This is a genomic window from Xanthomonas euroxanthea (assembly GCF_903989455.1).
In the GTDB taxonomy this organism is placed as follows: domain Bacteria; phylum Pseudomonadota; class Gammaproteobacteria; order Xanthomonadales; family Xanthomonadaceae; genus Xanthomonas; species Xanthomonas euroxanthea.
Window position 1 is genome coordinate 230,686 of record NZ_LR861803.1, and the last position, 56,875, is coordinate 287,560.

Consider the following 56,875-nt stretch of genomic DNA (forward strand, 5'->3'; position numbering starts at 1 on the left):
GACTGGCGTGCTGCAGACCTTGCCGTCGCTGGCGGTGTTCGTCTTCATGATTCCGCTGTTCGGCATCGGCGCCAAACCGGCGATTGCCGCATTGTTTCTCTACAGCCTGCTGCCGATCGTTCGCAACACGCATGCCGGGCTGACCGCCATCCCGCGTGAGCTGCGCCAGACCGCCCAGGCGATCGGGCTGCCGGCGTGGACGCGCCTGTGGCGGGTGGAGCTGCCGCTGGCGCGTCGCACCATCGTGGCCGGCATCCAGACCGCGGCGGTGATCAACGTGGGCACCGCCACGCTGGGCGCCTTGATCGGCGCAGGCGGCTACGGCCAACCGATCCTCACCGGCATCCGCCTGGACGACATCGGCCTGATCCTGGAAGGCGCGATTCCCGCAGCGGTACTCGCGCTGGTCGTGCAGGCGGTGTTCGAAGGCCTGGAGCGCTGGGTCACGCCGCGCGGCTTGCGTCTCAGCCAACGCGCCTGACCACGTAGGAGCGGACCCGGCCGCGACGGGGCGTTATCGAGCGTTGTCAGGCGTTACCGGGATGATGCCATCTTTCGGTCACGCCCCGTCGCGGCCGGGTCCGCTCCTACGGGCGCTGCGTCATGGCTCTGGCAGCGCTGCGATCAGGGCTGAGAGCGCATCACCGGTGACACTCAGGTGCGGTGCGATACGTAGGCGTCCATGCCGCCGCGTGCAGATCGCCCCGCGTTCGCCGAATGCCGTTGCCACGGCCTCCAGCCGGTGTGCCGGCGGCTGCAGGGCGGTCAGATGCGGCGCGTGCGCGGGCGTGCCCCAGCTGCCCAGACCGCGTGCCTGCAGCGCCGCATCCCACTGCGCGGTGAGCGCGCCCAGCGCCTGCCCGATGCGCGCCGGGCGCCAGGCCGCCAACTGCTGCAATGCCGCCGTCGCCATCGCAATCCGCAACGGATCGGCAACCCCGCCGGCATCGAAGCGCCGCGCGCCGCTGCGGTAGGACGGTGCCTGGGCGACCGGGAATTCCCAACTGCTGCCGGCATCGCGGCCGATCCAGTGCTCCTCGATCGGCACGCCCCGCGCACGCCATTGCGGGGCCACCCATAGCCAGGCCAGTCCCATCGGCCCGAGCAGCCATTTGTGGCCGACGCTGACCACAAAATCCGGCCGCCAGCGCGGCAGCTCGGTGGGCAGCACGCCCAGGCTCTGGCTCAGGTCCAGCACCAGCGCCGCGCCGCGTGCGTGTACCGCGGCGCTGATGCGGTCCAGATCGAGCTGTCGTCCATCCAGCCAGTACGCATGCGGCAACGTCACGATGCGCAGCGCCGCGGTGTCGGCAATGGCCTGCAGTACCGCCTCGGTCAGGCCATCGCCACCGGCCGTGGACACCGCCACGATATGTGCACCGACCTCGGCACAGCGGCGTTGCCAGATCAGCAGGTTGGAAGGGAACTGGCCGTCCAGCAGCAACACCGCCTCGCCGCGTTGCAACGGCAGATTGCGCGCGGCGGTCGCCAGGCCGTGTGCGGCCGAGGGCAGCATCGCCACGCCGTCGGCATCGTCGTCGAACAGGCCGGCAGCGAGCGCACGCAAACGCTCGATGTCCTGCAGCCAGGCATCGAACGGCAGCCGCCACGGCGTGGCCAGTGCGTCCACCGCCTGATGCGCAACGGTGTGCACCGCGCGCAGCAGCGGGCCGCGCGAGGCGGCATCCAGATAGATGATGTCGCCAGGCAATGCAAATGCCTGCTGGCGATGTTCCCATGTGACGGGCGTGGGGAGCAGGCTGGACAAAGAAATTGAGGACATGGCAACAGCTTACCGCTGGCTGCCACGCTGCCGACACGGCGCGTTCACGTGCGGTCCTCAAGCATATGGCGATGTCTGCACTCTCACCTCTGCTGGGCCATCACCAGCAACGGCAGTTGACGCTGCTGGAACGCTACGCGCAGACCCGCGCGCTGAGCGATCGCCTCGCCGCACCCTTGAGCGCTGAAGACGCAATGGTGCAGAGCATGCCCGACGCCAGCCCCAGCAAGTGGCATCTGGCGCATACCACCTGGTTTTTCGAACGCTTCGTGCTGCAGGCCGATCCGGCCTACCGCGTGTTCGACCCGGCCTGGGATTTCCTGTTCAACAGCTACTACCAGAGCGTGGGCCCGATGCATGCGCGCGCGCGCCGCGGGGTGTTGTCGCGGCCGTCGTTGCAGCAGGTGCGCGACTACCGGGCCGCAGTCGATACGCAGATGCAGCAGCGCCTGGGTGATGGGACGTTGGATGCGCAGGCTTGCACCATCGTGCAACTCGGCATCCAGCACGAGCAGCAGCACCAGGAATTGCTGTTGACCGACATCAAGCATGCGCTGTGGAGCAACCCGCTGCAGCCGGCGTATCGCGATGCGCCGGCTCCGCCTGCTGCCGTCGCCAGCACGCTGCGCTGGCAGGCGCGCGACGAGCAGATCGTGGAGATCGGTGCGGCCGCATGGCCGCAGGCCGATGCCTTCGCCTACGACAACGAGTCGCCGCGTCACCGCGTGCTGGTCGGCGCGCATGCGTTGGCGCATCGGGTGGTCAGCAACGCCGAGTTCCAGCAGTTCATCGACGCCGGAGGCTACCGCAGTGCCGGTGCCTGGCTCAGCGATGGCTGGGCGATGGTGCAGGCGCAGGGCTGGCAGCACCCGTTGTATTGGGATGCGGACGGGCGCGAGTTCACCCTGGATGGCTGGCGCCCGCGCGATGCGCATGCGCCGGTATGCCACCTGAGCCTGTTCGAAGCCGATGCGTTCGCGCGCTGGGCCGGCGCGCGCCTGCCCACCGAGGCCGAGTGGGAACAGGCCGCCACCGGTGTGCCGGTGCAGGGCAATTTCGTCGATAGCGACACCTTGCATCCGCGCGGTGCCGACGCGGTGGATACCGGCCTGCAGCAGTTGTTCGGCGATGTCTGGGAATGGACCGGCAGCGCCTACCTGCCGTATCCCGGCTTTGCGCCGTGGCCCGGGTCGCTGGGCGAATACAACGGCAAGTTCATGAATGCGCAATGGGTGCTGCGCGGTGGCAGCTGTGCCACCCCGGCCAGCCATGTCCGCGCCAGTTACCGCAACTTCTTTCCCTCCGATGCGCGTTGGCAGTTTGCCGGCGTGCGCCTTGCCAAGGATCTGCCTTGAACGCCGCCGCCCACGCCATGCAACGCGCGCACGCCGCGCTGACCGACCTGCGCCCGCAACCGGACGACATCACCGCCGACGCGCTGGCCGGCCTGTCGCAAACGCCCAAGACGCTGCCGTCGAAGTATTTCTACGATGCACGCGGCTCGCAGTTGTTCGAGGCGATCACCCGGCAGCCGGAGTACTACCTCACCGGCACCGAACTGACGTTGCTGGAGGCCAGCATGCCGGCGATCGCGCAGGCGATCGGCGCCGGCGTGCACGTGGTCGAATACGGCAGCGGCAGCGGGCGCAAGACCGAGTTGCTGCTGCAGGGGCTGCGCGATGTGGTGGCCTACACGCCGCTGGAAATCTCGCGCACCGCCTTGCTCGACAGCACCGCGCGGCTGGCGCAGCAGTTTCCGCAAATCCAGATGCTGCCGGTGTGCACCGACTTCACCAAGCCGCTGCAGCTGCCGCAGGCGCAGCGCCCGGCGCGCCGGCATCTGGTGTTCTTCCCCGGTTCCACGCTGGGCAATTTCACCGACGCTGCCGCCATCGAGTTGCTGGATGCGATGCGCCAGACCATGGGCAGCGACGGATGCGCCTTGATCGGCATCGACCTGGACAAGGATGCCGGCCTGATCGAGGCCGCCTACAACGATGCGGCCGGCGTCACGGCCGAGTTCACCTTGAACCTGCTGGCGCGGCTCAACCGCGAGATCGGCAGCGACTTCGATCTGGACGGCTTCCGCCACCATGCGGTGTACGCGCGCGAACGTGGCCGTATCGAAACCTTCCTGATCAGCCAGCGCGCACAGCGCGTGCAGGTGGGCGGCAAGGAATTCGAATTTGCCGACGGCGAAGCGATGCAGGTCGAATACAGCTACAAGTACACCGACGCACGCTTTGCCGAACTCGCCGCTGCCGCCGGGTTGAAGGTCACCCACGGCTGGAACGATGCCAAGGACTGGTTCGGCCTGCGCGTGTTGCGTCCGCTCTGATCTCGCGCGCCTGGCGTGCAAGGAATCGATGACGGACAGATCGCCGCGACCATGCGCGCGCTGCTGGCGCGCCGGCTGCCGCAGCAGTCGATCTGCCCGTCCGAAGTCGCCCGCGCGCTCAGCGGGGACGAGAACCGCTGGCGTGCGCTGATGCCGCAGGTACGCGCCGTTGCTGCCGATCTGGCCCGCAAGGACGTGGTACGGGTCACCCAGCGCGGCGACGTGGTCGATCTGGGCACGGTGCGTGGCCCGGTCCGTCTGATACGTGGTCGGCATTTCGAATGACGCGCGCTGCTCTGCGTGTGCATGACTGCTGGCGCTCGGCAGACGATGATGCCGAGCGGTGCACCGACAGCGCATCGACCCGGTAGGTGCTGACCGCTGCCGTGCATAAACGCGATGCTGTGCCGCAGCGGCGCCGGCGCGATCTCCCAGCCCCACCACAGGAGCCTGTCGCTACTGCACTGCCGGCAAGCGTCAGCCGATCCGCGCGCAAGGTTCCAGCGCTGCAACGCGGACCTGGCCGCCCTGTCGTCTAGGCCGCCTGCACCACATGCAAGGCCTTGGGATTGCGCCACTGCGCCAGCAGCACGGCTTGGCGTGCCTTGGCTTCCTCCAGGTGCGCGTGCTTGATATGCCCATAGCCACGGATATGCTCGGGAATGCTGGCGATCTGCGCCGCCAGGCCGACGTTGTCGGCATCCAGCCGTTCCAGCAGCGTGTCCACTGTCGCCACGTAATCGGCAATCAGCTGACGCTCGCCACGCCGTTCGGCGCTGTAGCCGAACACATCGAGCTTGCCGCCGCGCAGGAATCTCAGCCGCGCCAACAGCTTGAACGCAGTGAACATCCACGGCCCGTATTCGCGCTTGATCGCATGGCCGTGCGCATCCTTCCTGGCCAACAGCGGCGGTGCCAGGTGGAAGCGCAGCGTGTAGTCGCCTTCGAACTGCTGCTGCAGCCGGCGCTGGAAGTCGCCGCGCGTGTACAGGCGCGCCACTTCGTATTCGTCCTTGTAGGCCATCAGCTTGAAGGCATAGCGCGCTACAGCTTCGGTCAAGGCAGTGCTGCCGGGCGCGCGTTGGGCCTCTTGCGCACGCACGCGCTCCACCAGCGCGAGATAGCGCTGCGCGTAGGCAGCGTCTTGATAGTCGGTCAGGAACGCGATGCGGCGCGTAATCGCCTCGTCCAAGGACTGCGCCAGCTGCTCATCGTCAAGCGGATGCACCGGCGCATCGACATCGCCATGCAGCGTGCTGCCATCGGTCCGCGCCAATGCACGCGGCGCGCTCTGTCCGCCGAGATCGTGGTCTTCCCAGCTGCCGGGCGCACGCGCGGCCGGCGTGTCGCCGTGCAGGTGCACAGACGTGTCAGCCGTGGTCAGGCCGGCAGCGCGTTGCACCGCCGGCAGATCCACCGCCGCCAGCCGCCCCCACGCAAACGCCTGCTGGTTCATCGCCACCGCCGCGCCATTGAGCTCGATCGCGCGCATCAAGGCCGCATGCGACAGCGGCACCAGCCCGTGCTGCCAGGCATAGCCGAGCACGAACAGGTTGCTGGCGATCGCATCGCCCAGCAGCGCGGTCGCCAGTTGCGTGGCATCCAGCAACAGCGGTTCCTGGCCGCCCAGGGCGGTGCGCACGCCGGCGATGATCTCGGCGGCGGGGAACTGCAGATCCGGCTGGGTGGTGAAGTTGCCCGGCATCGCTTCGTAGGTGTTGAGCACCACATGGGTGCGGCCGTCGCGCACCTTGGACAGGGCCCAGTAATCGTTGACCACCACCATGTCGCAGCCCAGCACCAGGTCCGCTTCGCCGGCGGCGATGCGCACCGCGTGGATATCGGCCGGCCGGCGCGCGATGCGGATATGCGTGGTCACCGCGCCGCCCTTCTGCGCCAGCCCGGTCTGGTCCAGCACCGTGGCACCCTTGCCTTCCAGATGCCCGGCCATGCCGAGCAGCGCACCGATGGTCACCACGCCGGTGCCGCCGACGCCGGTGATCAGGATGTTCCAGGGCTGTTCCAGCGTGGTGCGTTGCGGCGGCGCGGGCAGGTTGTCCAGCAATGCGCTGGCATCGCGCTGCTTGCCCTTGCGCGGTGCACCGCCATGCACGGTGACAAAGCTCGGGCAAAAGCCCGACACGCAGGAATAATCCTTGTTGCAGTTGGATTGGTCGATCTGCCGCTTGCGGCCGAATTCGGTGTCCTTGGGCAAGACCGACACGCAGAAACTCTTTTCGCCGCAATCGCCGCAGCCCTCGCACACCAGCGAATTGATCATCACGCGCTTGGGCGGGTCGATCAGCTTGCCGCGCTTGCGGCGGCGGCGCTTTTCGGTGGCGCAGGTCTGGTCGTAGATCAGGATCGACACGCCCTTGATCGTGCGCAGATGCTGCTGCACCGCATCCAGCTCGCTGCGGTCGTGAAACGCCACGTCGCTGGGGAAGCGCTCGCGCCGGCGCGTCCATTTGCCGATGTCGTCGCTGACCACGATGATCGCGTGGATGCCTTCGGCGCGCAGCTGGTGCGCGATGTCCGGCACGGTGAGCGTGCCGTCCACCGGCTGGCCGCCGGTCATCGCCACCGCATCGTTGTAGAGGATCTTGTAGGTGATGTTGACGCCGGTGGCCACCGACTGCCGGATCGCCAGCGAGCCGCTGTGGAAATAGGTGCCATCGCCCAGGTTCTGGAACACGTGCGGCGTCTCGGTGAACGGTGCCTGCCCCGACCAGGTGACGCCTTCGCCGCCCATATGGGTGAAGGTGTCGGTGGAGCGGTTCATCCAGGTCACCATGTAATGGCAACCGATCCCGCCCAGCGCACGCGCGCCTTCCGGCACCGCGGTGGAGGTGTTGTGCGGGCAACCGGAGCAGTAATGCGGCACGCGCGGGAACAGCGCACGCGGCAAGGCCATTTCGGCTTCCTTGGTCTCCATCCAGCGCAGCCGTTGTTCGATCGACTCGGTCATCGCGCTGGAGGGCAGCGCAAAGCGCTGGATGCGCTTGCCGATCACTGCCGCGATCGTGGCCGGGGTCAGCTCGCCAGTGGAGGGCAGGATCCATTCGCCCTGCTCGTCGTACTTGCCAACGATGCTCGGCCGCGCACCGGCGCTGGCCGGCCAGTTGTAGAACAGCTCCTTCATCTGGCGCTCGATGAAGGCCTTCTTCTCCTCCACCACCACGATGTCGTCGAGCCCACGCGCAAACGCGCTGATGCCCACCGGCTCCAGCGGCCAGGTCATGCCGACCTTGTACACGCGGATGCCGATCTGCGCGCAGGCCTGCGCGTCCAGGCCCAGGTATTCCAGCGCCTGCAGCACGTCCAGGTAGCTCTTGCCGGTGGTGACGATGCCCAGCCGCGCATGCGGCGAATCCAGCACCACTTTGTCGATCCGGTTGGCGCGTGCGAAGGCCTGTGCGGCGGCAATCGCATAGCGATGCAGGCGCATTTCCTGGTCCACCGGCGGGTCCGGCCAGCGAATGCTCAAGCCGCCCGGCGGCAGCGCGAAGTCCTCCGGCAGCACGATGCTGCGTGCGAACGGATCCACGTCCACCGAGGCGGAAGATTCCACCGTCTCGGCGATGGTCTTGAAGCCGACCCAGCGCCCGGTATAGCGGCTCATCGCCCAGCCGAGCAGGCCCATGTCCAGGATGTCCTGCACCCCGGCCGGGTTGAGGATCGGCATCATCGCGCTGACGAATTCCTCTTCCGAGCCGTGCGGCAGGGTCGAGCTGCGGCAGGCATGGTCGTCGGCGGCCAGTGCCAGCACGCCGCCATGCGGCGAGGTACCGGCGGCGTTGCCGTGCTTGAACACATCGCCGCTGCGGTCCACGCCCGGGCCCTTGCCGTACCACATGCCGTAGACGCCCTGCACCTTGGCGCCGGGGAACAGGTTGGTCTGCTGGGTGCCCCAGACCATGGTGGCGGCCAGGTCTTCGTTGAGGCCAGGGGTGAAGGTCACCCTGGCCGCGTCCAGATGCTTGCGCGCACGCCACAGTTCCAGATCGAAGCCGCCCAGCGGGCTGCCGCGATAGCCGCTGACAAAGCCGGCAGTGGCAAGGCCGGCGGCATCATCGCGCAGGCGTTGCATCAACGGCAGCCGTACCAGTGCCTGCACGCCGGACAAGTAGATGCGCCCGTCGGCGCGCGTGTACTTGTGCTCCAGCGTGTAATCCGCATCGACCTGGCCGAGCTCCGGCGTGTTGGCAGCGTCGGGAGAAGAGAGTGCAGCGGTACTGGTCATGGCGTGCCCGGAAAGGGTGGCTGGGACCCGGCGCGTGTCATCTGAAACCGGATGACACGCCCGACGGATTCCAAAACGGCGGCCCAAAGTGTAGCAGTCGCCTTTCACGCTCCCGTTGCATGCGGATGCGCAGCCGCCGCGCTGCGGTTACGATGGGAACGGGAAGGGTCGTTTGCTGTCAGGGGATAAAGCCAGTGAAAAGGAAATACGCATGGGCCGCGATGTTGGCCTTGCTCGGGGGCGTGTGGTCGATGGCGCAGGCGCAGAACCTGCCCAAGCCCAAGGAGTTCTATTTCGACGAAGATCGCGGTACCACCAAGGCGGTGGTGGCCGTGCAGGGGCAGGGCGATGCAGTGATCGACCGTTTGGCGGCGATGGTGCAGCGTGACGCCCGCGCTGCCGAACCGCGCGCGCAGCTGGCGTCGCTGGCCTATGCGGGGGGACGCACGCAGTTGGGCGACGAGCTCTATCAGGGCGCCCTGGGGCTGGTCTCCAGTGGCAGCCAGCAGTACCGCGCCATCACCTGGAACTACGGCTGGGATCTGTTGCGCGCCGACCAGGCCGACAAGGCCTTGCAGCAGTGGGCCACCCTGGCCAACGGCCGCCCGGCCGCGCCGGCCTGGCTGCCGACCACTGCGGCATTGGCGCTATGGCGCACCGGGCGCAAGCAGGAAGCGGTCGAGTGGTATGCCGCCGCTGTGCGCACCTGGCCGGATCGCTGGAGCAGCACCGCCGGCTACGCCACCCTGCTGCCGGACTGGCGCGAGGCCGAACGCGCCACGCTGGCCGAGGTTTTTGCCGCATGGCAGGCGAACCCGCCGGCATTTCCGTAACTCGGCGGGCGTGCTGCGGAAAGCCCTTGCAGCGCGCCGCTGTATCACCTCTCGAGTCGTTTTGCGGCCGGCACCAGCAGGCCAACGCGACTTGCGGTTGGCCTGTGCGGGCAGGTCAGTCGTACAGCGGATGATCTGCGGCCTGGCTGCAGGGGCCCTTGCCCGCCCACCATCGCGGGACACGCCGCAAGTACGTCCTTGTAGGCTCTTACGCGGCATCCATGCCGCGTAAGGTCCCGCGACGGTGAGCGGGCAAGGACCAGTCGGGAGGGTCGGTCTTTTGAGGCAGTCGTCCGTGCGATGGCTCAATCGTAGAGCGGTTGATCTGCGGCTTTGCTGCAGGGCCCTTGCCCGCCCACCATCGCGGGACACGCCGCACGTACGTCCTTGTAAGCTCTTACGCGGCATCCATGCCGCGTAAGGTCCCGCGACGGTGGGCGGGCAAGGACCAGTCGAGATGGTCGGTGCACATGGTTAAGAGTAGTGCGTGATTCGCGTTGTTCGATAGTGATGGGCCGGATCCTAGAAGCGGCAAGCCTCGACATGCCTGTCGCCAGGCGTTGAGCGAACGATCTGCGCCACGCATAGGCATGCTCGCCGATTTAGCCCGTCGTCGATCCAGCCCGTCGCTGATCAAGGCACGACACGTCCACTATGCGATCCTGAGCGTCGCTCTCCCACGGACCTGACCACGCCATGGCAGTGGATGCATTTGCGTTGATTCTGGCGATGCTGGGGCTCGGCCTGCTGTTCGCGCGCCTGCGGGTGTTGCCGGACAACAGCGCCGATGTGCTCAATCGCATCGTGTTGTACATCTGCCTGCCGGCTTCGGTGCTGACCTATGTGCCGCGTCTGCATCTGGATGCCTCGCTCGGTGGCGTGATCGCCACGCCGTGGCTGCTGACCGCACTCATCGTGCCGCTGCTGTGGGGCTGCAGCCGGCTGTTGCGGTTCAAGCGCGAGGAATACGCCGCGCTGCTGATGTGCGTGGTGTTCACCAATTCCAGCTTCATCGGCTTTCCGATGGTGCGCGCGTTGATCGGCGATCACGCCCTGCCGTATGCGGTGGTCTACGACCAGTTCGGCACCTTCGTGCTGCTGTCCACGTTCGGGCTGTACGTGCTGGCCCGCTACAGCGGCGACACGCCGCCGACTGCACGGCTGATCCTGGTGCGCGTGCTGCGGTTTCCGCCGCTGTGGGCGTTGCTGTTCGCGCTGACGGTGATGCCGGAACAGCCGCCGGCCTGGATCGGCTCGGGCTTGAAGAGCCTGGCCGACGCGATGCTGCCGCTGGTGATGTTGGCGGTGGGCTTCTCGCTGCAGTTGCGCCTGCCTGCGGACGAGCTCAAGCCGCTGGCCGTCGGCCTGGTCTTCAAGCTGGCCGTGATGCCGGTGCTGGCATTGCCGCTGTCCTGGGCGCTCGGCCTGCATGGCGCGATGCTGCAGACCAACGTGCTCGAATCGGCCATGCCCACCATGATCACCGCCGCCGCGCTGGCCATCTCGCACCGGCTGGCGCCGCGCCTGGCCGCGGCGATGGTCGGCTACAGCATCCTGCTGTCGCTGCTGACCCTGCCGGCATGGGCCTGGCTGTTGGCGCGCCTGGCCGCTTGATGCGGCTCACCCCGTGTGAAATGCTGGCGCGCACCATTGCGCGCGCCACACGGACAGGAGCAACACATGCACGGATATCGCTTGATCACCACGGCGCTGCTATGGCTTGGCGGCGTCTTCGCGGCGCAGTCCGCTCTGGCGGCATCGCCCGCCACCCCACCGGTTCCGGCGGATGATCCGCTGATGACTCACTGGGTGAGCCAGGTCGGCCAGACCATGCAGGCACGCCTGCGCAGCATGGCGGCCAGCGGCGAGCCCAGGCAGCTGTATCTGGCCGGTCTGCTGTGGATCGATGCCGAGGACGAGGCAGTGTCGGCCGCAGACGGAGGCTATGCACCCATCCAGCGCGCCTGGCTGCAGCGTGCCCTGGACGCGCGGCCGCGCGACCGGTTGGTGGCGCGGATGGAAGCGGTCGGTTGTGCCCCCGGATTGCGCTGCGACCCAGGCGCCGCGCGGGCGTTCCTGGAGCAGACCGATGCCGGCAATGCCGCCGTGCATCTGCGCGCCTATGCGGCTGCACAGCGCCGCGGCGACCAGGCGGCCGCCGAACGCGCCTGGCAGGCGGCCGTGCAGTCCGATCATTTCGACAGCGGTGTGCTGGAGCTGGGCCAGGCCCTTTATGCCGTCTACGACGGCGTGCAATGGCCATCGCTGGCCTCGGTCAGCTTGCGCGAGCGACTCGACGCCCAAGGGTTTCCGTCCACGGGCGCCGGCATGGCGGCGATGTTCGTGATCAGTACCTGGTCTGCACATGCACTCCCCGCGCTCGGCGATCTGATGCAGCGCTGCAACCCCGGTGCCACCACGCCCGCGTTACGCGACGAGTGCATGGTCGTGCTGAACAACGTGGCCAACGACGAGTCCACCCTGACCACGGCCGTGATCGGCACCAAGGGCATGGCCGCACTGAGCAGCGGCGCCGACGCCACCCGCTGGCAGGCGCGGATGCGGGAGCTGCAGTGGCTGCAGCAGCAACAGCAGCGCAGCGCACCCTCGGTCGATGCGCAGGTTGCCGCACTGGATGCGATCCTGACGCAGGGCGAAGTGCCGGCGTTGCGCGCGCGCCTGCAGCGTCAAGGCCTTGCCGCGCAACCGCCGGCGGACTGGCAGCCGGGCGCCGCGAGCAGCCAGCCCCGCTGATCCGCTGATCCGCGTGGTCGTTGCATGCGGCAGCGGCCACGTTCTGGGGCCGATGTTGCAGCGCGATGGCGCCTGCCGAGGGACGTTTAACGCCTTTCGACTACTTCCTCACTTCGTCGCGGTGTACGCTGCCGGCTTGCTCCCGGAAGCGAGGCGTGCATGAAGACAGTCCTGGTGGCCGCCTCCAAAGGCGGCGTCGGCAAGACCACGATCGCCACCAATCTGGCCGCACATGCGGCCCTGCAGGGCCAGCGCACCGTGCTGGCCGACGCCGATCCGCAAGGCTCGTCCACGCGTTGGGCGCAGCGTCGCGCCAGCCTGGAAAGTGCGGTGCTGCCGATCGATGCCACCCGCCGTCGCAACTGGCAGGCCGCGGTGCCCGACGGCACCGACCAGCTGATCATCGATGCCCCGGCCGGTGCAATGGCCGATGATCTGAGCGGCTTCCTCGACCATGTCGACGCCATCGTGGTGCCGGTGCTGTCCTCGGCGCTGGATATCGAAGCGGTGGTCGGCTTCCTCAACACGCTGGCCAAGGTGCCGCGCGTGCATCAGCGCAAGCTGCCGGTGGGCCTGGTGCTCAACCGCGCCCGCCCCTGGACCCAGACCTCGCAGCAAGCTGCCGAGATGATCGGCGCCTGGCCCTATCCCCTGGTGGCCCAGCTGCGCGACACCCAGGCCTATGTGGTCATGGCCGGGCTGGGACGCAGCCTGTTCGATTACCGCTCGGCGCAGGTGCGCGACCATCAACAGGATTGGGAGCCGCTGTTCAAGTGGCTCAAGAAATCCTAGACCGGAGTGTTTTCATGCGCGAACTGATACTGCTGCGACACGCCCACGCCGAGCCGGCCGATACCGGCCAGGCCGATCTGGACCGCCCGCTGTCCCCGCACGGCATCGCCGAGGCCGAATCGGCCGGCCGCTGGCTGCGCGAGCAGCGCCTGGTGCCCGACCGCGTGCTGTGCTCGCCGGCGCGGCGTGCGCGCGAGACGCTGGAAGCGGTGCTGGAGCTCACCGGTTATATCGAACAACGCCTGGACGAACGGATCTACGACGCCACCCCCGGCACCCTGGCCAGCCTGGTGGACGAACACCGCGATGCCGAGCGGCTGCTGCTGGTCGGCCACAACCCCGGCCTGGAACGGCTGGCGGCGCTGATGCACAGCGGCCAGACCGGCGACTACCGCGGCATGCCGACCGCCGCGATCGCCCTGCTGGCACTGCCACTGGACGCGGCCATCGAACCAGGCATCGCCCGCCTGACCGCCTTCTGGTGGCCTTGATCCGTGCCATCGTCGCTGCGCTGGTTTGCCTGGCTCGCGCTCTGGGTCGCTCTTCCCTGCGTGGCGCAGCAGAAGCTGCATTCCATCGATCCGGTGCAATCGCGCTTCGGGTTCGAGATCAGGACGCGCTTCGGCATGAAGATCGAGGGGTTCTTCCCGCGCTTTCGGGGTGAACTGGCGGAATTGCCGGACGGACGCCAGCAGGTGCGTTTCCGTCTGGATGCCACGCAGGTGGAAATTCCCGGCAAGGATCGCTACACGGCGTGGATGCGCGGCGAGGATTTTTTCGACGTCGCGCAGTATCCGGTGGTGGAATTCGAGTCGCGTCCCTACGCCGAGGAGGTGGTGAAGACGGGCGGTGACATCACCGGCAACCTGACCATTCGCGGAATCACCCACGTCGAGACCCTGCATGTGGTGCCGGCTGAATGCGCGCGGCCGGGCTATGATTGCGATGTGATCAGTCGAGGTACGGTCCTGCGTGGACGTTACGGAATGAATGCGTGGCAGATGGCCCTGGGCGACAGGGTGACGTTCATTCTGCGTGGGCGGCTGCAGGAGGCGCGGCGCCCGTGAGGTTCCTGTTGAGGGCGATTGTGCTGGCAACGCTGTTGCTCGGCACCGGATGTGCCGGCCTGTCACAAATCGAACGCAACCGTGCCGCCGGGCTGGCCGCCGCCGCCCGCAGCACCGTTGTCAGCTGCACGCAGGCCAATCGTTGCGCCCAGCCCTCGCCGCTGCGCGCGCTGGGTGGCGAGGCGATCACCGCCTCCACGCCGGCCGTGCCGCGGCATTACGCCACCATCGTCGACCATGGCGAAGAATCGCTGGTGGCGCGGCTCAACCTGATCCGCAGTGCCACCCGCAGCATCGACCTGCAGACCTACATCTTCGACAAGGACGACAGCGCGCGCATGGTGCTGGATGCGCTGACCGATGCGGCGCAGCGCGGGGTCAAGGTGCGCATCCTGATCGATCAGCTCTCGGCGATTGCCGATCTGCAGATTCTCGGTGCGCTGGCCAGCACCCATGAAAACCTGCAGCTACGCATCTACAACCCGACCTTCGGCAAGGTCAAGCTCAATTACTTCGACTATGCCGGCAGCGTGGTCTGCTGCTTCCGTCGCTTCAACCAGCGCATGCACAACAAGCTGCTGGTGGTGGACGACGTGCTCGGCGTGGTCGGCGGGCGCAATTACCAGGACGACTATTACGACTGGGACAGCGAGTACAACTTCCGCGACCGCGACGTGATCCTGGCCGGGCCGGAAGTGCGTGCGATGGCGGCCAACTTCGACGCGTTCTGGCACGCGCGCCGCAGCGTGCCGGCCGAGCGTCTGAACGATGTCGGTCGCCTGCTGCTGGAACAGGGCGCACCGAAGATGCCGCCAGCCACGTTCCGCCGCCCCGAGCGGGTGGAACGGGTCGACCAGGAGGCGCGCGATCCGCAGTTCGTGCGCGAGGCGTTCGTGGCCCCGGCCATGCCGGTGCAGCGCGTGCTGTATGTGGCCGACCTGCCGCAGAAGCACCGCAAGGAACACACCGCCAAGGCGGTATCCACCGCGCCCGAGCTGGACGGCCTGATCGCCAACGCGCAGCAGGAAGTGCTGCTGCAGACGCCCTACCTGGTGCTGTCCGACCAGGCCCAGGCAATCTTCCGCGCACTGCGCCAGCGCCCGCAGCCGCCACGCATCGTGGTGTCCACCAACAGCCTGGCCGCCACCGACAACCCGATCGTGTATGCGCTGTCGTACAAGTTCAAACGCCGCAACATGCGCGAGCTGGGCTTCAACGTCTACGAGTTCAAGCCGTTCCCGCTGAATGCACCGGTGGACTACGCCAACCTGGTGCCCGATCCGTTCAACCCGGAGGCGGCCGAGCCGGCCGACGACGATAGTCGCGTCAATCGGGTGATCGGCGGCAGTGCGGCCGGCAATGCGATGCGGGGCAGTGGCGGTGGTGGTGGCACGGCCGGCAGCGCAATCCGCGGCAGCGGGGGCGGCGCGGGCCGCGCGCCCGGCGGCAGCGAGGTCGATCGGCGCGTGCTGCGCACCGAGACGCGGCCGTCGTTCCTGGGCACGCGCGCGGTCAACAAGCCGCTGCCGGTGACCCGTGCCGGTGCGCGCATGGGCCTGCATGCCAAGTCGTTGGTGGTGGACCGCCGCATCGGCGTGATCGGCACGCACAACTTCGATCCGCGCAGCGAGAACTACAACACCGAAGCGGCGGTGGTGATCGACGATGCGCGCTTTGCGCAGGCGCTGGCGGCCAGCATCGCGCGCGACATGGCGCCGGAAAACGCCTGGACCGTGGCCCCGCGCGAAAAGCCGCCGGTGCTGAGCGGATTGAACTACAGCGTGGGCAAGGTGTCCGAAGCCTTGCCGGTGCTGGATTTCTGGCCCTGGCGCTACGCCACCAACTACGAGTTCCAGCCGGGGCCGGGTTGCCCGTTCCCGCTCAAGCGCCAGGACCCGCAGTTCCGGAAGTGCTATGTGGCGGTAGGCGATTTCCCCGAGGTCAACGTCGGCCCGAAGTGGCTGCTGGTGCGGATGCTGACCGCCTTCGGTGCGGGACTGGTGCCGATCCTCTGATCGCAGCGGCGCCGGTCCCGGCGCCGGCATCGAGACGGCGCGTGGTCGTTGGTGCATCGTGGAGAGGCACCGCCGCATAGGCGCAGTACGCTGAACCAGGTCGCGTCACACCGCCAGCCGGTTGAAAGCGGCCGTGGCGGCTCTGCTTGCAGGGGCAGTCACAGTAGTTGCACCAGCCCCCCGCGCCGCGGATGCTTTCCCGATTCCCGATTCCCGATTCCCCCAATCCCCAATCCCCAATCCCCAATCCCCAGCCTATGACCTTCCGCGAACCCGTCGACCTGGCCGCCCTCAACGCCTCCAGCCGCGACACCTTGATCGAACATCTGGGCATCGTGTTCACCGATGCCGGCGACGACTGGCTGCGCGCCACCATGCCGGTGGATGCGCGCACCAGGCAGCCGTACGGCCTGCTGCATGGCGGTGCGTCGGTGGTGCTGGCCGAAACCCTGGGCAGCAGCGCCGGCAACCTGTGCGTGGACATGACCACCCGGATGTGCGTCGGGCTGGAGATCAACGCCAACCATCTGCGCGCCGCCACCGATGGCCTGGTCACCGGCACCGCGCGCGCGGTGCATGTGGGCCGCAGCACCCAGGTCTGGGACATCACCATCGACAATCCGGCCGGCAAGCGCGTGTGCGTGTCACGGCTGACCCTGGCCGTGGTGCCACGCAGCAATGGCTGAGCACGCCGTGCAAGTGCATGGGTGGAACAGCGCCACCCGCCGCGGGCACTGCGCGCAGGCCACGCTGCTGTCACAATAGTTGCGCTTCCTTCCCCTGGTACCGGTCCCGTTCCGTCAATGAGCGAGTCATCCCTGGACGCCACGCGCGACGCTGGCGGCGTGCTGCGTTGGTTCCGGTACCTGTATCGGGTGCCGCTGTTGCTGCTGCATCTGAGCATCTGCCTGCCGATCACCATGCTGTGCGTGGTGGCGCCGCCGCTGGCGCGTATCCGCACCGGCCCCGACGACACCCTGGACGAGCTGATGATCCGTTGGTGGCAGGGCAACCTGATGCGCGTGTTCGGCTTCCGCCTGCGTCGCTTCGGCACCCCACTGCCGGGCGCGACCCTGTTCGTGGCCAATCACGTCAGCTGGGTCGACATCTCGATGCTGCACAGCCAGCGCGTGATGGGCTTTGTGGCCAAGCGCGAGATCGCCGGTTGGCCGTTGGTGGGCTGGCTGGCGACCAAGGGCCAGACCATCTTCCACCAGCGCGGCAATACCGAATCGCTGGGCGGTGTGCTGCAGGAAATGCTGCAGCGCCTGCGCAGCGGCAAGCCGGTGGGCGTGTTCCCCGAAGGCCGCACCCGTGGCGGTACCGAGGTCGGCCCGTTCCATGCGCGCATCTTCCAGGCCGCGGTCGAGGCCGGCGTGCCGGTGCAGCCGGTGGCCCTGCGTTACGGCGAGCGCGGCAATGCGCAGGCAGTGGTGGCGTTCGGCGAGCGCGAGAGTTTCTTCGCCAATATCGTGCGCCTGCTCGGCGAGCCGTCGCGGCTGGCCGAGGTGCATTTTCTCGAGCCGATCGGTGCGCTGGATATCGACGGACGTCGCCGCCTGGCCGATACCTCGCGGCAACGCATCATCGCGGCGATGGAGTCCTGAGCCGACGATGCAAGCGCGCATCCTCCCTGCGGCCGGCACCCGCTTGTCCGGCCCGATGAGCGCATGAACGCCTCCGACTATCTGCCGCCGCGCTGGCTGCGCAATCCGCATGTGCAGTCGGTGCTGGGCAGCAGTGCCTTGCGTCGGCTCCGCAGCCGCCAGCTCTTGGCCGCCAGCGGTGCGGTCACCAGCGAACACATCCTCGACGGCGGCGACGGTGTGCGCCTGCAGGGCTGGATGAGCATCCCGCCCGGCGATGCCCCGGTGCGCGGCACGGTGCTGCTGCTGCATGGCTGGGAAGGCAGTGCCGATTCCAACTACATGCGCCTGACCGCCGCGCGCCTGCTTGGCCTGGGCTATCAGGTGTTCCGGCTGAATTTCCGCGACCACGGTGGCACGCACCACCTCAACGTGGACCTGTTCCACTCCGACCGCATCGAGGAAGTGGTCAATGCCGCGGGCGATCTGTGGCGGCGGTTTCCCGCGCCGCAGCTGCTGGCGGCGGGCTATTCGCTGGGCGGCAATTTCGCGTTGCGGCTGGCGCTGCGTGCACCGGCGGCCGGCCTGCCGCTGGCGCGCGTGGCGGCGGTATGCCCGCTGCTGGACCCGGCAGCGACGATGCTGCAGCTGGAAAAAGGCCCGCAGTTCTACGACTGGTATTTCCGCCGCAAGTGGCGCGAGTCGCTGCTGCGCAAGCGCAAGCTGTTCCCCGACCAGCATGGCTACGACGACGCCACCCTGGCGCTGGACATGCGCGGGCTGATGGCCTGGCTGGCCGAGCAGCACACCGGGCATGGCTCGCTGGAAGCGTATTTCGACAGTTATTCGATCGCCGGCGAGCGCCTGGCCGGCCTGCAGGTGCCGGTGGACATCCTGATGGCCGAGGACGATCCGGTCATTCCGTTCGAGGATTTCGCCGCCTGGCAGTTGCCGGCGCACGCACAGCTGGAAATCGCACGCTGGGGCGGCCACTGCGGCTTTCTGGAAAACGCCCGCGGTGACGGATTCGCCGAGCGCTGGGTGGCCGAGCGGCTGGCCGCGCAGGTGTAAGTCGGCGCCACCCCGCGCATCGTTACAATAGGCGTTTGTCCTGGACACGCCCACCGCCATGCAAGACGCCATTCTTCAAGCCCTGCGCCGCAATGCGGCCGACGATGCGGTGGCGCTGGCCCGCGAGTGGGTCCTCGGCGCGCCCGAGAGCGCCGCCGCGCATCGCTGGCTCGGCCTGGCCCTGCAGCAGCAGGGGCAACCGGCGCTGGCGCTGGCCAGCATCGAAACCGCGCTGACGCTGACGCCGGAAGATGCCGACCTGCATCTGCTGCGCGCCGGGCTGCTGCTGGCCACGCGCGCGCTGTCTGCGGCGGACGACGCGTTGTCGCGTACCACCGCGCTCGACCCCAACCAGTTCAATGCCTACGTGATGCAGGCGCATCTGGCGGTGGCGCGTGGCGATCTGGACGAGGCGCAGCGGCTGAGCCGCACCGCCGCGCGGCTGGCGCCCGAGCACCCGCAGTTGCTGGCCGTCGATGGCGTGGTGGAGCTGCGCCGCGGCCAGGGCGATCGCGCACTGTCGCTGCTGACCCGCGCCGCCGAGCAACTGCCGGATGACCCGCGGGTGATGTTCGCGCTGGGCTTTGCGTATCTGCAGAAGGAACACTTCGCATTTGCCGAGCGCGCCTTCGAGCGCGTGGTCGAGCTCAACCCGCCGGGCACCGCGCTGCGCGCCTTCATCGCCCAGCTGGCCCAGCGCCAGGGCCGCCTGGACGATGCACTGGCCGCGATGCAGGGCGTGTTCGCCCAGCCCGGCGGCGACATCCCGGCCATGCGCCGGCTCGCCGGCGAGATGGAACTGCAGGCCGGCCGCCCCGACCAGGCCGCCGCGCACCTGCGCCTGGCGCTGGCCCATTGGCCGGCCGACCGGCGCACCTTGCATGCCTTGCTGACCGCCTGGGAGCGGCTGGGCGCGGTGGACGATGCACGCGACACCCTGGACGCGGCGCTGGCCACCTCGGCCACGGCGCACGACCTGTGGCTGGCACGGCTGGCGGTGGAGCCGGTCGGCGGGGCGCAGGCGCAGGCGGTGATCGAGCGCTGGCTGCTGGCCATGCCCGAGCATCTGCCGGCGCTGGAAGCGCTGATGCGCGTGCACGACATGCAGGGCCATGCCGAACAGGCCGAAATGGTGGCCCGCCAGATCGTGGCGGTGGAGCCGGGCCGCATCAGCGGCGAGCAGCGCATCGTCGAAGCCCTGCTGGAGCGGGACCCGCCGGCGGCGATCGCCTGCGTGCAGTCGCTGATCGACTCGCTGCCCGCGCCCCAGCAGACCGTGCTGCGGCCGTGGCTGGGCAATGTGCAGGACCGCGCCGGCCAGCCCGACGCCGCCGTGGCCACCTGGATGCAGTTCCAGCGCGAGCAGGCCCAGCACCGCCTGCCGTTGCCGCCGCAGGCCGCCAGGCAGCCGATGCAGTGGCCGGACATCGGGACCATCCCCGAGACCGTGACGGCACGGCCGCTGTTCGTCTTTGGCACGCCCGGCTCGCATGTCGAACGCCTGATCGCGGTGATGGGCGCGGCCACCCCGCTGGTGCGCGACGACCGGTATGGCACCACGCCGCCGTCCGATGCGCTGCAGAGCTACCGCACGGTCGAGCAGCTTGCGTCCGGCGAGCTGGCACCGATGGCATTGGTGGAAGGCTGGAAGGCGCAGCTGCCGCGGCGCGGCATCGACGACGGCAACGTCATCGACTGGCTGCTGTGGTGGGACAACACCCTGCTGACCGCGTTGCGCCCGCATCTGCCCGAAGGCCGGCTGGCGATCGCGCTGCGCGACCCGCGCGACATGCTGCTGGACTGGCTGTCGGCCGGCGCGCCGGCACCGCTGGCCGTGCAATCGCCGCAGCAGGCCGCCGACTGGTTGCTGGCGGCGCTGGAACAGCTCGCCGTGCTGCACGAGCGCGACCTGTATCCGCACCGGATCATCCGCCTGGACGGCATCGAGAGCGACCCGCAAGGCATCTCCACCGTGCTGGAGCAGGCGTTCGGCCTGCGCTTTCCGCTGGTCGAACCGCGCGGCCCGGCGCGCCTGGCCGCGGGGCGCTGGCGCAGCTACCGCAACGTGCTTGGCGCGCAATTCGATCTGCTGACGCTGATCGCGGTGCGCTTCGGCTACCCGCAGGACTGAGCGCCGCCCGCAGCAGCTCGCACACCCGTAGGAGCGGCCCCGGCCGCGACGGGGCGTTACAGGGAATGCCTCCGCACCGATGAGGCGTTTCCGATAAAGCCCCGTCGCGGCCAGGTCCGCTCCTACGGGGCTGGGTATCGACTGGATATCGCGCTTCTTGTCGGAGCGCGGGGAGGGTGCGCCAAGCAGCACGCGTACGCCGGCGCCGGCGCCGGCTGCCGCAGTGTTCGGCGGTGTGATGCAGCGGCAGCGATAAACCCGGCCGCGCGCACCAGAGGGTTCCATGGCGACGGCTTCCTCTGCGACGCGGACCCAGGCACCCTGGTCGGCCTCATTCCCGCGGAGACTCCTGCATGCGCCTGACCAGCAACAGCATCGAAAACGGCAAGCCGATCGCGGTGGAATTTGCCGCCGGAACGCCCGAGGGCTTTGCGCCCAACCGCAACCCGCACCTGGCCTGGAGCGAAGTGCCGGCCGGCACGCGCTCGTTCGCGCTGCTGTGCCTGGACCCGGATGTGCCGACCGTGCCGGAAACCGTGGGCCGCGACGACGTGCAGATCCCGGTCGATCAGCCACGCACCGATTTTGTGCATTGGGCGATGGCCGATATCCCCGCCGACGTGCATGCGATCGCCGCGGGCAGCTGCAGCGACGGCTTCGTGCCCAAGGGCAAGCAGCAGCCGGCCGGCCCGGCCGGGGCGCGCCAGGGCCTGAATTCGTATACCCAGTGGTTTGCCGGCAATGCCGACATGGCCGGCAATTACCTGGGCTACGACGGCCCGTACCCGCCGTTCAACGACCTGCGGGTGCACCGCTATTTCTTCCGCGTGTTCGCGCTGGACGTGGCACAGCTCAGCCTGCCTGAGACCTTCACCGCCGCCGATGTGCTGTCGGCAATCCAGGGCCACGTGCTGGCCGAGGCAGCCCTGCACGGCACCTACACGCTGAATCCGGCGCTGCGCTAAGTGCAGATCACCACCACTGCACGGCCACCAGGCCGCGCGGTGGTGGTGACAGGGAAGCTGCAAGCGCCGCAACCGTGATGTCAGGGCGATCAGCACGTGGGTCACCCGGGCGCCTCAAGCAGAGCAGGCTGTCGCTTCCGAAGCGCCATTGCATAACGGTCACGCAACACTTCGCCGCTTCCCGCTTCCCGCTTCCCGCTTCCCAATTCCCAATTCCCAATTCCCAAACTACCCACTCGCCTCGATCATCTGCTCCAGCACGTACACCGGCGCAGCGTCCGTGCCCGCGGCGGCCGGGTAGCGGGTGACGCGCAGCAGGGTACGGATGCCCGCCTCGTGCTCGAAGCCTTCGATGCTGCCATCGAAGGTCTGCCAGGCGCGGGTCGCGGGCTGTCCATCGGCGCCTTGTTCGCGCAGTTGCAGGCAGTGGCGCGCCGGATCGGACCGACAGGGCACGGTGTCGGCGGCCACTTCGATCAACAGCGTCTGGCCGGGGCCGCCATGGCGGGTGTCGGCGGTGGCGACACCGTCGAACACCAGCCGGGTGCCGTCGCTGCGGGTCAGGGTCAGTTGCGGCGTGGTCTGCGCGGTGTTCAGCGCCACCGCGAAGCGACCGGACAGCAGCTCGCTGGCGGCGCGTTCCTGGGCCATCCGCCGCGGTTGCGCACACAGGCGTTTGCTCGACACCACCCGGCCGATCTGCAGGTGCGCCTGCGCCAGGCTGTAATCGGCGCCCAATGCGTTGCAGGTCTGGCTGACCTGGATGCGTTGATCGCGAAAATCCAGCTGCAAGGGCGCGGTGCCGGCGACGAACAGGCTGCGCAAGGCGGTGCCATGCGCGTCGCTGGCCTGCTGCAGCTGCCAGTGTTGCGCCTGCAGGGCGGCCTGCAGCGGGGCGTTGGCGGCCGCCGCTGCGGCCAACGCGGCCGACTCGGCGGCAGCAGTGTCGGCACCGGACCCGGGCAGCTCCGGCGCTGCGCCCGACCCGCAGGCCGTCACGCCCGCTGCCAGCAGTGCAGGGGCAAACAACACGGCACGCATGCGGCGGCTCCCGGTGATCGATGCGTCAGTGATACCGCCACCGCGCGGCCAGGGCAATGACGCAAGTCACTGCCCGGCCATCTGCCCTGCACCTCGCGTCCGGCGCAACCGGCACGACACGCAGCCGCTAGCGGTCTCAGGCCAGCGCCGGCAGCCACAACAGCAGGGCGGCGCCCAGCACGATGCGGTAGACCGCAAACACCGTGAAGCGGTGCTTCTTGATATAGCCCAGCAGCCACTTCACCACCACAAAGCCGGTGATGGTCGCCGCCACGAAGGCCACCGCCACATCGGCCCAGTTCTCGCTGCCGAAGCCGCCTTCCTTGTACATCTCCAGCAGGGCGTAAGCGCTGGCCGCGAACATGGTCGGGATGCCCACCATGAACACGAAATCCGCCGCCGCCGAGCGCTTGCTCAGGCCCAGCAGCATCGCCAGGAAGATCGCCGAGGCCGAGCGCGAGGTGCCGGGGAACACGCCGGCCACCACCTGCGCCAGCCCCACCGCGATGGCCACCTTCCAGGTGACCACATCGCGCTCGGGCAGCTTGCTGGCGAAGTGCTCGGCCACCAGCATCCACAGCCCGCCGATCAGCAGCGCCCAGGCCACCGGATGCACGGTTTCCGGCAGCTGCCAGCCGGCCTTGCGCACGATCAGGCCCACCACCGCAGTCACCATGAAGGCCACGCCGACCTTGAGTACGTAGTCGCGATTGGCGCGCTCGCCCAGGCCGGTGGCCAGGGTCCACAGCTTCTGCCGCAGTGCCAGGCAGATCGCCAGGATCGCGCCGGCCTGGATGACGATGTTGAAGAAGTCAGAACGGCGTCCGAGCCATTGTTCGGCGATCAGCAGGTGACCGGTGCTGGAGATCGGCAGGAATTCGGTAAGGCCTTCGAGAATGCCCAACAGCAGGGCGGAAATCAGATCGGACATCGGACTGGAGAGGGGATGGGGGGAGGCGTCAGGATAGTGCATTGCGGCATGCACCATATCGGTGCAACATGCGATTGATTAGCACCTTAAGGGTGCTATCGCTGCGTCAGCGGCCTCAAGCGACGCAAGCAAAATCAACGACTTGTGAAGGACCGGCGCTTGGCATGGTCCCTGCTGTAGCTCCGTCCACGAGCCACTTAACTCTGCAGAGGTTTCTTCCGATGTCCGTGGAAAATGTTGAAAAGCTGATCAAGGACAACAAGGTCGAGTTTGTCGACCTGCGCTTCGTCGATATGCGTGGTGTACAGCAGCACATCACCTTTCCGGCCAACATCATCGAGCCGGCGCTGTTCGAAGAAGGCAAGATGTTCGACGGCAGCTCGATCGCGGGTTGGAAGGGCATCAACGAGTCGGACATGGTCCTGCTCCCGGACGCCGGCACTGCGTATCTGGATCCGTTCTTCGCCGATCCGACCATCGTGCTGACCTGCGACATCCTCGATCCGGCCACCATGCAGAGCTATGAGCGCGATCCGCGCGGCATCGCCAAGCGCGCCGAGGCCTACCTGAAGTCCTCGGGCACCGCCGACCAGGCGTTCTTCGGCCCGGAGCCGGAATTCTTCATCTTCGATTCGGTGCGCTTTGCCAACGACATGGGCCACACCTTCTTCCAGGTCGGCTCGGAAGAGGCTGCCTGGAACACCGGCGCCAAGTACGACGGCGGCAACAGCGGCTACCGTCCTGGCGTGAAGGGTGGCTACTTCCCGGTGCCGCCGACCGACACGCTGCACGACCTGCGCGCGGAAATGATCAAGACGCTGGAACAGGTCGGCATCGAGACCGAGGTGCACCACCATGAAGTGGCCACCGCCGGCCAGTGCGAGATCGGCACCAAGTTCAGCTCGCTGGTGCAGAAGGCCGACGAACTGCTGACGATGAAGTACATCATCAAGAACGTCGCCTACCGCAACGGCAAGACCGCGACCTTCATGCCCAAGCCCATCGTGGGCGACAACGGCTCGGGCATGCACGTGCACCAGTCGCTGACCAAGGGCGGCGTCAACCTGTTCTCCGGCGACGGCTACGGCGGCCTGTCGCAGATGGCGCTGTGGTACATCGGCGGCATCTTCAAGCACGCGCGTGCGATCAACGCCTTCTCCAACTCCGGCACCAACAGCTACAAGCGTCTGGTCCCGGGTTATGAGGCACCGGTGATGCTGGCCTATTCGGCCCGCAACCGCTCGGCCTCGTGCCGCATTCCGTGGGTCACCAACCCGAAGGCGCGCCGTATCGAAATGCGCTTCCCCGATCCGTTGCAGTCCGGCTACCTGACCTTCACCGCGCTGATGATGGCCGGCCTGGACGGCATCAAGAACCAGATCGACCCGGGCGCCCCGAGCGACAAGGACCTGTACGACCTGCCGCCGGAAGAAGAGAAGCTGATCCCGCAGGTTTGCTCCAGCCTGGACCAGGCACTGGAAGCGCTGGACAAGGACCGCGAGTTCCTCAAGGCCGGCGGCGTGATGAGCGACGACTTCATCGACGGCTACATCGCGCTGAAGATGCAGGAAGTCACCAAGTTCCGTGCTGCGACCCACCCGTTGGAGTACCAGCTGTACTACGGCAACTGAGTTCCACCGCGGTGATGGCGGAGGCCCCCCCTCCCACCTCCGCCATCGCCGCACACGTTCGATCGGTCCACGGCATCGGCCGTGGATCGTAGGGGATTGAGAGAGCACACAGTTCGCGACGCGCGGGCCTGACCTCTCCCACGAGGCGGATGCATCGGCATCGGCCGAGGTCTGCGTAATCGCGAACGCGCGGATGCCGGGGTTGGCATCCAGGTGAATGACACCGCCGGGCGGCGCAATGCCGGCCGGTCTTTTCCACCATTCGGGGTATGCGCATGAAATTGATCACCGCCATCATCCGGCCGTTCAAGCTCGACGAGGTCCGCGAGGCCCTGTCCGCAGCAGGCGTGTCGGGCATCACCGTGACCGAGGTCAAGGGGTTCGGACGCCAGAAGGGCCACACCGAGCTATACCGCGGCGCCGAGTACGTCGTCGACTTCCTGCCCAAGATCAAGATCGAGACGGTGGTGACCGACGACCGGCTGGACGCAGTGGTCGAGGCGATCCAGAACGCCGCCGGCACCGGCAAGATCGGCGACGGCAAGATCTTCGTGACCGCGATCGAGCAAGTCGTGCGCATCCGCACCGGCGAGATCGGCGCCGATGCGCTCTGAGTCCCCCACCCCCGGAGTTCTTATGAAGACAGCCCTTTTTGCCGGGTGGAAAGCCCGGTTCTACAGTGTCTGCATGCTGATGCTGTTCAGCGCGCTGGTGGTGGGCGGCATGGGCAGCGCGCACGCGCAGTCCACCCCGCAGGTCACCCCGCTGCCGACCGAACCGGTCACCACCGAACCGCTGCCGTCGGCGCAGCCGCCCGCCGCACCGGTGGCCGCCGCCGAAGCCGCGCCGGTGGTGGAGAAGGGCGATGTCGCCTGGATGCTGACCTCCACGCTGCTGGTGCTGCTGATGGTGGTGCCGGGCCTGGCGTTGTTCTACGGCGGCATGGTGCGCGCCAAGAACGTGCTGTCGGTGCTGATCCAGGTCGCGGTGGTGTTCTCGCTGCTGACCATCCTGTGGGTGGTGTACGGCTACAGCCTGGCGTTCTCCGGCGAAGGCCCGTGGATCGGCAACCTGGACAAGGCGCTGCTCAAGGGCGTGACCATCGAAACGCTGGCGGCCACCTTCACCAAGGGTGTCAGCCTGCCGGAATACGTGTTCGTGGCGTTCCAGGCGACCTTCGCCGGCATCACCGGTGCGCTGATCGTCGGCGCCTTTGCCGAGCGCGCCAAGTTCGCCGCGGTACTGCTGTTCTCGGTGATCTGGTTCACCTTCGGCTACCTGCCGCTGGCGCACATGGTCTGGGCCACCGGCGGTTACCTGTTCGGCCTGGGCGCGCTCGATTTTGCCGGCGGCACCGTGGTGCATATCAACGCCGGTATCGCCGGCCTGGTCGGCGCCTACTTTGTCGGCAAGCGTGCCGGCCTGGGGCGTGAGGCGATCAAGCCGCACAACGTGACCCTGACCTTCGTCGGTGCCTCGCTGCTGTGGGTGGGCTGGTTCGGCTTCAACGCCGGCTCCAACCTGGAAGCCAATGCCGGTGCGGCGCTGGCCTTCCTCAACACCTTGCTGGCCACCGCCGCTGCCATCCTGGGCTGGTCGCTGACCGAGAAGATCATCAAGGGCAAGTCGTCCGCCCTGGGCGTGGCCTCGGGCATGGTCGCCGGTCTGGTCGGCATCACCCCGGCCTGCGGCACGGTGGGTCCGTTCGGCGCGATCGTCATCGGCCTGGCTGCCGGCGTGCTGTGCGTGTGGGGCGTCACCGGCCTCAAGCGCCTGCTGGGCGCCGACGACAGCCTGGACGTATTCGGCGTGCACGGCCTGGGCGGCATCATCGGCGCGATCCTGACCGGCGTGTTCTCGGCCGCTTCGCTGGGCGGCCAGAAGGGCGGCGATTACGACATGCTGCATCAGGTCGGCATCCAGGCGCTGGGCGTGGGTATCACCCTGGTCTGGATCGGCGTGGTCTCGGTGGTGGGCTTCCTGGTCGCCAAGCTGGTGTTCGGCCTGCGCGTCACCGAAGAAGCCGAGCGCGAGGGCCTGGATATCACCTCGCACGGCGAAGCGGCATACGAGTCCTGAGCATGCACACCCGCGGCCACGCTGCCGCGGGTGGCGCAACGACCCGGCCGGGAAAGCCGTGCCGGGTCCGTTTTTCCCCGTTGCCGCGCTGGCGGCGGACCAACTGCCGAGGTGCCTGCATGACCAGCCCCACGCCTGTGACGGTCGGCGCGGATGCCCGCTGGATCGGTGCGACCTGCCGCCGTCCGGCCCGAATTCCTTCCATGCATGCTGCGTGTTGCGCGACACACGCGCAGGCCGGGCGTGCTTGCACTAAATTGGTGCAATGCTGATGCCATCGCTCCTGCCATCGCTGGACAGCCTGGGCACACCGGTGGCCTGGGCCGACCGCGAGGGACGCGTGCTGGGCGTCAACCCGGCTTTCGCGCGCTGGCTCGGGGTCAGTGCCCGGCGCCTGGTCGATCAACCGCTGGCCGCTCTGGAGGTGCAGGGCGATGCGCTCGCCCGCTTTCTGCTCAACGACGAGCGCGACGTGTTGCGCCTGCACCGGCTGGCATTGGGCCTGCCCAATGACGCACCGCGTTTTGCCGAAGGCTGGCTGTCGCGGCTGGACGATGGCGGCTGGCTGCTGGAAACCCACCCGGTCGACGAATTCCCCGCGCTGGATCCCACCCATGCGCTGCCCAATGCCCTGAGCGCCGCGCTCAAGGGCCTGGCGCACGAACTGCGCAATCCGCTGGCCGGGCTCAAGGGCGCGGCGCAGTTGCTGGCGCGGCGCTCGGCCGGCCGCGACGAGGACGAGCGCGAGCTGATCGAGTTGATCGGCACCGAGATCGAACGCCTCAACACCCTGCTCGAACGCCTGCTCTCGCCCACGCCGGCGCGCCCGCACGACCGCCTCAATATCCATGTCGTGCTCGAACGCGTGCTGCGCCTGGCCGAAGCCGAGGGCGGCTGGTCGGTGCAGGTGCAGCGCGACTACGACCCCAGCATTCCCGACATCCTCGGCGACGGAGACCGCCTGACCCAGGCGGTGTGGAATCTGGTACGCAACGCGTTCCAGGCCGGCGCCACCCGCGTGACCCTGCGCACCCGCGTCGAGCACGGCCAGCGCATCCGCGACCGCGTGCATGCGATGTCGCTGCGGCTGGAAATCATCGACGACGGCGGCGGCGTGCCGGAAGAACTGGCCGAGCACCTGTTCCTGCCGCTGGTCAGCGGGCGCGCCGAAGGCAGCGGCCTGGGCCTGGCGCTGGCCCAGCAGGTCTCGCGCGAACACCACGGCACGCTGACCTACCGCTCGCGGCCGGGGCATACCGTTTTCACCCTGCTGTTGCCCGAGCTGGCCGGCGACCACGACAAGGAACATCTGCATGGCTGAGGCCGCCGCCGCATCCCACCACATCTGGGTGGTCGACGACGACCGTTCGGTCCGCTTCGTGCTGTCCACCGCCTTGCGCGATGCCGGCTACGCCGTCGACGGCTTCGAGAGTGCCGCCGCCGCATTGCAGGCGCTGGCCATGCGGCCGACTCCGGATCTGTTGTTCACCGACGTGCGCATGCCCGGCGAGGATGGCCTGAGCCTGCTCGACAAGCTCAAGTCCAGGCATCCGCAGCTGCCGGTCATCGTGATGTCGGCCTACACCGATGTCGCCAGCACCGCCGGCGCCTTCCGGGGCGGCGCGCACGAGTTCCTGTCCAAGCCCTTCGATCTGGACGATGCGGTGGCACTGGCCGCACGCGCGCTGCCGGATGCCGACGCCGGTGTCGAGGAGATCATCGGGACCCCATTGGCGGAAGGCTCGGCGGCGCTGATCGGTGACACCCCGGCGATGCAGGCGCTGTTCCGCGCGATCGGCCGGCTGGCGCAGGCACCGCTGTCGGTGCTGATCAACGGCGAAACCGGCACCGGCAAGGAACTGGTCGCGCGCGCGCTGCACAACGAGTCGCCGCGCGCGCGCAAACCCTTCGTCGCGCTCAACACCGCCGCCATTCCGGCGGAGCTGCTGGAAAGCGAGTTGTTCGGCCACGAAACCGGCGCCTTCACCGGCGCCACCAAACGCCATATCGGCCGCTTCGAACAGGCCGACGGCGGCACGCTGTTCCTGGACGAAATCGGCGACATGCCGCTGCCGCTGCAGACCCGCTTGCTGCGCGTACTGGCCGAGAACGAATTCTTCCGTGTCGGCGGGCGCGAGTTGATTCGCGTCGATGTGCGCGTGATTGCCGCCACCCACCAGGACCTGGAGGCGCTGGTCGAACAAGGCCGCTTCCGGGCCGACCTGTTGCATCGCCTGGACGTGGTGCGCCTGCAACTGCCGCCGCTGCGCGAGCGCCGCGGCGACATCGCGCAACTGGCCGAGAATTTCCTGGCCATGGCCGGGCGCAAGCTCGACATGCTGCCCAAGCGACTGTCCTCGGCCGCACTGGAACAACTGCGCCACTACGACTGGCCCGGCAACGTGCGCGAACTGGAAAACGTGTGCTGGCGCCTGGCCGCGTTGTCCACTGCCGACATCATCGACGTGGTCGATGTGGAATCGGCGCTTGCACGTGGCGGCCGTCGCCAGCGTGCCGGCCGCGGCGACGGGCAATGGGACGAGATGCTCTCCAGCTGGGCGGCGCAACGCCTGAGCGAAGGCGCCCAGGGCCTGCATGCCGAAGCGCGCGAACGCCTGGACAAGACCCTGCTCGAAGCGGCCCTGCAACTGACCCAGGGCCGCCGTGCCGAAGCGGCCGCACGCCTGGGGCTGGGCCGCAACACCGTCACCCGCAAGCTCGGGCCGGGGCGCAAGCGCCGCTGATTGGCCCACACCCGGAGTCGAGCCCCTCTCCCGCAGGCGGGAGAGGGGGGCGCCTGCGAAAAGCCGTACTGCGCGCGCAGGTGGTCGAGCCAAGCAGCGAACCAGGCGGGATTGACGCGCATCACGGCGGCAAGCCGGGATGAACTCGCCGTTTTTCGCTCGCACGTGCCACCGCCTCGATTATCTGGCGGCGTACGACGCCCCCATCCGCCCTTCGGGCACCTTCCCCCGCACGCGGGAGAAGGCAAGGCACGCGAGCAAGGTAAAACACGCGGGAAAGGGAAGGCACGCGAGCAAGGTAAAACACGCGGGAAAAGGCAAGGCAGGTGACAAAAGGCAAGGCAGGCAGGAAAAGGCGAGGCAGGCAGGCGGGCAAGGCAGGCAAGGCAGGCATGAATCCTCGCAGTCGAGCCCCTCTCCCGCCTGCGGGAGAGGGGTTGGGGTGAGGGCGCTTTTTGCACATATCCCGGCTCGCGACACCAACCCCGTAAACTCCTGGGCTGCCCCAAGCGCTTTTCATGACACGTGAACATGCGCCCGCATAGGTTTCCAGCCTGATCAGGAGAACAGCTCGATGCGTTACCGGTCGCCCACGATCGTTGCCCTCACCGCGCTGGCGCTTGCCGCCTGCAGCAGCACGCCACCGCCGCCACCGCCTCCACCCCCGGCGGCGCGCGTGGTGCCGGTCCGTCCGGTCCAGCAGGCCGAAGCGGCGCTGGCATCGGCGTCGGGCAGCCTGGTCAGCGGTCGGGTGGTGCTGGTGCCGGCGTTGCAGGGCATCCGCATCAGCGGCACAGTCGGTGGCCTGCGCCCCGGCGGCGTGGCCGGTTTCCACGTGCACGAACGCGGCGATTGCAGCGCCGCCGACGCCAGCAGCGCCGGTGCGCACTTCAATCCCGCCGGTGCGCCGCACGGGCGTGCCGGCAGTACTCCCCACCACGCCGGCGACATGGACAACCTGCGTGCCGATGCCGAAGGTGTCGCGCATCTGGACATGATCGTTGCCGGCATCACCCTGGGCGATGCCGCGCCCACCGACGTGGTCGGCAAGTCGCTGGTCGTGCATGCCGATGCCGACGACTATCGCAGCCAACCCAGCGGCAATGCCGGCGCACGTCTGGCCTGCGGCGTCATCCGCGTCACCCAGTGGCGCACACCCCCTTCGCAGCCCTGAGTCGGGGCACCCCTGGCTGCAGCTGCGGCCTTTCTACAGGAGTTACTCATGCGCATTCTTCCAACCACCTTGTTCCTGGCCACCGCGCTGGTGCTGACCGCGTGCAAGCGCGATGAGCCCGCCCCGGCCGATCCTGCACCCGCGCCGCAGGCCGGCGCACCGGCCGAAGCGGCGCATGGCGGCGAGCACGCCGCGTCCATGGTGACCGAAGCGGCGGCCACCACCACCGCAACCGCCGAACTCAAGCCGACCAAGGGCAGCGAGGTCAAAGGGACGGTGAGCTTCAAGATCGTCGACGGCGCGCTGCGTGTCACCGGCCAGCTCAGTGGCCTCAAGCCCGACAGCGAGCATGGCTTCCATATCCACGAGAAGGGCGATTGCAGCGCACCGGACGGCAGCAGTGCCGGTGGCCACTTCAATCCGGCCCAATCCGATCACGGCGCCGTCAGTGCCGACCCGCACCACGGCGGCGACATGCCCAACATCAAGGCCGATGCGCAGGGCAATGCCAGCATCGATGGCCCGGTGTCGAGCAACGTCAACCTCGGCAAGGCCGACCAGTTCGACATCGCCGGCCACGCGGTGATCGTGCATGCCGATGCCGACGACTACAAGACCCAGCCCACCGGCAACGCCGGCGGTCGCCTGGCCTGCGGCGTGATCACCACCGACAACGCGCCAGCGGCAACCAAGTAAGCAGGACACGCCAGCAGCCCGGCAAAACGCCGCGGTGATCGATCACCGCGGCGTTGCTGTTTTTGTGCCGCACTGGGAGCGATCCGCTCATGTGTGTGCGGGCGTATGGCGCCTCCGGCATGCCGCGCATCGCGCGTTGCATGGGGCCTGTCGGTACGCATCGAGATGTCGCTACGGACCGATCCGGGCGCGCTGTGCAGGCAGCTGACGTTGATCGCCGGCTCAGTAATTCGGCCACAGCCCCGGCGTTGCCAGTTCCAGCAGATGCTCATCCGGGTCGCGGAAATAGAGGCTCTGCCCGCCGCCCGGCCACTGCGTGCGGCCTTCGATGGGCACGTTGCAGGCCTGCAGGTGTGCTTCCCATGCGGCGAGTGCATCGGTAGCGATGGCCAGTGCGTAATGCGTGCGCCCGCTGCCATCATGCGGCGGAATCGTGCCGCCCGGCAGCGTCACTGTCGTAGCAGTACTGCCTTGCAGGAACAGCAACAGCACCTGCCCGGGCGCGATTGCGTATGCGGCCATGCGTGCGTCGCAATACATCGCGTCCACTCCCAGCACGCGGGCGTAGAACGCACAGGCGCGCTGCAGATCCGCCACATACACGCCGGTTTCCAGGACGCCCTGCAACGCAGGTGCCGTGGAAGCCGGCGTCCGGCTCACGCGGCCAGCGCCTGGCGCGGATCCTGGCCCGGTTCCACATGCACGTAGAGCACCGGCAACCCGTGCGCTTCCAGCACCGCGGCCATCTGCCGCTGGCGCGACAGATACTGCTCATACACCCCGCGCAGGCGCTCGCAATGCTCGCGGTCGTGCTGGTAGTAATCGCACCAGCCAGCCGGGTCGAACAGGGCGATGCGCACTTCGCCGTCGACATAGCGCAGCACCGGTTCGGGCGGCTGCTCCAGCCATTCTTCGGTGTGCGGGGCCAGCAGGGCGGCTTCGATCAGCGGCCATAGCGGCGCCAGGCCCTGGTTGTCGTACTGCATCGACATCATCGCCGCCAGATCGTGCGCGGTGAGATAACGCGCATGCTCGATGCGTGCCCCGAAGCTTTCCTGCGCCAGCAGCGCGGTATCGGCCTGCGCCATGCCCTGGGCCAGCAGCACCTCTTCCATCGCATCGGCCACCGTCGCCACGGTCTGCGGATCGCCGGACAGCAGGAACGGCAGCACGCGCAGGCCGCCGCCGATCAGCTGCGGGTCGGCCTGGAAGGGCAAGGGGATCTCGCCCTGCGCATCGGCACCAAACGCCAGCACGCGCGGGCCCTGGTCGCGCCCGGGCGCACGTGCATGCAGCTCGTCCAGCCGGCGATGCAGCGGCCAGCCGGGCCGCAGCACTTCGGCCGGGTCGAAATGCGCCATTGCCACGCTGAGCTCGAGCTCGCGGATTTCGGGGATCCATTGCGCCAGGTCGCGGCCGATGCGTTCGGCCAGCATGCCGGCCTGGTCCGGCGCCAGGGCGCCGCGCTCGGGGGCGGTGCCGCCCGTCAATTCCAGCGCCATCACACCCATGGCGGTCACGCCGTGTTCGGTCTTGCTCATGATTCGCGGTTGGCCCATCACGGGGTCGAAGCTACACTGCGGCCATTATGCCTGCCGGCCCTGTGCAGGCCATGTCCCCGAGTCCTCCATGCCAGGTCAACCGATGCCCGCAGCCCGTCCCGTCGCCATCCTGGGCGGCGTTCGTATCCCGTTCTGTCGTCAGAACACCGCTTATGCGGACGTGGGCAACCTGGGCATGTCGGTGCGCACGCTGGGCGCGCTGGTCGAGCGCTTCGGGCTGCATGGGCAGCAACTGGGCGAAGTGGCGATGGGGGCGGTGATCAAGCACTCCTCGGACTGGAACCTGGCGCGCGAGGCGGCGCTGTCGTCCGGGCTGTCGCCGCTGACGCCGGGCATCACCCTGCAGCGCGCCTGCGGCACCAGCCTGGATTCGGTGATTACCATCGCCAACAAGATCGCGCTGGGCCAGATCGATTCCGGCATCGGCGGCGGCTCGGACACCACCTCGGAAGTGCCGATCGTCTACGGCAAGAAGCTGCGCGCGCGGCTGATGGCCGCCAACCGCGCCAAGGCCACCGGCGACAAGCTCAAGGCGCTGCTGCGTGGCTTCAAGTTCGGCGAGCTCAAGCCCGAATTCCCCGGCGTGGCCGAGCCGCGCACCGGCAAGAGCATGGGCGACCATTGCGAGGACATGGCCAAGGAATGGAACATCTCGCGCGATTCGCAGGACGAATGGGCGGTGTCCTCGCATCACAAGCTGGCCGCCGCCTATGAGCGCGGTTTCTTCGACACGCTGATCGCGCCGTTCCGCGGCGTCTCGCGCGACAACATCCTGCGCGCCGACACCTCGCTGGAAAAGCTGGCCACGCTGCGCCCGGCCTTCGACAAGACCTCCGGCCGCGGCACGCTGACCGCGGCCAACTCCACCCCGCTCACCGACGGTGCGGCCGCGGTGCTGTTGTCCAGCGAAGCCTGGGCGCTGGCGCACGGCCACACCCCGATGGCCTATCTGCGCGATGCGCAGGTGTCGGCGGTGGATTTCGTGCATGGCGAAGGCCTGTTGATGGCGCCCACCATTGCGGTACCGCAGATGCTGGCGCGCCAGGGCCTGACCCTGCAGGACTTCGACATCTACGAAATCCACGAGGCCTTCGCCGCCCAGGTGCTGTGCACGCTGCGTGCCTGGGAAAGCGAGGATTACTGCCGCAATCGCCTGGGGCTGGAAGCGCCGCTTGGGCGTATCGACCCGGACAAGATCAACCCGCTGGGCTCGTCGCTGGCCACCGGCCACCCCTTCGCCGCTACCGGCGCCCGTGTGGTGGCCACTGCCGCCAAGCAACTGGAAGAGCGCGGCGGCGGGCGGGCGTTGATCTCGATCTGCACCGCCGGCGGCATGGGCGTGGTGGCCATCGTCGAGCGCTGACGCTGCTTGGCATCGTGGGATTGGGGATTCGGGACTGGGGATTCGCAAAGCATGAAGCGGACTCCTGATTTTACGAATCCCCACTCCCCAATCCCCAACCTCCAACCTCCAACCTCCAACCTGCAAGGACGCATGGATGTCGAACGTTGATGCACGCGAACCACCCACGCTCTACCTGCCTCCGGCGCACGGTGCCGTGTGGCGCGAGGGCGATGTGCTGGTGTGCACGCCGGGCGCCGACCTGCCGCCACGTTGCGTCAAGTGCAATGCGCCGGCCGACACTTCGCCGCGCCGCTACATCTTCCACTGGCATCATCCGGCGATCTATCTGGCGCTGCTGATGGGCGTACTGCCGTATCTGATCCTGGCCCTGGTGCTACGCAAGCGCAGCGCGCATGTGGTGACCTTGTGCCTGCAGCATGAGCGGCGCCGGGTGCGCTATGCCGTCATCACCAGAGCGTCGGTCTTGCCATTGCTGGCAGGTGGTCTGGTGCTGGATGGCGCGATCGGCTGGCTGGCCGGCGCTGGCGTGATGGCGGTCATGCTGTTGATCGGCAGACTGGGGTCGCGTGTCTTGTCGCCGCACTCGGTCGACGATGCGCAGTCGCGTTTCCTGGGCGCCTGCGATGCGTTCTTGCACGAGTTGCCGGCGCCACCCCGGCGCGCACGCGATTGGTAATTTGTGGCGGTGCGCCTGCACACGCCTTCAGAGCGGTTGTGCGTCGCGCTCCTGCAGATCTCCCGGCCAGCCGGTAAACCTGCGTGGCGGTTCTCGCGTGCAGACGCGGACAAAGCAAAAGCCCCGGACAGGCCGGGGCTTTGCTTTGTCCGCGCAGCGTTGCCGCAGCGATCAGACCCCAGCGATCAAGGCAGGCGATCGTCCGGTGCGAGCGGGTCGGCCGGCGGCGTTGGGTATGCCGATACGATCGGCCCGCGCAGCGACTGCTGCGGCAGGCCCTCGTGCACCGGCTCGCCGCGTGCGGCGCGCAGGGCATTGGCGTAGCAATGCTGCGCGGACAGCAGGTCGCCCGCGGCGGCAAAGCCGTGGCCGAGTTCTTCCCAGGCCTCGCTGCCCGCGCCATTGGCGACCGCGCGATGCAGGAACTCTTCGGCCTGCGACCACTGCTGCTGGTGCCGCGCCAGACGCGCCAGGGTCAGCAACAGGCCAGGGCTGTCCGGGTACTGAGTCAGCCAACGCTGTGCACTGGCGCGGCGTGAATCGTATTTTTCCAATGGCAGCACGCCGTACAGACGCACCAGCGATTCGTCCCACTGCGCGTCCAGCGCCTGTTCCAGGCTATGCACCGCCGCATCGTCCCAGTGCAGCACCGCCGCGCGCTGTGCGTAGGCGCCCACCACCGCGGGATAGGTGCGCAGCGGCTTGGGCAGCGCTTCCCAGCGTTCGGCCAGCGCATTGGCATCGCCGGCCTGCAACAGCGTCTGCTCGGCCAGCGTGGCTTCCAGTGCGTTGTAGGCCTCCGGTGCCAGCACCGCCTGCTGACGCAATGCGCCGAGCTGACCGTAGGCCTCGTCGGCACGGCCGATCTGTGCCAGGGCGTGCGTGCGCAGCAGCAGGCCGCGCGCCGGCAGTGGCTGCGCGCTGGCATGATCGAGCGCGTTGATCGCCTCGACCGGGCGTTGCCGCGCCAGATGCCGCTCGCCCTGCAGCAGCGCGTGCGCGGTGGGGTCGCGCTCGGCCAATTGCTGGGCCAGTGCATTGGCCGCCACCTCATCGCCGCGGGCATCGGCAACGCGCACTGCACTGGCCAGGGCGATGCCGCTGACGTCGGCATCCTCGCTGGCGTTGACGAGCAGGCGCTCGGCACGCTGCCACTGGCCATGATCGGCTGCGCGCAGGCCTTCGATCAGGCGGGCGCGGCCTTTCTTGCGGCGATACTTGCCCCAGACCCGGAACGGCAGGCTGACCAGCGTCCACGCCAGCCATAGCACCAGCAGCGCAATGACCAGGATCAGCAACGCCTGCGGCATGGCGGCGCGATAGTCGTTGCCGCCGACGCTCACCACCACGTTGCCCAGGTCATAACTGGTCTGATGCGAGAGCCATTGCGCACCGAGCACGCCCAGCGCCACGGCAACCAACAGGATCAAGACGGTACGCAACACTTTCATTGGGTGGATCTCCCTTCACGCATGGCCTGCAGTTGCAGCAGGGTGGTGCCCAGTTCCGGCAGGTGCGGACGCAGTGGCGCTTGTTGCAGTGCGCGCAGGCGCGTACGCGCCTGGCGACGTTGTGGCGAATCCGGCCACAGCCGGGTGGTCCAGGTATCCACGCGCCGCAGCGATTGCGCAAAACCGGCGGCATCGCCGCGCTCGGCCGCGGCGCGGGCCAGGCTGACTTCGATCTGCAGGGCGTCGCGCGCGGCGTGGCGGTCGGCGCCGGTGGTCAGCAGCGCATCGACACGGCTGGGACGGATGTCCACCAGCGGCGCGAGCGCTTTCTGCCACCACGGTCGCGCGGCCTCGCTGTCGGTGGCGGTCTGCTCGGGCAGGCGCTGCAGGTCGCCGGCCAACTGATCCAGCGTTTGACCAGCCTGAGCCTGCGGACCGGCGCCCAGGCGATCCAGGGCGTCGCGTTCCTGCACCAGCGCCTGGCGCAGATTGAGATAGCCGGGATCGTCGACGCCATTGAGTGCGGCATTGGCCAGCGCATAGGCACGGCGCGCGCCATCGGCATCGCCGGCGATGCTCAGCCGCTGCTGGCCAAGCCGCAGCAGCAGCTCCACCTCATCCAGCCGCAGCGCCTGTGCACCATGGCGGTTGGGATCGGCGAGCTTTTGCACGGTTTCCTCGAGCAGGGCGCTGCGCTGGCTCAGGCCAAGCATCTCGTCGCGCAGCACGCGGTTGGTGGCTGCCGCATCCGCCAGGCGTTCGTTGGCCAGGCGTTGGTCACGGCGCAGCATCTCCAGCATCTGCTGTGCGCCATCCCAGCGCTGTTGCTGCGCCTGGGCGGCCTGCAGCTGCGTGCCTTGGTAGTCCCGCCACGCGCGCCAACCGAACAACAGCGCCACGCCCACGGCGGCCAGCGCGAGGACGAGCAGCAGCCATGCCAGGGGAAAGCGTCGCGTGGAAGCGGGCAGTTCGGTCATTCGTCCATCCTCGCGCGGTCACGACGGGTGCAGGTGCCGCCATCATCTGCCACAGCATGGCGTGCAGCGGCAGACACCCGCAAGCCGTGCTCGTGTTCGAAGTTCAGCAAGGTCGCGATGGTGTCACGATCGCGGCGGCAGCCGCAGCCAATTGCTCGGGCAAGGGCCCTGCGGCGCGCACCACCTGATGGAAGCCGGCGGCGTGTGCGGATTCCCGCATGCGTTCGCTGGACGCCACCACCGGGCGTTGCCGCAACGCGTCGATCAGCGCTGTCGGCAATTGCTGCAGCACCAACGTCAGCGCCTCGGCACTGCTCAGCGCCAAGACACATTCCGGCAGCGCATCGGCCAGCGCCTGCACTGACGAGGCGCGCAGGCGCAGCGCCACGCGTTGATAGACATCGGCGCGCAGGATGCGGGCGCCACGTTGCTCCAGGGCCGGCGCCAGCATGCCGCGCCCCCCGGGGGCGGTGATCAGCCCGACGGCCTGCAGCGGTTGCCGGAACAACGGCAACGCGAGCAGGCCCTCGCTGTCCATGCGCGTCGGACGTATCACCGTGTCGATGCCGCAGGCCTGCAGCGCGCGCGCGGTGCCATCGCCCACGCTGACCCAGTGCGCCTGCGCCGGCCGTTGCAGCGGCGCCAGGCGATGCGCCGCATGCACCGCGGCCGGGCTGGTGAACACCGCGATCGGCGCGTGCAAGGCTTGCCGCAATGCGGCCAGTGCCTGTGGGGTGTGGTTGGTCTGCAGCCGCCACGGCGACAGTGCCAGCAACCGTCCGCCGTGCCGCGCGGCGGCGCGGCGCAGTGGGGCGTGCTCACCGCTGGGCCGCAGCGAGATCAAGGTCCAGGCGTCGGCAGCGGGGGCGGGAGATGTCATCCAGTGATTATGCGAGAGCAATGAGGTATCGGGGCAGCTGTCGCGCGTTGCGGTGGCGCCGACGACGCGTTGATCCTGGCGCGTTGTCCGGCCTTGCGTGCCTGCCCGGCGCGATGCCTGCGTTTCTGCGGCCAGAACCTCGTCCCCGTGTCTGTGCCACTGATCGCTTCCGCCCACGCTCCGCCACGACGATCGAGCTGGAGTGGCGCCGTGATCAAGTCCTACCTCATCAACATGCAGCGCAGCGGTGACCGCCTGCAGGCGATGGCGACGCGGTTCCAGGCGCTGGGCCTGCCGTTCGAGCGGATTGCCGCGGTCGATGGCGCCACCCTGACGCCTGCGCAGATTGCCAACTTCGCACGCGCGCGGCCGCTGGAAGGCTCCGGGGACGCATTCAGCACCGGCCCGCGCAAGTGGACCGCCTCCAACATCGGCTGCTTCCTGAGCCATCAGGCCGCGTGGCGCATCGCAGCCGACTCCGACGACGCCTACACCGCGATCTTCGAAGACGACATGCATCTGTCCGACGCGCTGCCGGCGCTGCTGCGCAGCAGCGCGTGGCTGCCGGGCGGCAACAGCATCGTGCGGCTGGAACCGTCCTACAACCGCATCAAGCTCGACGCCAAGGTCGCCGAAGTCGGCGGGCGGCAGCTGCGCCTGGTGCGTCCCTCGCCCCATCAACACTGCTGGCCGGTCTGCGCCGGGGCGTTGCTCCTCAGCCGCGAGGCGGCGCGCCTGCTGCTGGCGGCCGATGTGCGCTGGCACACCATGGCCGACATCTTCCTGTTCGGCTGGAACGAATCGCCGGTCGCACAGCAACTGTCCACCTATCAGCTGTCGCCGGCCGCGTGCATCCAGGACAAGTTCTTCCACGCCGCTCCGGAGCAGATCGTGTTCACCAGCACCATCGATGCGCCGTTGACGCAGGCGCAAAAGCAGCGCAGTGCGCAGTGGAAGGCCAGGGCCACCGCATTGCTGCGGGTGGCGCAGGGCTACCGCAAGGTCGTGTTCGCGCCCTGAGCGGCGCGATAGCGAAGGCGTGCAACGAGACGGCGCTGAACGTGTTTTACCATGCGGTACCGCATGTCATTCCAGTGCACAAGACGCTCGCGGAACATTGCGGCATGATGCCGCCCTTCGCCGTCTTCCAGCCTTTGCCGATGACTCCTTCGTGCACGCTCGCATCCGCCCTGCAGTCGCTGCAGCAACAGTTCATCGCCATGCCGCCGGTCCTGTCGATGGGCATTGCCGTGGACGGCCTGCATGACGGCGCGTTGCGCTTGCGTGCGCCGCTGCAGGCCAACGTCAACGACAAGGCCAATGCGTTCGGCGGCAGCCTGGCGTCGTTGATGACGCTGGCCAGCTGGGGCTGGCTGACGCTGCAGCTGCAACTGGCCGGGCACAGCGCCGATGTCTACGTGGCCGACAGCCAGCTGCGCTATGTCGCCCCGGTCTACGAAGACCTGGTGGCCAATGCCGAGCCGTCCGAACTCGGCAGCTGGGAGGCGTTCCTGGCGACCTTCCGGCAGCGCGGCAAGGCGCGCATCGGCATGCGTGCGCAGATCGCGCTGGGTTCCGGCGCGGCGGCGGCCACCTTGAGCGGGCGCTTCGTGGCGTTTCCAAAACGGTAGGATGCGCGCTGGACTTGGGGGAATGCGCATGCGTGCAGTGATCGGGGCAATGCTGTTGCTCGGGCTGACGATGGTCAGCGGGGTGGTGTCTGCCGGCAGCCGTGCCCAGGCACGCGCGCTGGAAACCACCCAGGCCGCCTACACGGCCGCCGTGCGCTGGAGCGATTTCGATGCCGCGCAGGGCTTTGTCGAACCGACCTATGCCCAGGCGCATCCGCTCAGCGACCTGGAACGCTCGCGCTACGAACAGGTGCAGATCTCCGGCTACCGCGAGCTGCGGGTGGGCGAAGACGTCAACGGCGACCTGCGCCGCGAGGTCGAGCTACGGGTGATCAACCGCAATACCCAGGCCGAACGGCTGGTGCGCAGCATCGAGCTGTGGCGCTGGGACGCCGAGCACAAACGCTGGTGGCTGGCCAGCGGCCTGCCCGATCTGTGGCAGGGCCAATAGCCCGTGCCGAGGGCGCTGGCCGGCGCGCGCGCCAGCTGTGCGACAATTCCCGCCCGCTTGACTGACCCTGACCCCGTGAATTTCGAAGAGCTGCAGGCCTTTGTCGGCCGCAACCCCATGTTGTCGCTGGCCCTGGTGGGCCTGACCATCGCCCTGATCGTCACCGAGGTCGCGCGCCTGTTCCGTGGGTACCGCGCACTCAAGCCGGCCGAGCTGACCCGCCTGATCAACAGCGAGAACGCGCTGGTGATCGACCTGTCGCCCACCGCCGACTTCGAAAAAGGCCATATCGCCGGCAGCCGCAACGTGGCGCTGGCCAAGTTCGACCCGGCCGGCAAGCTGCTCGCCAACGCCAAGGCATCGCCGGTGGTGGTGGTGTGCCGCAACGGCAATGCCTCCGCAGGCGCGGCCAAGACGCTGAAGAAAGCCGGTTTCGAGCAGGTCTACTGGCTCGAGGGCGGCGTGGCCGCCTGGCAGATCGCCGAGCTGCCGCTGGTCAAGGGCCGCGCCTGACCGCATCTTGTGAGGCGCCGGGCAAGTCCCCATTGCTGGCGTGAGAGACTTGCACTTTCACGTCTGCATCATTCAACGCTGCATCCACCGAACCGTTTCTGGAGTTAGGAATGTCCGACGAAATCATCAACGGCGCGGTTGCGCCGGCCGACGCCGCTGCTGGCCCCGCTTTCACCATCGAGAAGATTTACGTCAAGGACGTTTCCTTCGAATCGCCGAACGCGCCGGCTGTCTTCAATGACGCCAACCAGCCCGAGCTGCAGCTGAACCTCAACCAGAAGGTGCAGCGCCTCAACGACAACGCCTTCGAAGTCGTGCTGGCCGTGACCCTGACCTGCACCGCCGGTGGCAAGACCGCCTACGTGGCCGAAGTGCAGCAGGCCGGCGTGTTCGGCCTGGTCGGCCTGGAGCCGCAGGCGATCGACGTGCTGCTCGGTACCCAGTGCCCGAACATCCTGTTCCCGTATGTGCGTACCCTGGTCAGCGACCTGATCCAGGCAGGCGGCTTCCCGCCGTTCTACCTGCAGCCGATCAACTTCGAAGCGCTGTATGCAGAGACCCTGCGCCAGCGTTCGCAGGGCGAAGGCACCTCGCTGGCCGATTCCGAGCCGGCTGGCAACGCCTAAGCCTTGCGTGCGCCGATGAGCGATTCGACGCAGAAGATCGCCGTTCTCGGCGCCGGCTCTTGGGGCACGGCCCTGGCCGCGCTGCTCGCCAGACACGGTCACCCGACCGTGCTCTGGGGACGCGATGCGGCGATGGTGGATGCCATCGACCGCCGTCATGAAAACGTACGCTATCTGCCGGGCATTGCCTTGCCCGACAGCCTGCGCGCGACCACCGACCTGCAGCTGGCCATTGCCGATGCCGGCTGGATCCTGGTCGTGGTGCCTTCGCATGCGTTCACCGAGACGATCCGGTTGATCGCACCGTTGCGTCCGGCCGGTGCCGGCGTGGCGTGGGCGACCAAGGGCTTCGAGCCCGGCTCGGGGCGGTTCCTGCACGAAGTGGCGCGCGACATCCTCGGCCCCAGCGTTCCGCTGGCCGTGGTGACCGGGCCGTCCTTCGCCAAGGAAGTCACGCTCGGCCTGCCGACCGCCATCACCGTGCACGGCGACGATGCGGCGTTTGCGCAGGTCGTGGCCGATGCCATGCATGGCCCCACCTTCCGCGCCTACACCGGCGATGACATGGTGGGCGCCGAGCTTGGTGGCGCGATGAAGAACGTGCTGGCCGTGGCCACCGGTGTGGCCGATGGCATGCAGCTGGGCCTCAACGCACGTGCCGGCCTGATCACGCGCGGCTTGAACGAGATGCTGCGGCTGGCGGCGGCGATCGGCGCGCGTCCGGAAACCTTGATGGGTCTGGCTGGCCTGGGCGACCTGGTGCTGACCTGCACCGGCGATCTGTCGCGTAACCGACGGCTGGGATTGGCACTGGGACGCGGACAGAGCCTGAGCGATGCCATCCGCGAGATCGGCCAGGTGGTGGAATCGGTGCAGACCGCCGACGAAGTCATGCGCCAGGCCGAGCATCACGGCATCGAGCTGCCGATCTCCAACGCCGTGCGTGCGGTGCTGCATGGCGAGATCACCCCGGAAGCAGGCTTGAAGGAATTGCTGGCACGCGAGCGCAAGCCCGAATACCCGCAGACCTTGTTCACCTGATTGCGGCATGGCGCGTTGGCGCGCATTGCACGGACATCAACAAAAAGCCCGGCAATGCCGGGCTTTTTGTTGATGCGGATCGCAACGACTGGCGGGAAGACGAACAGCCTGAGCGCGAGGTTCCATGCGCCTGCAGGACCCGCATTACCCACCACCGCCGTGCAGCGATGCGCATCGTATCGCCAACCGATCGCCCAAAAGAAAGAAGCCCGGTCGGGGGACCGGGCTTCCAATGCAACGCGGGAGAGAGAGTCGCGTTGCAGTCAAACGTGCGGCTTACCAGCTGAAGCGCGGGCCGACCGACCATTCCTTGTTGCCGTCGCCATCCATGCGGATGTCGCCGTTGATGCCCCAGTTCTGGTTCAACTTGACCTGGGCGCCGAGGCGGCCGTAGAAGTTGTCGCCGATGTCGATGCCGCGCTTCTTGGAGAAGTCTTCGTAGCCAGCCAGGGCGTAGACTTCGAAGTGCTCGCCGAAGGCATTACGCAGGCCGGCTTCAACGCTGTAACCGTCGAAGCTGATGTTCGGGGTGTCCAGGTCCAGCTTGCGGTAGGCAACGCGGGCAATGAAGTCGGTGCTGGTGGCGATCTCCTGGTTGTAACCCACGCCGACGCCCCACTGCTGGAAGTCGGAGTTGGAGCTTTCGAACACGTTGTCGTTGTCGTCAGCGTTCTGCTTGCTGTAATCGCCGAACACGTGGAAGTTCGGAGCGACGGCGTAGGACGCCTTCACGCCCCAACCATCCGCATCGCGGCCTTCGGTCGGGGTGCGCACATAGTCGCCTTCGACGAAGTTGTAGGAGAGGTTTTCAGCAGCGGAGGCCGCAAACGGCAGGGCTGCGAGAAGGCCGAGGGCCAGCAGTGAATTCTTCATGATCGATACCTGTACTTATGGTTTGGGCCGGCGCTGAGGCGGATGCCGTTCGCTGCCGAGATGTAAATTCTCCGTTATTCGATGGAACGCGGCCTGAATTTTGAACTGACTGGTGCGTAAATCATCGCGCCCGGTTCAGCTGCGCTTCCTTGTCATCAAAACGCAATGCGCGCAGCGCACGTACAAAGCGTGATGCATTGGTGGTTACCTCGCGTCGATGTGACGCGCATGTCTAGAAGCAGCTGTTTTTCAGTGATGTTTGCCGCGTTTGCGGCCTGCAAGCACATTGTGCTGACGCCGTGGCTGGGAGCATGCCAGGCTTGTCGAACAAGCGTGGAGCTGCATCGTGGCGAAGAAAAAGACGTTGGCGCGGTTTCTGGCCGAGACGCTGCAGAGCGCGGGGGTGGAGCGGATCTGGGGGTTGACCGGCGACAGCCTCAACGGCCTGACCGATGCCCTGCGCGAGATGCAGACGATCGAGTGGATGCATGTGCGCCATGAAGAGGTGGCCGCGTTTGCCGCCGGCGCCGAGGCGGCGGTGACCGGCAAGCTGGCGGTCTGTGCGGGGAGCTGCGGGCCGGGCAACCTGCACCTGATCAACGGGCTGTTCGATTGCCATCGCAGCCGCCAGCCGGTGCTGGCGATCGCCGCGCATATTCCCTCGTCCGAGATCGGGCTGAACTATTTTCAAGAGACGCATCCGCAGGAACTGTTCCGCGAGTGCAGTCATTTCGTGGAGTTGGTGACCAACCCGGCGCAGCTCCCGGAAGTGCTGCACCGCGCGATGCGTGCGGCCATCCTGCAGCAAGGTGTGGCAGTGGTGGTGATCCCCGGCGATATCGCGCTGCTGGAAGTGGACAAGCACCTCCCCACGGCCTGGCCGCCACTGCGCCAGCCGCGCGTGCTGCCGGCCGCCGAAGATGTGCAGCAGCTGGCCGAACTGCTGCAGCGCAGCGAAGCAGTCACGCTGCTGTGCGGCAGCGGTTGCGCGGGTGCGCACGATGCGGTGGTGGCATTGGCCGACACCCTGGGCGCGCCGATCGTGCATGCCTTGCGCGGCAAGGAACATGTGGAGTGGGAGAACCCGTTCGATGTCGGCATGACCGGCCTGATCGGGTTCAGCTCCGGCTACCACGCGATGCTCAACTGCGACACCTTGATCATGCTGGGTACGGACTTCCCGTATCGGCAGTTCTACCCGAAGAACGCGACCATCGTGCAGGTGGATCGCGACCCGGGCGCGCTGGGACGGCGCACGCCATTGCAGCTGGGCATTGCCGCAGATGTCGGCGAAACCATCGCCGCCTTGCTGCCGCAGTTGCAGCGGCGCGAAAAACGCGACTTCCTGGACAAGTCGCTGGCGCACTATCGCAAGGCGCGCGAAGGGCTGGACGATCTGGCGGTGCCGGCCGATCCGGGCGAGCCGCTGCATCCGCAATTCGTGGCGCGCATGATCAGCCAGATCGCCGACCAGGATGCGGTGTTCACCTGCGATGTCGGCACGCCGACGGTGTGGGCCGCGCGCTACCTGCGCATGAACGGACAACGCCGCTTGCTGGGTTCGTTCAACCACGGTTCGATGGCCAATGCGATGCCGCAGGCGCTGGGTGCACAGTCGGCATATCCGGGCCGTCAGGTGATTGCGCTGTCCGGTGATGGCGGCTTTGCAATGCTGATGGGCGATTTCATCTCGCTGGCGCAGCTGCGCCTGCCGGTGAAGATCGTGGTGTTCAACAATGCCTCGCTTGGCTTCGTGGCGATGGAGATGAAGGCTGCCGGCTATCTGGATACCGGCACCGAGCTGCGTAATCCGGACTTCGCTGCGATGAGCAATGCGATGGGCATCCTGGGTATCCGCGTCGATGAGTCCGCGCAACTGGAGCGCGCATTGCGGCAGGCCTTCGCGCATTCCGGCCCGGCGCTGGTGGATGTGCGCATCGCCACGCAGGAACTGGCAGTGCCGCCGGCCATCAAGCTGGAACAGGCCAAAGGCATGGGCCTGTATCTGCTCAAGGCAGTGATGAGCGGGCGCGGCGATGAAGTGATCGATCTGGTCAAGACCAACATGCGCTGACACAGTGGCAGCGCTCTGAAACTGCACGTCTTTACCGGACCCTCGCATGCCACGTTCGTTGTTGCGCCAGTTGCTGCTGATCTGGGTGGTGATCCTGGCTGCCTGCGTGGGCGTGGCCACGATGCTGTATGGCCTGTACCGACAGACCGAAGGCGTGCGCCTGGACGAGGCGCGCCAGCAGTTGACCGCGCAGTGCACGCGCATCGTGCAGCGCTACGCCGGCGCGAGCGAGGCGGCGCGCAGCGGTGACAACGGCGCCGGGCTGGCTGCAGTGGTGGTGCAACTGGTGCTGGCCGATGCGCCCGGTGTGGAGGGCGGGGTGTGGAATCTCGACAAGGGATTCGTTGCCTACGCCTATCCCACCTACGACGGCAGCGATCACAAGACCGACATCCCGGCGGCCGAGTGGACCACGATCGTCAGCACTGCACGGCAGAGTGCGGTGGGCAACAAGGCCGTGGAGTTTCGTCGCGACGGCAGCCGTGAAGTGGTGTTGATCAGCGCCTGCCCGTTGGCCGCCGGCACCGCGGCATGGACCATGTCGCGGGTGCCGGCGAGCACCTCCGATGCCTGGCGGCCATTGGTGATCGGCATGCTGCTGATCTTCGCCATGGTGGCGGTGTCGGCGATCGCGCTGGGCGTGGTGGTGCGGCGCTGGAGCCAGCGCCTGCAGCGCATCCAGCAGGCGCTGGCCGCCGATAGCGAACTTCCGCAGATTCCGGTCACCGGTGCCCCCGAACTGGACCGGCTGGGCGCTGCGGTGAGCGATTACGCACAGCGCAATGCGCAGGCCCTGGCGCAGACACGGCGGCTGGCCGAGGAGCTGGCACGGCACGAGCGGCTGGCCGCGCTCGGGCGCCTGACCGCCACGGTGGCACACGAGATTCGCAACCCCATCGCCACGATGCGCCTGGCGGTGGAGAACGACATCGCCATGCGCCAGGGCACGCCGGACGATGCCGCACACGGCGAGCTGATGCTGGGGCAGATCCGTCGCCTGGACGGGGTGGTCGAAAGCCTGCTCGGCATGGTGCAGCCGATCCGCCTGCAGCTGGAAACGGTGGTGGTGCAGGACTGGCTGGCGACCTTTTTCGATCCGGCCTTGCGCCCACCAGGCGCGCCTGCGCCCCGGTTGCGTGCCCCGGACACGCCGCTGCAGTGGACGTTCGACCCACAGCAGCTCGGGCGCGCCGTGCACAATCTGCTGCGCAACGCGCTGCAGCACGCCGATGCCGGCAGCACGGTGACACTGGAGGCCAGCGCCAGCGATGGGTTGCTGCAGCTACAGGTGAGCAATCGTGGCGCGGCCATCGCCGAGACCATCGCGGCGCAGCTGTTCGAGCCGTTCGTCAGCGGCCGCAGCGACGGCAATGGCCTGGGGCTTGCGCTGGTGCGTGAGATCGCCCGCGCGCATGGCGGGCAGGTGCGTTACGCACACGCCGACGGCATGACCCATTTCATCCTGGAGCTGCCATGGCGCGCATCCTGATCATCGACGACGACGCGGCGTTCCTGGCCACCTTGCAGGCAACGCTGCGCTCGCTCGGGCATACGGTGATCGCGGTCGATAACGGCGCCGATGGATTGATGCGCCTGCGCGAGGGCGGCATCGCGCTGGCGTTCGTGGACTTCCGCATGCCCGGGATGGACGGGATCCAGGTGCTGCGTGCGCGTGCAGACGATCCGCGCGCGCGCCAGGTGCCGCTGGTGATGCTCACCGCGTACGCGTCCAGCGGCAACACCATCGAGGCGATGACGCTGGGTGCATTCGATCATCTGGTCAAGCCGGTGGGGCGTGCCGATATCGTCGAGGTGGTGGAGCGTGCATTGGCAAGTCGCGCCGATGGACACACCGATGCCGAAGCCAGCGAACCACCCGACGACGATGGCCTGGTCGGCCACAGCCCGGCCATGCGCAACGTGCATAAACGCATCGGGCTGGCGGCGGCTTCCGATCTGCCGGTGTTGATCACCGGCGAAACCGGTACCGGCAAGGAACTGGTCGCGCGCGCCCTGCATCGCGCCAGTGCGCGCGCAGCGGCGGCATTCGTTGCGGTCAATTGCGCGGCGATTCCGTTGGAGTTGATGGAAAGCGAATTGTTCGGCCATCGCAAGGGCGCCTTTTCCGGGGCGACCAGCGACCGCATCGGCCTGATTCGCGAAGCCGATGGCGGCACCTTGTTTCTGGACGAGATCGGCGACATGCCGCTGCCGATGCAGGCCAAGTTGTTGCGCTTCCTGCAGGAAGGCGAGGTGACGCCGCTGGGCGGGCGCGGCGCGCAGAAGGTGGATGTGCGCGTACTGGCGGCCACGCACCGCGATCTGGCCGCGTGGGTGGCCGCAGGGCAGTTCCGCAGCGATCTGCGTTATCGCCTGAATGTGGTGCCGATCGAACTGCCGCCGCTGCGCGAGCGCGGGCAGGACATCGTGCTGCTCGCGCAGTATTTCCTGCGTACCGGCGACGGCGCGGCGCGTGCGTTGTCGGCGGATGCGCAAGCGCGGCTGCTGGCCTACCCGTGGCCCGGCAACGTGCGCGAGCTGCGCAATGTCATGCAACGCAGCCAGCTGCTGGTGCGCGGCCACAGCATCGTTGCCGCGGATCTGGACGACGCGCTCGATCACAGTGCCGAGCAACCCCCGACGACCGCGCCGCTGCAAGGCACCCTGCCCGAGGCAATGGCGCGGCTGGAGAAGCAGATGATCCAGGACGCACTGGCGCACAGCAGCGGCAACCGCGCCGAAGCCGCGCGCCGGCTCGGCATCCATCGCCAGCTGCTGTACCGCAAGCTCGATGAGTACGGCTTGCAGTAGTCGCGGCGATCAGGCCAACGCCATGTGTGCAGGATGACGCGTTGGTCACCACGCAGGAAGCGCACAGCAGCACGCGCACTTGTTGTCGCGCGCACTGCTGCTGGTTGCTTGCCGCCGCTGCCACTTGCAGCATTGGCCAAGGGCATTCCACCAGCAAACAGTCAAACGGTGCAGCCGAAAGTGCAGCACCACACGTGTGAAATCCAGCCCTGACATCCGCACGCGCGCGCCGCCGTCGACCGTGTCCAACACGTTCTTGCCCTGCAGAGTCGACGCACACCCCTGGCTACAAAGTGTCTGCAAAGCGGACAGCGGTGTATGAAACGCAGACGCCTGTCCGTAAGCGTGCACCTGCAAACCCCTTGTAAAACAACGGATTCGACGTTGGCACGATTGCTGCTTTATCTCCAGGGCGAGCGGCATCCCTGCCGCGTTGGAGACATCGCATGATTCGTCAGACCGCACTTGCTTTCGCGCTGGCCTGCAGCGTGGCGACCGCCGCCGCGCAGGCTCCCACGCCGCCTGCGGCACCGGTGGCACCGCGTGCGCCGGTCGGCACGCCACCGCCGGCACCGCCGCTGCCGCCCGCACCGCCTGCCCCGCTGGCCGCCACGCCGGTACGCATCACCGGCACGGTCGAGCGTTTCATGCTCAATCCCAACGGCGAGGTCGATGGCCTGTGGTTGCGCGATGGCACCCAGGTGGCGTTTGCGCCGCATCTGTCCGGGCAATTGCAGGAAGCGGTGCGCCGTGGCGATACGGTGAGCGTGCAGGGCTATCGCCTGGGCAGCCTGCCGGTGCTGCGCGCCAGCAGCATCCGTTCCAATCGTGGAGGGCGTGAGGTGGTCGATCGCCCACCAACCGCCGCCATGCCGCCAGCGCCCCCGGCACCTGCCGCGTTGACGCCGTTACAGGCGGAAGGCCGCATCGAGCGGCTGGTCTACGGCCCGGGTGGCGAGACCAATGGTGCATTGCTCAGCGATGGCACGCTGGTGCGAATGCCGCCGCACCTGGCACTGCAGTTCGGCGATCTGCTGCGGGCCGGCGCGCCGTTGAGCGTGAGCGGGTTCGGGGTGGCCACCGCCAACGGCCGCGCCATCGAAGCCACGCAACTGGGCCGCGATCGCGCCTCGCAGCGCGCGTTGTTCAGCCCACCGCGCCCGGACGGCCCGGTGCCGCCCGCACCACCGGCGCCGCCTGTCCCGCCGGCCGCACCGCCAGCGCCAGCTCCGGCGCCGCGTTGATTCACGGCGTCGCCGTCCACGCGGTGGCGCGTACCTCCGTTGCGCTTTCCTTTATGCGCCTTCCGCCACGTGTCATGCGTGGCGGCGGGCGCGGCTTGCCGGCAGTGGCCGGTCCTTCCTTCTCTGGAGTTTTTTCATGCATTGGGTCGATCCTGATTTCCTCCCCGAAACCCGCGGCACGCTGGCGCGCTTTCTGCTCAACCCCAAGGCCGATATCGACGGCCTGCTGCTGACCGACGGCACCGAGGTGTACACGCCGCCGCATCTGTCCGCCGCCTTGCTCAAGGCGCTCAAGCCCGGCAGCACCTTGACCGTGCGTGGCCTCAAGCCGCGCGATGTGGACATGCTGGTGGCCCTGGCGATCGATCCGGAAGGCGGCAAACGCATCGTCGATGACGGCCCGCACGGGCCGCACGCCAAGCCCAAGCCCAAACCGCCCGCCGGCAAGCCGCCCAAGCCGCAGCTCAGCCAGCACAGCGGCACCATCGCGCGCTTGCTGCATGGCCCGCATGGGCAGGTGCATGGCGTATTGCTGGACGACGAGGTCACGGTGCGGTTTCCGCCGCACGCCGGTGCGGACTTCGCCAAACAACTGGTGGTCGGAAAGACGCTGGTGGCCGAAGGCGATACCAGGACAACCCCGCACGGCGTGCTGATCCACGCGCATGCGCTGGGCACCAAGGCCGCGTCGCTGAAGCAGATCGAGCATCCGCATGGCCCGGGTGCGCATAAGCCGAAGCCGAAGCACTAGCAGTACGCAATGCGACTGCCGCGTTGGCGCGATGCGATCGGCATCGGGTTGCCCATGCAGCCCAGCGCGCGCAGTCGCCGTTCATCGTTTCGTGGAGAGTGCCGATGCGCATGAGCACACCGCGTCCCCGTGGCAGCCGCGCACTGGAGGCGCTGCATTTCAGCGTGGCCGACGTGCAGGACGGGCTGGGGCCGTTTCTCAGCGTATTCCTGCAATCCAGGGGCTGGTCGGTGGCGGCGATCGGCACGGTGATGAGTGTGGGCGGCATCGCCGGCATGCTTGCCACCACCCCGGCCGGTGCACTGGTCGACACCACCCGGCGCAAGCGCGCCGTGGTGGTGGTTGGCTGCCTGGCGATCCTGCTGGCCACGGCGCTGATCTGGCTGCACCCGACGTCCTCCGGCGTGGTCACCGCGCAGATCGTTTCGGCATTGGCGGCAGCCGGTATTGGCCCTGCGCTCACCGGCATCACCCTGGGCCTGGTGCACGCGCGCGGGTTCGATCATCAACTGGCGCGCAATCAGGTTGCCAACCACGCCGGCAACATGCTGGCCGCAGTGCTGGCCGGCTGGCTGGGGTGGCGTTTCGGGTTTGCGGCGGTGTTCGTGCTCACCGCCGCCTTCGGCGTGCTGGCGATCGCGGCGGTGCTGCTGATTCCGTCTGCGGCCATCGACCACCGCGCCGCGCGCGGCCTGGGCCAGGCCGATGGCGCGGACAGCCTCAGCGGCTGGCGGGTGTTGTTGACCTGCCGACCGCTGGCCTTGCTGGCCATCACCCTGGGGTTGTTCCACCTGGGCAATGCGGCGATGTTGCCGCTCTACGGCATGGCCATCGTGGCTGCGCATGCAGGCGATGCGAACGCGCTGACGGCCACCACCATCGTGGTCGCGCAGGCCACGATGGTGGTGGTGGCATTGTTGGCGATGCGCTGGATCCGCGTGCACGGGCATTGGTGGGTGCTGCTGGTGGCCTTCATGGCCTTGCCACTGCGTGCGCTGGTGGCGGCGTCGCTGATCCAGGGCTGGGGCGTGTTTCCGGTGCAGATCCTCGACGGACTCGGCGCCGGCCTGCAGGCCGTGGTGGTGCCTGCGCTGGTGGCGCGATTGCTGCAGGGCACCGGGCGCGTGAATGTCGGCCAGGGCGCGGTGATGACGGTGCAGGGCGTGGGCGCGGCGCTGAGCCCGGCCCTGGGTGGCTGGCTGGCGCATGCCTTCGGCTATCGCATCGCGTTTCTGGCGCTGGGCGGCATCGCCGTGCTGGCGGTGGCGTTGTGGGCAGGCTGCCGTGGCATGCTGCAGGCAGCAACCGATGCCGGGTGATGCAGTGAGGCGTTGGCACGGGCACCGCGCGGCAAGCAAACCGCAACGCCCGGGGCGGTCATGCGCGTGGAGCATGCGCCGGACGCTGGACCGACGTATGCGGCATGCAGCGCGTCGGCAGCGGACGGACGGATTCCCCGTCAGGCAGCCGTCCGCATCGCCGCGGCTATCTGCCGCCGCTGAAGTCCCACTGGCGCCAGGCTTCGAACACCATCACCGCAACGGTGTTGGACAGATTGAGGCTGCGGTTGTCCGGGCGCATCGGCAGGCGCAGCCGGTGCTGCGGCGGGATCGACTCCAGTACGTCGGCGGGCAGGCCGCGGGTTTCCGGGCCGAACAGGAAGGCATCCCCATCGGCAAACTGCGGTGCGTCGTAACGCACGGTGCTGCGCGTACTCAGTGCAAACACGCGCTTGGGCGCGATCGCGGCCAGGGCGGTGGGCAGGTCGGCATGTACCTGCAGGGTGGCGTATTCGTGATAGTCCAGGCCGGCGCGTTTGAGCTGCTTGTCGCTGAGGTCGAAGCCGAGCGGCTCGATCAGGTGCAGGCGCGCGCCGGTGTTGGCGCACAGGCGAATCACATTGCCCGTATTGGGCGGAATTTCCGGTTGGAACAGGATGACATCGAGGACGGGGGCTGACATGCGCGCAGTGTAGCTGCGCGCATGCTCAAAGGCTGATGGCGGCGTTGACCAGCGCTTCCAGTTCGACCGGCGCCGGCTGCAGCTGCGGCACCGGCAGGTTGACGATGACCTGGCCCATCAGCGCGCCGATGGCAGCGGCAGCCTGGCCGGAGGTGCTCTGCGCGGTGGCAGCGGTGCTGCGGGTCACCAGTGCGGCGCGCTGGTCGGCCGACGGACGCACCTGCACCGCAGCGAGGGTGACGACGCGCGGGCCGGCCTGTTCGGCGGCCAAGGCGGCCAGCTGATCGGCGGACGGACGCACCTGCACGGCGGCCAGGGTGCGGATGGCGCTGGTGCGTTCCAGCGTCTGCTGGGCAAGCTGGTCGGCCGATGGGCGCACCTGCACGGTGTCCAGCGTGGTCAGGCTGCCGGCCTGGGCGAAACCGGCCAGGGTGGTGCCGGCAAGCAGGGCGGCGGAGAGGGCGATGCGCAGGGTCTGGGTCTTCATGGCGAGGTCTCTTGGTGTGGGTAGTCAGTGGTGTGGTAGTAAGGTAGTACACCGTTCCGGTAAGCGCAACGACTTTCGTGGCGCGATTTTATTTATTCAGCTTGCAGTCATTTTCAGTCGTCGAGACAACTGGCTTCGTTGCCTGCCCATGACATGGAGCAAGCAACGTGCCAATGGCAGATCATTGTTTTGCAAGGGATTTGCGCGCGGAGGCCGTGTCCGCGTCCGGACACCCGGACGTGTGTGCGGGCGGCGGACACCGCTGGAATCGAGAAAACACGACGATCGGGTCGACGTTCAGTGCGCTGAACGAGTGGCGTGCGGCCATGCGGCGCAACCCGATCGCCGGCCGGCAACTGCGGCACAATCCGGCTTCCTCCTCAGGGGTCTACGACTTATGCGCGTGCTGATGCTGTCTGTTCTGGTTGCCGCCACCACCGCGGCCTGCACCTGGGTGCCCATCGAACAAAGCGGCAAAAACGTGCAGGTGCTGCCCGCAGGCCCTGTGCCAGCTGGCTGTCAGCAGCAGGGCGAAGTGGTGGTGTCGGTCAAGAGCAAGGTCGGCTTCTACAACCGCAACCCGTTGCGGGTGCAGGAAGAGCTGGAAACGCTGGCACGCAACGAGGCGCCGGGCGCCAATGCCAACACGATCCAGGCGCAGGGTCAGCCGGCCGATGGCAGCCAGCGTTTCAATGCCTTCCGCTGCCCGCCGCGCTGAACCGTTGGGCTGGGGCGCGGCTGCTGCAATTGTAAAGATGCGGTAAAACGAGCCAGCGGCTAGACTAGCGCCCCCTCGCCTGACGCCATGGCGCTACTTCGATGCTCTTCCAGAATGTCTCCATCGCGGGACTGGCGCATATTGATGCGCCGCACACGCTGACTTCCAAGGAAATCAACGAGCGCCTGCAACCGACCTACGACCGCCTCGGGATTCGGACCGACGTGTTGGGCGACGTTGCGGGTATCCATGCACGGCGCTTGTGGGACCAGGATGTCCAGGCCTCGGACGCCGCCACCCAGGCTGCACGCAAGGCACTGCTCGACGCCGGCATCGGCATCGAGAAGATCGGCCTGCTGGTCAACACCTCGGTGAGCCGCGACTACCTGGAGCCGTCCACGGCCTCCATCGTGTCCGGCAACCTCGGGGTCGGCGATCACTGCGTCACCTTCGACGTGGCCAACGCCTGCCTCGCCTTCATCAACGGCATGGACATCGCCGCCCGCATGCTCGAGCGCGGCGAGATCGACTACGCGCTGGTCGTCGACGGTGAAACCGCCAACCTGGTGTACGAGAAGACCCTCGAGCGCATGACCTCGCCCGACGTCACCGAAGAAGAGTTCCGCAACGAGCTCGCTGCGTTGACCCTGGGTTGCGGCGCCGCGGCCATGGTGATGGCGCGCACCGAGCTGGTGCCCGACGCGCCGCGCTACAAGGGTGGCGTGACCCGGTCGGCCACCGAGTGGAACAAGCTGTGCCGCGGCAACCTGGACCGCATGGTCACCGACACCCGCCTGTTGCTGATCGAAGGCATAAAGCTGGCACAGAAGACCTTCCTGGCCGCCAAGCAGGCGATGGGCTGGGCAGTGGACGAGCTGGACCAGTTCGTCATCCACCAGGTCAGCCGCCCGCATACCGCTTCATTCGTGAAGTCGTTCGGCATCGATCCGGCCAAGGTCATGACCATCTTCGGCGAACACGGCAACATCGGGCCGGCTTCGGTACCGATCGTGCTTAGCAAGCTCAAGGAACTCGGCCGCCTGAAGAAGGGCGACCGCATCGCGTTGATGGGGATTGGTTCTGGCCTGAACTGCTCGATGGCGGAAGTGGTCTGGTAAGTTGCAACATGTGACGTGTTAAAAAAAATGGATTTTTAGTACACGTCATTGCATCATGTTCGCTCTTGCAACATGACCGGTGTAGGCATGGACGACGCGCTGGTGTTTAATCCCGAGCAGCCCTACAACGCGCTCCCGCCGCTTCCTCCGGCGGGAGACATCGAAACGCGCGCCTTGCTCAAGGCCTGCATCGTGGCGCGCACTGCGTTGGCCGAGCTGAAGCAGGCCACCGCATTGCTGCCAAATCCGGCAGTGCTGATCAATACGATCCCGATCCTGGAAGCACAGGCGAGTTCGGAGATCGAAAACATCGTCACCACCACGGATGACTTGTTCCGTTATGCAGACGATCAGGAGCGCGCCCAGAATCCGGCGACCAAGGAAGCCCTGCGTTACCGTAGCGCGCTCTACGAAGGGTTCCAGTCGCTGCAGCAGCGACCGCTATGTACAGAAACCGCCGTGGTGGTGTGCAGCCGCATTAAAGCTGTGCAAATGCAGATCCGTCGCGTGCCCGGGACTGCGCTGGCCAACGATCAGATCCAGCAGATCATCTATACCCCTCCCGTCGGCGAGACATTGCTGCGCGACAAGCTGGCCAATTGGGAGCGTTTTATTCATGAATGCACCGATATCGATCCATTGATCCGGATGGCGGTCGCGCACTATCAATTCGAAGCGATCCACCCGTTCACCGATGGCAACGGGCGTACCGGACGTGTATTGAATCTGCTGATGCTGATCGAGCAAGGCCTGCTCAATGTCCCCGTCCTGTACTTGTCGCGCTACATCATTCGCCATCGCAGCGACTACTATCGACTGCTGCTGGATGTCACCCGGTACGGTCGCTGGGCCGAGTGGATTCAGTACATGCTTGCCGCCGTTGCAGAGACAGCTGCGTGGACGACGGCGAAGATCCAGGCGATCCGAGGATTGGAGACGCGGGCGCGTGATCATGTGCGCGAACACGCCCCCAAGGCCTACAGCCGCGAACTTGTCGAAGTGGTCTTCAATCAGCCCTATTGCCGCATCCAGAATGTCGTGGACGTGATGGGCGTGACTCGGCAGACCGCTGCACGCCATCTAAAGGAACTGGTGACCATCGGTGTGCTGCAAGAGCAGCGGCTGGGCAAGGAAAAACTGTTCCTGCACCCTGCATTCCTGAAACTTCTGTCCGGCGATGGTCATCAACTACCGCCTTATCCAATGCCTTCGACGGAAGCGCGATGAAGCCTGTAATTGATCCAGGTAGCCGTCTTGCGCGCAGTGGGTTGAGCATGTCGCAGCGTGGCGACCACTATGATGTCCAATCTCTACGCACGGCAGGCCAACGCTTGCGCCATGTGCGCTCTCTCGAATCGAATCGGATGCGTTTGGCATGAACTACCCCGGCTATCCCTTCACTCCCCAGCGCCTTGAGGTGCGCCCCGGCATTGCGATGTCGTATCTGGACGAAGGTCCGCGCGATGGCGAGGTGGTCGTGATGCTGCACGGCAATCCGTCGTGGAGCTACCTGTGGCGGAATCTGGTGAGCGGCCTGTCGGACCGTTACCGCTGCATCGTGCCGGACCATATCGGCATGGGGCTGTCCGACAAGCCGGACGATGCGCCCGACGCGCAGCCACGTTACGACTACACGCTGCAGTCGCGCGTGGACGACCTGGACACGCTGTTGCGGCATCTGGGCATCACCGGCCCGGTCACGCTGGCGGTACACGACTGGGGCGGCATGATCGGGTTCGGCTGGGCGTTGTCGCATCATGCGCAGGTCAAGCGGCTAATGATCACCAAT

At 67.5% G+C, this 56,875-nt stretch carries 53 protein-coding genes (2 of these 53 running past the window's edge); 41 read left to right on the forward strand and 12 right to left on the reverse strand.

Annotation, left to right across the window (positions count from 1 at the left end; all coding sequences use genetic code 11):
• Window positions 1-481, forward strand: partial view of an ABC transporter permease/substrate-binding protein gene (locus H7A86_RS00920; RefSeq protein WP_119130113.1) — the final stretch only. It extends 992 nt beyond the left edge of the window; 481 of the gene's 1,473 nt are visible here — the last part of the coding sequence; the start codon falls outside the window, past its left edge; it ends in the stop codon at window positions 479-481.
• A 120-nt stretch (window positions 482-601) separates the two neighbouring features.
• Here the strand turns inward: H7A86_RS00920 and H7A86_RS00925 are convergent, their stop codons facing one another.
• Complete coding sequence (locus H7A86_RS00925) at window positions 602-1,783, reverse strand: aminotransferase class V-fold PLP-dependent enzyme (protein WP_119130114.1); 1,182 nt, start codon at window positions 1,781-1,783, stop codon at window positions 602-604.
• A gap of 65 nt (window positions 1,784-1,848) precedes the next feature.
• Between H7A86_RS00925 and egtB the strand changes: the two genes are divergently transcribed.
• Genes egtB through H7A86_RS00940 form a run of 3 tightly spaced genes read left to right on the forward strand, consistent with a single transcriptional unit; the run spans window position 1,849 to window position 4,406 of the window.
• Window positions 1,849-3,138, forward strand: coding sequence for an ergothioneine biosynthesis protein EgtB (egtB, locus tag H7A86_RS00930; RefSeq protein ID WP_180707991.1), 1,290 nt, complete (start codon window positions 1,849-1,851; stop codon window positions 3,136-3,138).
• Window positions 3,135-4,121 (forward strand): L-histidine N(alpha)-methyltransferase, encoded by a 987-nt coding sequence (egtD, locus tag H7A86_RS00935; protein WP_119130115.1) that lies wholly within the window; start codon window positions 3,135-3,137, stop codon window positions 4,119-4,121. The genes egtB and egtD overlap by 4 nt, the downstream gene beginning before the upstream one ends.
• A 15-nt stretch (window positions 4,122-4,136) precedes the next feature.
• The gene (locus H7A86_RS00940) at window positions 4,137-4,406 is read left to right on the forward strand and encodes a DUF3253 domain-containing protein (protein WP_119130116.1); all 270 of its coding nucleotides are present in this window, start codon (window positions 4,137-4,139) and stop codon (window positions 4,404-4,406) included.
• Between the two features lie 250 nt (window positions 4,407-4,656).
• Here H7A86_RS00940 and H7A86_RS00945 read toward each other — a convergent pair whose 3' ends face one another.
• On the reverse strand, window positions 4,657-8,364 hold the full coding sequence (locus H7A86_RS00945) for an indolepyruvate ferredoxin oxidoreductase family protein (protein WP_119130117.1): 3,708 nt from the start codon (window positions 8,362-8,364) through the stop codon (window positions 4,657-4,659).
• A gap of 194 nt (window positions 8,365-8,558) precedes the next feature.
• On the opposite strand from H7A86_RS00945, the gene H7A86_RS00950 reads away from it, so the two are divergent.
• The 12 genes from H7A86_RS00950 (at window position 8,559) to H7A86_RS01005 (ending at window position 21,578) form a co-directional block, all read left to right on the forward strand.
• Window positions 8,559-9,197, forward strand: a complete 639-nt coding sequence (locus tag H7A86_RS00950; RefSeq protein ID WP_104650430.1) for a tetratricopeptide repeat protein — start codon at window positions 8,559-8,561, stop codon at window positions 9,195-9,197.
• Window positions 9,198-9,893: 696 nt separating this feature from the next.
• Complete coding sequence (locus H7A86_RS00955) at window positions 9,894-10,811, forward strand: AEC family transporter (protein WP_115046219.1); 918 nt, start codon at window positions 9,894-9,896, stop codon at window positions 10,809-10,811.
• A gap of 66 nt (window positions 10,812-10,877) precedes the next feature.
• Window positions 10,878-11,951, forward strand: coding sequence for a hypothetical protein (locus tag H7A86_RS00960; protein WP_119130118.1), 1,074 nt, complete (start codon window positions 10,878-10,880; stop codon window positions 11,949-11,951).
• A gap of 159 nt (window positions 11,952-12,110) precedes the next feature.
• Window positions 12,111-12,743 carry a ParA family protein gene (locus H7A86_RS00965; RefSeq protein WP_104585765.1) on the forward strand — a complete coding sequence of 211 codons (633 nt, stop codon included), beginning with the start codon at window positions 12,111-12,113 and terminating at the stop codon, window positions 12,741-12,743.
• A gap of 14 nt (window positions 12,744-12,757) precedes the next feature.
• Entirely contained in the window at window positions 12,758-13,234 is a 477-nt protein-coding gene (locus tag H7A86_RS00970; RefSeq protein ID WP_016904234.1) for a SixA phosphatase family protein, read from the forward strand.
• A gap of 3 nt (window positions 13,235-13,237) precedes the next feature.
• Window positions 13,238-13,810 (forward strand): YceI family protein, encoded by a 573-nt coding sequence (locus H7A86_RS00975; RefSeq protein ID WP_119130120.1) that lies wholly within the window; start codon window positions 13,238-13,240, stop codon window positions 13,808-13,810.
• Window positions 13,807-15,825 (forward strand): phospholipase D family protein, encoded by a 2,019-nt coding sequence (locus H7A86_RS00980; RefSeq protein ID WP_119130122.1) that lies wholly within the window; start codon window positions 13,807-13,809, stop codon window positions 15,823-15,825. Before H7A86_RS00975 ends, H7A86_RS00980 begins: the two co-directional genes overlap by 4 nt.
• 257 nt (window positions 15,826-16,082) lie before the next feature.
• Window positions 16,083-16,511, forward strand: a complete 429-nt coding sequence (locus tag H7A86_RS00985) for a hotdog fold thioesterase (RefSeq protein ID WP_115675620.1) — start codon at window positions 16,083-16,085, stop codon at window positions 16,509-16,511.
• A 21-nt stretch (window positions 16,512-16,532) separates the two neighbouring features.
• Window positions 16,533-17,432 (forward strand): lysophospholipid acyltransferase family protein, encoded by a 900-nt coding sequence (locus tag H7A86_RS00990; protein WP_180707992.1) that lies wholly within the window; start codon window positions 16,533-16,535, stop codon window positions 17,430-17,432.
• Window positions 17,433-17,495: 63 nt separating this feature from the next.
• Window positions 17,496-18,482: a YheT family hydrolase gene (locus H7A86_RS00995; protein WP_119130125.1), complete on the forward strand. Its 987-nt coding sequence runs from the start codon at window positions 17,496-17,498 to the stop codon at window positions 18,480-18,482.
• Window positions 18,483-18,540: 58 nt separating this feature from the next.
• A complete protein-coding gene (locus tag H7A86_RS01000; RefSeq protein WP_119130127.1) occupies window positions 18,541-20,613 on the forward strand; it encodes a tetratricopeptide repeat protein in 2,073 nt (690 codons plus the stop codon).
• A 353-nt stretch (window positions 20,614-20,966) separates the two neighbouring features.
• On the forward strand, window positions 20,967-21,578 hold the full coding sequence (locus H7A86_RS01005) for a YbhB/YbcL family Raf kinase inhibitor-like protein (RefSeq protein ID WP_115675622.1): 612 nt from the start codon (window positions 20,967-20,969) through the stop codon (window positions 21,576-21,578).
• Window positions 21,579-21,806: 228 nt separating this feature from the next.
• Here the strand turns inward: H7A86_RS01005 and H7A86_RS01010 are convergent, their stop codons facing one another.
• Both H7A86_RS01010 and H7A86_RS01015 read right to left on the reverse strand, forming a co-directional pair.
• On the reverse strand, window positions 21,807-22,619 hold the full coding sequence (locus H7A86_RS01010; RefSeq protein WP_119130129.1) for an META domain-containing protein: 813 nt from the start codon (window positions 22,617-22,619) through the stop codon (window positions 21,807-21,809).
• A gap of 136 nt (window positions 22,620-22,755) precedes the next feature.
• On the reverse strand, window positions 22,756-23,550 hold the full coding sequence (locus H7A86_RS01015; RefSeq protein ID WP_119130131.1) for an undecaprenyl-diphosphate phosphatase: 795 nt from the start codon (window positions 23,548-23,550) through the stop codon (window positions 22,756-22,758).
• A gap of 221 nt (window positions 23,551-23,771) precedes the next feature.
• Between H7A86_RS01015 and glnA the strand changes: the two genes are divergently transcribed.
• The 7 genes from glnA to H7A86_RS01050 all read left to right on the forward strand — a co-directional run bounded on the left by glnA (window position 23,772) and on the right by H7A86_RS01050 (window position 31,874).
• Complete coding sequence (gene glnA / locus H7A86_RS01020) at window positions 23,772-25,181, forward strand: type I glutamate--ammonia ligase (protein ID WP_006449210.1); 1,410 nt, start codon at window positions 23,772-23,774, stop codon at window positions 25,179-25,181.
• Between the two features lie 275 nt (window positions 25,182-25,456).
• On the forward strand, window positions 25,457-25,795 hold the full coding sequence (locus H7A86_RS01025; protein ID WP_002808480.1) for a P-II family nitrogen regulator: 339 nt from the start codon (window positions 25,457-25,459) through the stop codon (window positions 25,793-25,795).
• Between the two features lie 22 nt (window positions 25,796-25,817).
• Entirely contained in the window at window positions 25,818-27,260 is a 1,443-nt protein-coding gene (locus H7A86_RS01030; RefSeq protein WP_164739298.1) for an ammonium transporter, read from the forward strand.
• 265 nt (window positions 27,261-27,525) lie between these two features.
• Complete coding sequence (locus tag H7A86_RS01035) at window positions 27,526-28,581, forward strand: two-component system sensor histidine kinase NtrB (protein WP_164739297.1); 1,056 nt, start codon at window positions 27,526-27,528, stop codon at window positions 28,579-28,581.
• The gene (ntrC, locus tag H7A86_RS01040; protein WP_104649633.1) at window positions 28,574-30,004 is read left to right on the forward strand and encodes a nitrogen regulation protein NR(I); all 1,431 of its coding nucleotides are present in this window, start codon (window positions 28,574-28,576) and stop codon (window positions 30,002-30,004) included. The genes H7A86_RS01035 and ntrC overlap by 8 nt, the downstream gene beginning before the upstream one ends.
• A 574-nt stretch (window positions 30,005-30,578) precedes the next feature.
• On the forward strand, window positions 30,579-31,178 hold the full coding sequence (locus tag H7A86_RS01045; protein WP_180707993.1) for a superoxide dismutase family protein: 600 nt from the start codon (window positions 30,579-30,581) through the stop codon (window positions 31,176-31,178).
• A gap of 48 nt (window positions 31,179-31,226) precedes the next feature.
• Window positions 31,227-31,874, forward strand: coding sequence for a superoxide dismutase family protein (locus H7A86_RS01050; RefSeq protein WP_104585440.1), 648 nt, complete (start codon window positions 31,227-31,229; stop codon window positions 31,872-31,874).
• 222 nt (window positions 31,875-32,096) lie between these two features.
• On the opposite strand, the gene H7A86_RS01055 is transcribed toward H7A86_RS01050, so the two are convergent.
• Both H7A86_RS01055 and H7A86_RS01060 read right to left on the reverse strand, forming a co-directional pair.
• Window positions 32,097-32,534: a VOC family protein gene (locus H7A86_RS01055; RefSeq protein ID WP_119130132.1), complete on the reverse strand. Its 438-nt coding sequence runs from the start codon at window positions 32,532-32,534 to the stop codon at window positions 32,097-32,099.
• Window positions 32,531-33,415, reverse strand: a complete 885-nt coding sequence (locus H7A86_RS01060) for a hypothetical protein (protein WP_164739295.1) — start codon at window positions 33,413-33,415, stop codon at window positions 32,531-32,533. The genes H7A86_RS01055 and H7A86_RS01060 overlap by 4 nt, the downstream gene beginning before the upstream one ends.
• A gap of 88 nt (window positions 33,416-33,503) precedes the next feature.
• Between H7A86_RS01060 and H7A86_RS01065 the strand changes: the two genes are divergently transcribed.
• Window positions 33,504-34,799, forward strand: a complete 1,296-nt coding sequence (locus H7A86_RS01065) for an acetyl-CoA C-acetyltransferase (protein WP_104649631.1) — start codon at window positions 33,504-33,506, stop codon at window positions 34,797-34,799.
• 136 nt (window positions 34,800-34,935) lie between these two features.
• Window positions 34,936-35,478 carry a hypothetical protein gene (locus tag H7A86_RS01070; RefSeq protein ID WP_115675627.1) on the forward strand — a complete coding sequence of 181 codons (543 nt, stop codon included), beginning with the start codon at window positions 34,936-34,938 and terminating at the stop codon, window positions 35,476-35,478.
• 185 nt (window positions 35,479-35,663) lie between these two features.
• On the opposite strand, the gene H7A86_RS01075 is transcribed toward H7A86_RS01070, so the two are convergent.
• The 3 genes from H7A86_RS01075 to H7A86_RS01085 all read right to left on the reverse strand — a co-directional run bounded on the left by H7A86_RS01075 (window position 35,664) and on the right by H7A86_RS01085 (window position 38,786).
• Entirely contained in the window at window positions 35,664-36,929 is a 1,266-nt protein-coding gene (locus H7A86_RS01075) for a heme biosynthesis protein HemY (RefSeq protein ID WP_119130138.1), read from the reverse strand.
• Window positions 36,926-37,906 (reverse strand): uroporphyrinogen-III C-methyltransferase, encoded by a 981-nt coding sequence (locus tag H7A86_RS01080; protein WP_119130140.1) that lies wholly within the window; start codon window positions 37,904-37,906, stop codon window positions 36,926-36,928. The genes H7A86_RS01075 and H7A86_RS01080 overlap by 4 nt, the downstream gene beginning before the upstream one ends.
• A 103-nt stretch (window positions 37,907-38,009) precedes the next feature.
• On the reverse strand, window positions 38,010-38,786 hold the full coding sequence (locus tag H7A86_RS01085) for a uroporphyrinogen-III synthase (protein WP_104585426.1): 777 nt from the start codon (window positions 38,784-38,786) through the stop codon (window positions 38,010-38,012).
• 210 nt (window positions 38,787-38,996) lie between these two features.
• Here H7A86_RS01085 and H7A86_RS01090 point away from each other — a divergent pair, with 210 nt between their 5' ends.
• The 6 genes from H7A86_RS01090 to H7A86_RS01115 all read left to right on the forward strand — a co-directional run bounded on the left by H7A86_RS01090 (window position 38,997) and on the right by H7A86_RS01115 (window position 43,048).
• Window positions 38,997-39,806, forward strand: a complete 810-nt coding sequence (locus tag H7A86_RS01090; RefSeq protein ID WP_119130142.1) for a glycosyltransferase family 25 protein — start codon at window positions 38,997-38,999, stop codon at window positions 39,804-39,806.
• 140 nt (window positions 39,807-39,946) lie between these two features.
• Window positions 39,947-40,417 (forward strand): YiiD C-terminal domain-containing protein, encoded by a 471-nt coding sequence (locus H7A86_RS01095; RefSeq protein ID WP_026064546.1) that lies wholly within the window; start codon window positions 39,947-39,949, stop codon window positions 40,415-40,417.
• A 28-nt stretch (window positions 40,418-40,445) separates the two neighbouring features.
• A complete protein-coding gene (locus H7A86_RS01100; protein ID WP_119130615.1) occupies window positions 40,446-40,868 on the forward strand; it encodes a hypothetical protein in 423 nt (140 codons plus the stop codon).
• Between the two features lie 75 nt (window positions 40,869-40,943).
• Window positions 40,944-41,381 (forward strand): rhodanese-like domain-containing protein, encoded by a 438-nt coding sequence (locus H7A86_RS01105; protein WP_104585420.1) that lies wholly within the window; start codon window positions 40,944-40,946, stop codon window positions 41,379-41,381.
• A 110-nt stretch (window positions 41,382-41,491) separates the two neighbouring features.
• Window positions 41,492-42,007, forward strand: coding sequence for a protein-export chaperone SecB (gene secB / locus H7A86_RS01110; RefSeq protein ID WP_006451124.1), 516 nt, complete (start codon window positions 41,492-41,494; stop codon window positions 42,005-42,007).
• A 15-nt stretch (window positions 42,008-42,022) separates the two neighbouring features.
• Window positions 42,023-43,048: an NAD(P)H-dependent glycerol-3-phosphate dehydrogenase gene (locus H7A86_RS01115; RefSeq protein WP_104585456.1), complete on the forward strand. Its 1,026-nt coding sequence runs from the start codon at window positions 42,023-42,025 to the stop codon at window positions 43,046-43,048.
• A gap of 276 nt (window positions 43,049-43,324) precedes the next feature.
• Here the strand turns inward: H7A86_RS01115 and H7A86_RS01120 are convergent, their stop codons facing one another.
• The gene (locus H7A86_RS01120; RefSeq protein ID WP_104585418.1) at window positions 43,325-43,921 is read right to left on the reverse strand and encodes an OmpO family porin; all 597 of its coding nucleotides are present in this window, start codon (window positions 43,919-43,921) and stop codon (window positions 43,325-43,327) included.
• A gap of 364 nt (window positions 43,922-44,285) precedes the next feature.
• On the opposite strand from H7A86_RS01120, the gene poxB reads away from it, so the two are divergent.
• The 6 genes from poxB (at window position 44,286) to H7A86_RS01150 (ending at window position 52,120) form a co-directional block, all read left to right on the forward strand.
• Window positions 44,286-45,995: a ubiquinone-dependent pyruvate dehydrogenase gene (poxB, locus tag H7A86_RS01125; RefSeq protein WP_180708110.1), complete on the forward strand. Its 1,710-nt coding sequence runs from the start codon at window positions 44,286-44,288 to the stop codon at window positions 45,993-45,995.
• 46 nt (window positions 45,996-46,041) lie between these two features.
• The gene (locus H7A86_RS01130) at window positions 46,042-47,484 is read left to right on the forward strand and encodes a sensor histidine kinase (protein WP_119130145.1); all 1,443 of its coding nucleotides are present in this window, start codon (window positions 46,042-46,044) and stop codon (window positions 47,482-47,484) included.
• Window positions 47,469-48,806: a sigma-54-dependent transcriptional regulator gene (locus H7A86_RS01135; protein ID WP_119130147.1), complete on the forward strand. Its 1,338-nt coding sequence runs from the start codon at window positions 47,469-47,471 to the stop codon at window positions 48,804-48,806. The genes H7A86_RS01130 and H7A86_RS01135 overlap by 16 nt, the downstream gene beginning before the upstream one ends.
• Before the next feature lie 446 nt (window positions 48,807-49,252).
• Window positions 49,253-50,050, forward strand: a complete 798-nt coding sequence (locus H7A86_RS01140; protein WP_104585410.1) for a hypothetical protein — start codon at window positions 49,253-49,255, stop codon at window positions 50,048-50,050.
• Window positions 50,051-50,186: 136 nt separating this feature from the next.
• On the forward strand, window positions 50,187-50,801 hold the full coding sequence (locus H7A86_RS01145) for a hypothetical protein (protein ID WP_119130149.1): 615 nt from the start codon (window positions 50,187-50,189) through the stop codon (window positions 50,799-50,801).
• Between the two features lie 104 nt (window positions 50,802-50,905).
• Window positions 50,906-52,120, forward strand: a complete 1,215-nt coding sequence (locus H7A86_RS01150) for an MFS transporter (protein WP_104649620.1) — start codon at window positions 50,906-50,908, stop codon at window positions 52,118-52,120.
• Between the two features lie 166 nt (window positions 52,121-52,286).
• On the opposite strand, the gene H7A86_RS01155 is transcribed toward H7A86_RS01150, so the two are convergent.
• Window positions 52,287-52,763, reverse strand: coding sequence for a tRNA (cytidine(34)-2'-O)-methyltransferase (locus H7A86_RS01155; protein WP_104585404.1), 477 nt, complete (start codon window positions 52,761-52,763; stop codon window positions 52,287-52,289).
• Between the two features lie 25 nt (window positions 52,764-52,788).
• On the reverse strand, window positions 52,789-53,250 hold the full coding sequence (locus tag H7A86_RS01160; RefSeq protein WP_119130151.1) for an XAC0231 family protein: 462 nt from the start codon (window positions 53,248-53,250) through the stop codon (window positions 52,789-52,791).
• A gap of 397 nt (window positions 53,251-53,647) precedes the next feature.
• Between H7A86_RS01160 and H7A86_RS01165 the strand changes: the two genes are divergently transcribed.
• From H7A86_RS01165 to H7A86_RS01180, 4 genes are all read left to right on the forward strand, one after another.
• The gene (locus tag H7A86_RS01165) at window positions 53,648-53,968 is read left to right on the forward strand and encodes a DUF4156 domain-containing protein (RefSeq protein WP_119130153.1); all 321 of its coding nucleotides are present in this window, start codon (window positions 53,648-53,650) and stop codon (window positions 53,966-53,968) included.
• Window positions 53,969-54,069: 101 nt separating this feature from the next.
• Entirely contained in the window at window positions 54,070-55,086 is a 1,017-nt protein-coding gene (locus tag H7A86_RS01170; RefSeq protein WP_016903994.1) for a 3-oxoacyl-ACP synthase III, read from the forward strand.
• A gap of 87 nt (window positions 55,087-55,173) precedes the next feature.
• Complete coding sequence (fic, locus tag H7A86_RS01175; protein ID WP_180707994.1) at window positions 55,174-56,313, forward strand: protein adenylyltransferase Fic; 1,140 nt, start codon at window positions 55,174-55,176, stop codon at window positions 56,311-56,313.
• 148 nt (window positions 56,314-56,461) lie between these two features.
• Window positions 56,462-56,875 carry the beginning of an alpha/beta fold hydrolase gene (locus H7A86_RS01180; RefSeq protein WP_119130157.1) on the forward strand. 489 nt of this gene lie beyond the right edge of the window, so only the first 414 of its 903 coding nucleotides appear in the window; the start codon lies at window positions 56,462-56,464; the stop codon falls past the right edge of the window.

Coding starts and splice junctions, on each gene's coding strand:
- H7A86_RS00925 (WP_119130114.1), bottom strand. CDS start 1,783: ATGTCCTCAATTTCTTTGTCCAGCCTGCTCCCCACGCCCGTCACATGG.
- egtB (WP_180707991.1), top strand. CDS start 1,849: ATGGCGATGTCTGCACTCTCACCTCTGCTGGGCCATCACCAGCAACGG.
- H7A86_RS00945 (WP_119130117.1), bottom strand. CDS start 8,364: ATGACCAGTACCGCTGCACTCTCTTCTCCCGACGCTGCCAACACGCCG.
- H7A86_RS00955 (WP_115046219.1), top strand. CDS start 9,894: ATGGCAGTGGATGCATTTGCGTTGATTCTGGCGATGCTGGGGCTCGGC.
- H7A86_RS00960 (WP_119130118.1), top strand. CDS start 10,878: ATGCACGGATATCGCTTGATCACCACGGCGCTGCTATGGCTTGGCGGC.
- H7A86_RS00965 (WP_104585765.1), top strand. CDS start 12,111: ATGAAGACAGTCCTGGTGGCCGCCTCCAAAGGCGGCGTCGGCAAGACC.
- H7A86_RS00970 (WP_016904234.1), top strand. CDS start 12,758: ATGCGCGAACTGATACTGCTGCGACACGCCCACGCCGAGCCGGCCGAT.
- H7A86_RS00985 (WP_115675620.1), top strand. CDS start 16,083: ATGACCTTCCGCGAACCCGTCGACCTGGCCGCCCTCAACGCCTCCAGC.
- H7A86_RS00995 (WP_119130125.1), top strand. CDS start 17,496: ATGAACGCCTCCGACTATCTGCCGCCGCGCTGGCTGCGCAATCCGCAT.
- H7A86_RS01000 (WP_119130127.1), top strand. CDS start 18,541: ATGCAAGACGCCATTCTTCAAGCCCTGCGCCGCAATGCGGCCGACGAT.
- H7A86_RS01005 (WP_115675622.1), top strand. CDS start 20,967: ATGCGCCTGACCAGCAACAGCATCGAAAACGGCAAGCCGATCGCGGTG.
- H7A86_RS01010 (WP_119130129.1), bottom strand. CDS start 22,619: ATGCGTGCCGTGTTGTTTGCCCCTGCACTGCTGGCAGCGGGCGTGACG.
- H7A86_RS01015 (WP_119130131.1), bottom strand. CDS start 23,550: ATGTCCGATCTGATTTCCGCCCTGCTGTTGGGCATTCTCGAAGGCCTT.
- glnA (WP_006449210.1), top strand. CDS start 23,772: ATGTCCGTGGAAAATGTTGAAAAGCTGATCAAGGACAACAAGGTCGAG.
- H7A86_RS01025 (WP_002808480.1), top strand. CDS start 25,457: ATGAAATTGATCACCGCCATCATCCGGCCGTTCAAGCTCGACGAGGTC.
- H7A86_RS01030 (WP_164739298.1), top strand. CDS start 25,818: ATGAAGACAGCCCTTTTTGCCGGGTGGAAAGCCCGGTTCTACAGTGTC.
- H7A86_RS01035 (WP_164739297.1), top strand. CDS start 27,526: ATGCTGATGCCATCGCTCCTGCCATCGCTGGACAGCCTGGGCACACCG.
- ntrC (WP_104649633.1), top strand. CDS start 28,574: ATGGCTGAGGCCGCCGCCGCATCCCACCACATCTGGGTGGTCGACGAC.
- H7A86_RS01045 (WP_180707993.1), top strand. CDS start 30,579: ATGCGTTACCGGTCGCCCACGATCGTTGCCCTCACCGCGCTGGCGCTT.
- H7A86_RS01050 (WP_104585440.1), top strand. CDS start 31,227: ATGCGCATTCTTCCAACCACCTTGTTCCTGGCCACCGCGCTGGTGCTG.
- H7A86_RS01060 (WP_164739295.1), bottom strand. CDS start 33,415: ATGAGCAAGACCGAACACGGCGTGACCGCCATGGGTGTGATGGCGCTG.
- H7A86_RS01065 (WP_104649631.1), top strand. CDS start 33,504: ATGCCAGGTCAACCGATGCCCGCAGCCCGTCCCGTCGCCATCCTGGGC.
- H7A86_RS01070 (WP_115675627.1), top strand. CDS start 34,936: ATGTCGAACGTTGATGCACGCGAACCACCCACGCTCTACCTGCCTCCG.
- H7A86_RS01075 (WP_119130138.1), bottom strand. CDS start 36,929: ATGAAAGTGTTGCGTACCGTCTTGATCCTGTTGGTTGCCGTGGCGCTG.
- H7A86_RS01080 (WP_119130140.1), bottom strand. CDS start 37,906: ATGACCGAACTGCCCGCTTCCACGCGACGCTTTCCCCTGGCATGGCTG.
- H7A86_RS01085 (WP_104585426.1), bottom strand. CDS start 38,786: ATGACATCTCCCGCCCCCGCTGCCGACGCCTGGACCTTGATCTCGCTG.
- H7A86_RS01095 (WP_026064546.1), top strand. CDS start 39,947: ATGACTCCTTCGTGCACGCTCGCATCCGCCCTGCAGTCGCTGCAGCAA.
- H7A86_RS01100 (WP_119130615.1), top strand. CDS start 40,446: ATGCGTGCAGTGATCGGGGCAATGCTGTTGCTCGGGCTGACGATGGTC.
- secB (WP_006451124.1), top strand. CDS start 41,492: ATGTCCGACGAAATCATCAACGGCGCGGTTGCGCCGGCCGACGCCGCT.
- H7A86_RS01115 (WP_104585456.1), top strand. CDS start 42,023: ATGAGCGATTCGACGCAGAAGATCGCCGTTCTCGGCGCCGGCTCTTGG.
- H7A86_RS01120 (WP_104585418.1), bottom strand. CDS start 43,921: ATGAAGAATTCACTGCTGGCCCTCGGCCTTCTCGCAGCCCTGCCGTTT.
- H7A86_RS01130 (WP_119130145.1), top strand. CDS start 46,042: ATGCCACGTTCGTTGTTGCGCCAGTTGCTGCTGATCTGGGTGGTGATC.
- H7A86_RS01135 (WP_119130147.1), top strand. CDS start 47,469: ATGGCGCGCATCCTGATCATCGACGACGACGCGGCGTTCCTGGCCACC.
- H7A86_RS01140 (WP_104585410.1), top strand. CDS start 49,253: ATGATTCGTCAGACCGCACTTGCTTTCGCGCTGGCCTGCAGCGTGGCG.
- H7A86_RS01145 (WP_119130149.1), top strand. CDS start 50,187: ATGCATTGGGTCGATCCTGATTTCCTCCCCGAAACCCGCGGCACGCTG.
- H7A86_RS01150 (WP_104649620.1), top strand. CDS start 50,906: ATGCGCATGAGCACACCGCGTCCCCGTGGCAGCCGCGCACTGGAGGCG.
- H7A86_RS01155 (WP_104585404.1), bottom strand. CDS start 52,763: ATGTCAGCCCCCGTCCTCGATGTCATCCTGTTCCAACCGGAAATTCCG.
- H7A86_RS01160 (WP_119130151.1), bottom strand. CDS start 53,250: ATGAAGACCCAGACCCTGCGCATCGCCCTCTCCGCCGCCCTGCTTGCC.
- H7A86_RS01165 (WP_119130153.1), top strand. CDS start 53,648: ATGCGCGTGCTGATGCTGTCTGTTCTGGTTGCCGCCACCACCGCGGCC.
- H7A86_RS01170 (WP_016903994.1), top strand. CDS start 54,070: ATGCTCTTCCAGAATGTCTCCATCGCGGGACTGGCGCATATTGATGCG.
- fic (WP_180707994.1), top strand. CDS start 55,174: ATGGACGACGCGCTGGTGTTTAATCCCGAGCAGCCCTACAACGCGCTC.